Origin of the sequence: Asticcacaulis aquihabitans (assembly GCF_032490435.1) — a bacterium.
Lineage (GTDB): Bacteria > Pseudomonadota > Alphaproteobacteria > Caulobacterales > Caulobacteraceae > Asticcacaulis.
Genome location: NZ_JAVGWM010000001.1, coordinates 1,480,437 through 1,532,400 on the forward strand (window position 1 = coordinate 1,480,437; position 51,964 = coordinate 1,532,400).

At 59.7% G+C, this 51,964-nt stretch carries 52 protein-coding genes (1 of these 52 running past the window's edge); 17 read left to right on the forward strand and 35 right to left on the reverse strand.

What is annotated here, in order from left to right; all coding sequences use genetic code 11:
• The 4 genes from RCJ00_RS06835 to RCJ00_RS06850 form a co-directional block, all read right to left on the reverse strand.
• Positions 1-367 carry the 5' end (the start) of a MotE family protein gene (locus tag RCJ00_RS06835; protein ID WP_316221019.1) on the reverse strand. 539 nt of this gene lie to the left of the window's left edge, so only the first 367 of its 906 coding nucleotides appear in the window; the start codon lies at positions 365-367; the stop codon falls past the left edge of the window.
• A gap of 70 nt (positions 368-437) precedes the next feature.
• Positions 438-1,172 (reverse strand): DUF6468 domain-containing protein, encoded by a 735-nt coding sequence (locus RCJ00_RS06840; protein WP_316221020.1) that lies wholly within the window; start codon positions 1,170-1,172, stop codon positions 438-440.
• An 8-nt stretch (positions 1,173-1,180) separates the two neighbouring features.
• Positions 1,181-2,359, reverse strand: a complete 1,179-nt coding sequence (gene fliM / locus RCJ00_RS06845; protein WP_316221021.1) for a flagellar motor switch protein FliM — start codon at positions 2,357-2,359, stop codon at positions 1,181-1,183.
• 1 nt (position 2,360) lies between these two features.
• Positions 2,361-3,026, reverse strand: coding sequence for a flagellar basal body-associated FliL family protein (locus tag RCJ00_RS06850; protein WP_316221022.1), 666 nt, complete (start codon positions 3,024-3,026; stop codon positions 2,361-2,363).
• A 320-nt stretch (positions 3,027-3,346) separates the two neighbouring features.
• Between RCJ00_RS06850 and flgF the strand changes: the two genes are divergently transcribed.
• The 5 genes from flgF to RCJ00_RS06875 all read left to right on the forward strand — a co-directional run bounded on the left by flgF (position 3,347) and on the right by RCJ00_RS06875 (position 7,838).
• A complete protein-coding gene (gene flgF, locus RCJ00_RS06855; RefSeq protein ID WP_316221023.1) occupies positions 3,347-4,096 on the forward strand; it encodes a flagellar basal-body rod protein FlgF in 750 nt (249 codons plus the stop codon).
• A gap of 15 nt (positions 4,097-4,111) precedes the next feature.
• Positions 4,112-4,906 carry a flagellar basal-body rod protein FlgG gene (gene flgG / locus RCJ00_RS06860; protein WP_316221024.1) on the forward strand — a complete coding sequence of 265 codons (795 nt, stop codon included), beginning with the start codon at positions 4,112-4,114 and terminating at the stop codon, positions 4,904-4,906.
• A gap of 3 nt (positions 4,907-4,909) precedes the next feature.
• Entirely contained in the window at positions 4,910-5,545 is a 636-nt protein-coding gene (locus tag RCJ00_RS06865) for a flagella basal body P-ring formation protein FlgA (protein WP_316221025.1), read from the forward strand.
• A gap of 53 nt (positions 5,546-5,598) precedes the next feature.
• On the forward strand, positions 5,599-6,333 hold the full coding sequence (gene flgH, locus RCJ00_RS06870) for a flagellar basal body L-ring protein FlgH (protein ID WP_316221026.1): 735 nt from the start codon (positions 5,599-5,601) through the stop codon (positions 6,331-6,333).
• A 197-nt stretch (positions 6,334-6,530) separates the two neighbouring features.
• The gene (locus RCJ00_RS06875) at positions 6,531-7,838 is read left to right on the forward strand and encodes an O-antigen ligase family protein (RefSeq protein ID WP_316221027.1); all 1,308 of its coding nucleotides are present in this window, start codon (positions 6,531-6,533) and stop codon (positions 7,836-7,838) included.
• A 2-nt stretch (positions 7,839-7,840) separates the two neighbouring features.
• Here the strand turns inward: RCJ00_RS06875 and RCJ00_RS06880 are convergent, their stop codons facing one another.
• The 3 genes from RCJ00_RS06880 to RCJ00_RS06890 all read right to left on the reverse strand — a co-directional run bounded on the left by RCJ00_RS06880 (position 7,841) and on the right by RCJ00_RS06890 (position 10,226).
• The gene (locus RCJ00_RS06880) at positions 7,841-8,905 is read right to left on the reverse strand and encodes a quinone-dependent dihydroorotate dehydrogenase (protein ID WP_316221028.1); all 1,065 of its coding nucleotides are present in this window, start codon (positions 8,903-8,905) and stop codon (positions 7,841-7,843) included.
• Entirely contained in the window at positions 8,905-9,393 is a 489-nt protein-coding gene (locus RCJ00_RS06885; protein ID WP_316221029.1) for a SixA phosphatase family protein, read from the reverse strand. Before RCJ00_RS06885 ends, RCJ00_RS06880 begins: the two co-directional genes overlap by 1 nt.
• 71 nt (positions 9,394-9,464) lie before the next feature.
• The gene (locus RCJ00_RS06890; RefSeq protein ID WP_316221030.1) at positions 9,465-10,226 is read right to left on the reverse strand and encodes a methyltransferase domain-containing protein; all 762 of its coding nucleotides are present in this window, start codon (positions 10,224-10,226) and stop codon (positions 9,465-9,467) included.
• A 71-nt stretch (positions 10,227-10,297) separates the two neighbouring features.
• On the opposite strand from RCJ00_RS06890, the gene gloB reads away from it, so the two are divergent.
• Positions 10,298-11,053 (forward strand): hydroxyacylglutathione hydrolase, encoded by a 756-nt coding sequence (gloB, locus tag RCJ00_RS06895; RefSeq protein WP_316221031.1) that lies wholly within the window; start codon positions 10,298-10,300, stop codon positions 11,051-11,053.
• Between the two features lie 13 nt (positions 11,054-11,066).
• Here the strand turns inward: gloB and RCJ00_RS06900 are convergent, their stop codons facing one another.
• The 3 genes from RCJ00_RS06900 to RCJ00_RS06910 form a co-directional block, all read right to left on the reverse strand.
• Positions 11,067-11,858, reverse strand: a complete 792-nt coding sequence (locus RCJ00_RS06900) for a DUF4908 domain-containing protein (protein ID WP_316221032.1) — start codon at positions 11,856-11,858, stop codon at positions 11,067-11,069.
• 179 nt (positions 11,859-12,037) lie between these two features.
• Entirely contained in the window at positions 12,038-12,760 is a 723-nt protein-coding gene (gene phbB, locus RCJ00_RS06905; RefSeq protein WP_316221033.1) for an acetoacetyl-CoA reductase, read from the reverse strand.
• Between the two features lie 26 nt (positions 12,761-12,786).
• Positions 12,787-13,965, reverse strand: a complete 1,179-nt coding sequence (locus tag RCJ00_RS06910; protein ID WP_316221034.1) for an acetyl-CoA C-acetyltransferase — start codon at positions 13,963-13,965, stop codon at positions 12,787-12,789.
• Positions 13,966-14,362: 397 nt separating this feature from the next.
• Here RCJ00_RS06910 and phaR point away from each other — a divergent pair, with 397 nt between their 5' ends.
• Together phaR and RCJ00_RS06920 are read left to right on the forward strand one after the other, a co-directional pair.
• Positions 14,363-15,010 (forward strand): polyhydroxyalkanoate synthesis repressor PhaR, encoded by a 648-nt coding sequence (phaR, locus tag RCJ00_RS06915; protein WP_316221035.1) that lies wholly within the window; start codon positions 14,363-14,365, stop codon positions 15,008-15,010.
• 102 nt (positions 15,011-15,112) lie between these two features.
• Positions 15,113-15,394: a hypothetical protein gene (locus tag RCJ00_RS06920; protein ID WP_316221036.1), complete on the forward strand. Its 282-nt coding sequence runs from the start codon at positions 15,113-15,115 to the stop codon at positions 15,392-15,394.
• Between the two features lie 447 nt (positions 15,395-15,841).
• Here the strand turns inward: RCJ00_RS06920 and RCJ00_RS06925 are convergent, their stop codons facing one another.
• Positions 15,842-16,354: a hypothetical protein gene (locus RCJ00_RS06925; protein WP_411267521.1), complete on the reverse strand. Its 513-nt coding sequence runs from the start codon at positions 16,352-16,354 to the stop codon at positions 15,842-15,844.
• 126 nt (positions 16,355-16,480) lie between these two features.
• Complete coding sequence (locus RCJ00_RS06930; RefSeq protein ID WP_316221037.1) at positions 16,481-17,215, reverse strand: glycosyltransferase family 2 protein; 735 nt, start codon at positions 17,213-17,215, stop codon at positions 16,481-16,483.
• Positions 17,216-17,338: 123 nt separating this feature from the next.
• Here RCJ00_RS06930 and RCJ00_RS06935 point away from each other — a divergent pair, with 123 nt between their 5' ends.
• A complete protein-coding gene (locus RCJ00_RS06935) occupies positions 17,339-19,039 on the forward strand; it encodes an ArnT family glycosyltransferase (RefSeq protein ID WP_316221038.1) in 1,701 nt (566 codons plus the stop codon).
• 2 nt (positions 19,040-19,041) lie between these two features.
• Here the strand turns inward: RCJ00_RS06935 and RCJ00_RS06940 are convergent, their stop codons facing one another.
• The 6 genes from RCJ00_RS06940 to cysS all read right to left on the reverse strand — a co-directional run bounded on the left by RCJ00_RS06940 (position 19,042) and on the right by cysS (position 24,905).
• Positions 19,042-20,037, reverse strand: coding sequence for a glycosyltransferase (locus RCJ00_RS06940; RefSeq protein ID WP_316221039.1), 996 nt, complete (start codon positions 20,035-20,037; stop codon positions 19,042-19,044).
• Between the two features lie 4 nt (positions 20,038-20,041).
• Positions 20,042-21,970, reverse strand: a complete 1,929-nt coding sequence (gene thrS, locus RCJ00_RS06945) for a threonine--tRNA ligase (protein WP_316221040.1) — start codon at positions 21,968-21,970, stop codon at positions 20,042-20,044.
• A 133-nt stretch (positions 21,971-22,103) separates the two neighbouring features.
• Positions 22,104-22,346 carry a membrane protein insertion efficiency factor YidD gene (gene yidD / locus RCJ00_RS06950; RefSeq protein WP_081714509.1) on the reverse strand — a complete coding sequence of 81 codons (243 nt, stop codon included), beginning with the start codon at positions 22,344-22,346 and terminating at the stop codon, positions 22,104-22,106.
• Between the two features lie 129 nt (positions 22,347-22,475).
• On the reverse strand, positions 22,476-22,904 hold the full coding sequence (locus RCJ00_RS06955; RefSeq protein ID WP_316221041.1) for an iron-sulfur cluster assembly scaffold protein: 429 nt from the start codon (positions 22,902-22,904) through the stop codon (positions 22,476-22,478).
• 37 nt (positions 22,905-22,941) lie between these two features.
• Positions 22,942-23,496, reverse strand: coding sequence for an SRPBCC domain-containing protein (locus RCJ00_RS06960; RefSeq protein WP_316221042.1), 555 nt, complete (start codon positions 23,494-23,496; stop codon positions 22,942-22,944).
• Positions 23,496-24,905: a cysteine--tRNA ligase gene (gene cysS / locus RCJ00_RS06965; protein WP_316221043.1), complete on the reverse strand. Its 1,410-nt coding sequence runs from the start codon at positions 24,903-24,905 to the stop codon at positions 23,496-23,498. The genes RCJ00_RS06960 and cysS overlap by 1 nt, the downstream gene beginning before the upstream one ends.
• A gap of 276 nt (positions 24,906-25,181) precedes the next feature.
• Here cysS and folE point away from each other — a divergent pair, with 276 nt between their 5' ends.
• The 5 genes from folE to rpoH all read left to right on the forward strand — a co-directional run bounded on the left by folE (position 25,182) and on the right by rpoH (position 29,505).
• Positions 25,182-25,844 (forward strand): GTP cyclohydrolase I FolE, encoded by a 663-nt coding sequence (folE, locus tag RCJ00_RS06970; protein ID WP_316221044.1) that lies wholly within the window; start codon positions 25,182-25,184, stop codon positions 25,842-25,844.
• Positions 25,845-26,022: 178 nt separating this feature from the next.
• A complete protein-coding gene (locus RCJ00_RS06975) occupies positions 26,023-26,457 on the forward strand; it encodes an ExbD/TolR family protein (protein WP_316221045.1) in 435 nt (144 codons plus the stop codon).
• A 295-nt stretch (positions 26,458-26,752) separates the two neighbouring features.
• Positions 26,753-27,199 (forward strand): biopolymer transporter ExbD, encoded by a 447-nt coding sequence (locus RCJ00_RS06980; protein ID WP_316221046.1) that lies wholly within the window; start codon positions 26,753-26,755, stop codon positions 27,197-27,199.
• A 94-nt stretch (positions 27,200-27,293) separates the two neighbouring features.
• A complete protein-coding gene (locus RCJ00_RS06985) occupies positions 27,294-28,316 on the forward strand; it encodes an RluA family pseudouridine synthase (RefSeq protein ID WP_316221047.1) in 1,023 nt (340 codons plus the stop codon).
• A 328-nt stretch (positions 28,317-28,644) separates the two neighbouring features.
• Entirely contained in the window at positions 28,645-29,505 is an 861-nt protein-coding gene (gene rpoH, locus RCJ00_RS06990) for an RNA polymerase sigma factor RpoH (RefSeq protein ID WP_031238171.1), read from the forward strand.
• Positions 29,506-29,571: 66 nt separating this feature from the next.
• Here the strand turns inward: rpoH and RCJ00_RS06995 are convergent, their stop codons facing one another.
• From RCJ00_RS06995 to RCJ00_RS07005, 3 genes are all read right to left on the reverse strand, one after another.
• Positions 29,572-30,369 carry a response regulator gene (locus tag RCJ00_RS06995; RefSeq protein WP_316221048.1) on the reverse strand — a complete coding sequence of 266 codons (798 nt, stop codon included), beginning with the start codon at positions 30,367-30,369 and terminating at the stop codon, positions 29,572-29,574.
• Between the two features lie 135 nt (positions 30,370-30,504).
• Positions 30,505-31,794 carry an adenylosuccinate synthase gene (locus tag RCJ00_RS07000; protein WP_316221049.1) on the reverse strand — a complete coding sequence of 430 codons (1,290 nt, stop codon included), beginning with the start codon at positions 31,792-31,794 and terminating at the stop codon, positions 30,505-30,507.
• Positions 31,795-31,973: 179 nt separating this feature from the next.
• Entirely contained in the window at positions 31,974-33,173 is a 1,200-nt protein-coding gene (locus RCJ00_RS07005) for a phosphoserine transaminase (protein WP_316221050.1), read from the reverse strand.
• Between the two features lie 299 nt (positions 33,174-33,472).
• Here RCJ00_RS07005 and RCJ00_RS07010 point away from each other — a divergent pair, with 299 nt between their 5' ends.
• Complete coding sequence (locus RCJ00_RS07010) at positions 33,473-33,856, forward strand: hypothetical protein (protein WP_316221051.1); 384 nt, start codon at positions 33,473-33,475, stop codon at positions 33,854-33,856.
• A gap of 107 nt (positions 33,857-33,963) precedes the next feature.
• Here the strand turns inward: RCJ00_RS07010 and thiD are convergent, their stop codons facing one another.
• Positions 33,964-34,743: a bifunctional hydroxymethylpyrimidine kinase/phosphomethylpyrimidine kinase gene (gene thiD / locus RCJ00_RS07015; protein WP_316221052.1), complete on the reverse strand. Its 780-nt coding sequence runs from the start codon at positions 34,741-34,743 to the stop codon at positions 33,964-33,966.
• 65 nt (positions 34,744-34,808) lie between these two features.
• Here thiD and RCJ00_RS07020 point away from each other — a divergent pair, with 65 nt between their 5' ends.
• Positions 34,809-35,075, forward strand: coding sequence for a DUF1653 domain-containing protein (locus tag RCJ00_RS07020; protein WP_316221053.1), 267 nt, complete (start codon positions 34,809-34,811; stop codon positions 35,073-35,075).
• On the forward strand, positions 35,072-35,422 hold the full coding sequence (locus RCJ00_RS07025; RefSeq protein WP_316221054.1) for a hypothetical protein: 351 nt from the start codon (positions 35,072-35,074) through the stop codon (positions 35,420-35,422). Before RCJ00_RS07020 ends, RCJ00_RS07025 begins: the two co-directional genes overlap by 4 nt.
• Before the next feature lie 121 nt (positions 35,423-35,543).
• On the opposite strand, the gene RCJ00_RS07030 is transcribed toward RCJ00_RS07025, so the two are convergent.
• From RCJ00_RS07030 to RCJ00_RS07090, 13 genes are all read right to left on the reverse strand, one after another.
• Positions 35,544-35,861, reverse strand: a complete 318-nt coding sequence (locus tag RCJ00_RS07030; RefSeq protein WP_316221055.1) for a hypothetical protein — start codon at positions 35,859-35,861, stop codon at positions 35,544-35,546.
• A 128-nt stretch (positions 35,862-35,989) separates the two neighbouring features.
• Positions 35,990-36,781 carry a dihydropteroate synthase gene (gene folP, locus RCJ00_RS07035; RefSeq protein ID WP_316221092.1) on the reverse strand — a complete coding sequence of 264 codons (792 nt, stop codon included), beginning with the start codon at positions 36,779-36,781 and terminating at the stop codon, positions 35,990-35,992.
• Between the two features lie 134 nt (positions 36,782-36,915).
• On the reverse strand, positions 36,916-37,821 hold the full coding sequence (gene murB / locus RCJ00_RS07040) for a UDP-N-acetylmuramate dehydrogenase (RefSeq protein WP_316221056.1): 906 nt from the start codon (positions 37,819-37,821) through the stop codon (positions 36,916-36,918).
• Positions 37,818-39,254, reverse strand: a complete 1,437-nt coding sequence (gene murC, locus RCJ00_RS07045) for a UDP-N-acetylmuramate--L-alanine ligase (protein ID WP_316221057.1) — start codon at positions 39,252-39,254, stop codon at positions 37,818-37,820. Before murC ends, murB begins: the two co-directional genes overlap by 4 nt.
• 66 nt (positions 39,255-39,320) lie before the next feature.
• Complete coding sequence (locus tag RCJ00_RS07050) at positions 39,321-40,397, reverse strand: AI-2E family transporter (RefSeq protein WP_316221058.1); 1,077 nt, start codon at positions 40,395-40,397, stop codon at positions 39,321-39,323.
• A complete protein-coding gene (gene murG, locus RCJ00_RS07055; RefSeq protein WP_316221059.1) occupies positions 40,394-41,548 on the reverse strand; it encodes an undecaprenyldiphospho-muramoylpentapeptide beta-N-acetylglucosaminyltransferase in 1,155 nt (384 codons plus the stop codon). The genes RCJ00_RS07050 and murG overlap by 4 nt, the downstream gene beginning before the upstream one ends.
• A gap of 63 nt (positions 41,549-41,611) precedes the next feature.
• Positions 41,612-42,769, reverse strand: coding sequence for a peptidoglycan glycosyltransferase FtsW (locus tag RCJ00_RS07060; RefSeq protein ID WP_316221060.1), 1,158 nt, complete (start codon positions 42,767-42,769; stop codon positions 41,612-41,614).
• A 292-nt stretch (positions 42,770-43,061) separates the two neighbouring features.
• Positions 43,062-44,474, reverse strand: a complete 1,413-nt coding sequence (murD, locus tag RCJ00_RS07065) for a UDP-N-acetylmuramoyl-L-alanine--D-glutamate ligase (protein WP_316221061.1) — start codon at positions 44,472-44,474, stop codon at positions 43,062-43,064.
• An 8-nt stretch (positions 44,475-44,482) separates the two neighbouring features.
• Positions 44,483-45,595 (reverse strand): phospho-N-acetylmuramoyl-pentapeptide-transferase, encoded by a 1,113-nt coding sequence (gene mraY / locus RCJ00_RS07070; RefSeq protein ID WP_316221062.1) that lies wholly within the window; start codon positions 45,593-45,595, stop codon positions 44,483-44,485.
• A gap of 67 nt (positions 45,596-45,662) precedes the next feature.
• Positions 45,663-47,057, reverse strand: a complete 1,395-nt coding sequence (locus tag RCJ00_RS07075) for a UDP-N-acetylmuramoyl-tripeptide--D-alanyl-D-alanine ligase (RefSeq protein WP_316221063.1) — start codon at positions 47,055-47,057, stop codon at positions 45,663-45,665.
• A 216-nt stretch (positions 47,058-47,273) separates the two neighbouring features.
• Positions 47,274-48,686 (reverse strand): hypothetical protein, encoded by a 1,413-nt coding sequence (locus tag RCJ00_RS07080; RefSeq protein ID WP_316221064.1) that lies wholly within the window; start codon positions 48,684-48,686, stop codon positions 47,274-47,276.
• A gap of 119 nt (positions 48,687-48,805) precedes the next feature.
• The gene (locus RCJ00_RS07085) at positions 48,806-50,272 is read right to left on the reverse strand and encodes a UDP-N-acetylmuramoyl-L-alanyl-D-glutamate--2,6-diaminopimelate ligase (protein WP_316221065.1); all 1,467 of its coding nucleotides are present in this window, start codon (positions 50,270-50,272) and stop codon (positions 48,806-48,808) included.
• Positions 50,273-51,964, reverse strand: a 1,692-nt coding sequence (locus RCJ00_RS07090) for a peptidoglycan D,D-transpeptidase FtsI family protein (RefSeq protein WP_316221066.1), incomplete at its 5' end; no start/stop codon positions are given. It lies immediately after the preceding gene.

Below are 51,964 nucleotides of genomic sequence, written 5' to 3' on the forward strand. Positions count from 1 at the left end.
TTTGCAGGATGGTCAGTTCGCTCGGCGACATGCCGGCCTGTTGCGCCAATTGTTCGACGCTGGTGGCGCATATCGGCGCGGCCGGGGCCGTAGCGGCCGCATCCTTAGCCTGCGAGGCGGCATCGGCCGCCATCACGGTAGGATCGACGCCATAGCTTTGTGTGGGATCATCCGACTTGGTAACCTCACCCGCAGCGCCCGCCTTGGCCTTTTTCGCCGGCTTTTCGGGCGCGGCCTTCTTTTCCGCAGCGACGGCCTCGGCCTTGTGGAACAGGTCCGGCATGACGTCGAGACTGGTGATCACCTTCAAGGCCAAAACACCGGTCACGGCGACGGCAACGAGCGGCAAAAGTCGGGGCAAAGCCATTCAAAACTCTTTCACAAAGACCACGGCCATGTCCACTTCGGGATATGGCGACGGGTTATTATTTGACGCCTTAACGGTTCTTTGGCGCAGTACCGCCGAACAGATCGTCCTCAACGGACATAACCTGCCGAGTCGGCAGGTTGAGCGTGCGTATCATTTCATTGAGATTGGCGACGACCAGTTCGGACATCTGGACGGCATCGACCATTTCACTGTCATCTTGCGGAGGAATATCGGGCAACAGGCTTCGCCCCTTTCGCGCATAGGGAGTCTGATTGAGCGGAACATCCTTGGGCCGGCTTTCACGTGGCCGTACCATATCGTTGAGGAACGGATGCCGTCCCGGCGCCGTTTCCCGCACGGGTTCATAGTGGGCCGGACGGATGACCTCGGGGCGCATCGTTTCAACTCGCGGTTCTGGACGGAGCTCGGAACGCGGTTCCGGCCGTGAATCTGTTCGGGGGAGCGGCTGGGTGCGCAGGGTTTCGAAACTGGCCAGGCCCTTGTCGATATCCTTTTGCACCCGTTCGGCGCGTGTCACCTGAAGGTCGAGCTTTTGCAGGACATCGCGGGCGGCCAGGATACGACCGTGCAGCAGTTCCTGCGAATCGTCGGCATTGGCCCGCAGTTCCTTAAGCGCGGTGTGCGCCCGGATCGCGGCATCGTCCAGTTCACCAACGGCCTTGGCAAACCCTTCATGAGCGGCGCGCAGGGCCTTGAGGCGCTTGTTAAGCCCCACGCCATACCACAGGACGGTGACAAGAAGCACCATCAGGATACCGTTCATAACCAGGTTTACGTCCATGCCCCGCCCTATTTCTTCGGCAACTGCGTCAGGCGCCGTTTTGTTGACGCCGCCAGCGGGGTATCGACGCGGACCGCGATCGAATGTCCCTTGCGCCCCATGCGGCCGCTGGTCAGCGGGATATTGCCGCATTTCAACTGCACCGGAGAATCGCCGTTGGCGTTGAGCATGATGGTTTGTCCGACCTGTAAATTCAACACCTTGGACAAGGCTATCTGCTGTTCGTCCAGAACGGCGCGCACTTCCATCTGGGTCGTCCACAATTCGGTGGCCAAATGGCTTTCCCAGATATTGTCGCGGCCGAATTTTTCCCCCATGAACTGCTGGAGCAGCATCTTGCGGATCGGTTCCAGGGTGGCGTAGGGCAGCAGAAGCTCGACGCGTCCGCCGCGATCTTCCATATCGATGCGCAGCTTGACTAAGATGGCGGCATTGGCCGGCCGCGCGATGGCGGCGAAGCGCGGATTGGTTTCCAGGCGGTCCAGATTGAAATTGACCGGCGTCAGGGGTTCGAAGGCGGCGCGGGCATCGTTCAGAATCACCTCGACCATGCGCTGGACCAGCACGCGTTCGATGGTGGTATAGGGACGGCCTTCGATACGTAGCGCCGCCGTGCCGCGACGACCGCCCAGGAGCACGTCCACGATCGAATAGATCAGATTGGAATCGACCGTGAGCAGGCCGTAATTGTCCAGTTCCTCGGCGCGAAACACGGCCAGGATAGCAGGCAGCGGGATCGAGTTGAGATAATCGCCGAAGCGTATCGATGAAATATTGTCGAGCGAGACTTCGACATTGTCCGACGTGAAGTTACGCAAAGAGGTCGTCATCAAACGCACAAGACGGTCGAAGACGATTTCCAGCATCGGCAGGCGTTCGTATGACACCATCGCCGAATTGATGATCGCCCGGATGCCCGAGCGTTCATTGTAATCGTCTTCCGACAGGTCGAAGCCTAGCAGGCTGTCGATTTCATCCTGATTGAGGATGCGTTCGGCGCCGGCGGGCATATTGAAACGCTCGCCCATCCCCCCGCCGCCGCCAACCATGGCTTCCCACTCGGCCGCCAGATCCCCGCCGTCTCCGCCCCCTCCGCCACCACCACCGGTGGCCGCATCGGCTTCGGCGGCGAGTTCCGCCTCCCAAGCCGCCATCATGGCTTCCTGATCTACTTCATCCGCGGCCATGTCAGGTTACCAGCATCTCGGTGATCAGAACGGCATTGACCTTGTGCGGCGCCAATACCAGGTTGATGCGACGAAGGATTTCCAGGCGTAACTGGTAATTGCCTTCCGAACCGCTCAGGTCGTCGGGACGCAGTTCCCGAATGAAGCCCTGAAGCACGTCATTGATGCGGGGCATGTTTTCATTGAGGGCGTCCACCGTATCCTGATCGGGACATTCGAAGGTCATTTTAAGCTTGAGATAGGAGGCGCGGCCGTCAGGCGACTGAATATTGGCCACCGTCGTCGGCATGGCAAAATAGGTCGTGCCATTGGGCCCTTCGGTGATGACCGGTTGCGTTGCCGGGTCGACCTTTTCAGCGCCGCCGCCATGTTCGCCGCCTTCCTTCTTCTTGTCCTTCTTGGCGTCTTTTTTCTCGCCGTGGCCGCCCTTCTCATCCTTCTTGGCGTCGCCATGCGCGCCGTCCTTGCCGGCTTCGGCGGGCGGCTTCGGCTTGAGGAACAGGAAATAGGCCGCAGCACCGCCTCCGCCCAGCAGCAGCACGGCCGCGGCGATGATGACAATCAGCAAGGGAAATTTCTTTTTTGCCGGGGCATCGCCTTCGCCGCCCTCGGCACCGTCAACCGGAGGCGCTTCCGCGTCCTTAGGTTTCTTTTCTTTCTTGGCCAAAATGCCCACCCGCTAAATACAAACGTGAAGCCGGATACCTGGAGTTTAGGCCCAACTCTTAAACAAACCCTAACCGCCTGACGTGAGGCGTTAACGCCACTATGGCCAAACATGGTTAACGATTGCTTGTTAAAGGCGGTCAAGGCGGCATTTTTTGCCGGTATTGCGCATCTGAAATTCGGCCAAAAAGAGATAAGTCTTTTTAATTTCAATGCATTGTCGAAAGCGGCCCTCTCTGGCACGGCGCTTGCACATTCGAAAACATGGTTAACGCAATGACGCGGTAACTTCGGATCAACCCTCTTACAGGACATGCGGACATGGAAAACACCAATTACGTCGCCTTGTCGCGTCAGATCACCCTGCAAAGAGAGCTGGACATCAGCGCCAACAACCTCGCCAACATGAATACGACCGGGTACAAGTTCGAGGAACTGCTGGTTAATGCTGAACCGGGCGCGCCGGCCGTCAATATGCCGATTCGGACACCGGCCAATTTTGCCTATGACAACGGCGTCGGTCGTAATTTTACCCAAGGCACACTCAATCAGACGGGCGCCCCGTACGATGTCGCGCTCAACGGCGATGGCACCTTTTTCGTCGTTAACACGCCCAAGGGTGAGGCCTATACGCGCAACGGCGCCTTTACGCTGGGCGCCGACGGCACCTTGATGACCCAGCAGGGCTATGTCGTCCAAGGCGAGGGCGGGCCTATCGTCCTCGATCCCCAGAAAGGTGAGCCGACCATTTCAGCGGACGGCATCATTTCTCAGATGTCGCAAGGCCAGACCGAACGCGTCGGCAAACTGAACGTGGTCAGCATCGCCAATATGAGCGATCTGCAAAAAAATGGCGACGGCACCTTCAGCCTGACCAGCAATGCCGCCGCCCTGCCTGCCGTCGACGCGCGCGTACAACAGGGATTCCTTGAATCGTCCAACGTCAATCCGATGGTCGAAATCACCAATCTGGTGCGCATCAATCGCGCCTATTCCACGCTATCCGCCATCATCGAACAGAACAGCCAACTGAACCGAAGCGCCGTAGAGCGCCTTGGTCGTGTGGCGTAAGGTAAGGAATACAAAATGCGTGCATTAAGAACCGCTACAACGGGCATGGCCGCCCAGCAGATGAATGTTGAAGTCATCTCCAACAACATCGCCAACATGAACACCGTCGGATTCAAAAAGCAGCGCGCCGAATTCCAGGACCTGCTCTACCAGAACGTCGAACGCATGGGCTCCCAGTCCTCGGCGTCCGGCACGGTCGTCCCGACGGGTATTCAGATCGGTTCGGGTGTGCGCACCGCTGCGGTTTATCGCATCATGGAACAGGGCACGCCAACCCTGACCGGCAATCCTTACGACATGACGATCCAGGGCAAGGGCTATTTCCAGGTCCTGATGCCGTCCGGCGAAACCGCCTATACCCGCGCCGGAAATTTCGAGGTCGATGACCAGGGCCGCCTGGTTACCACCGAAGGTTACCTGGTCCAGCCCAACATCAATATTCCGCAGGGATCGACCAACGTCACCATCTCCAAGACCGGCCAGGTCCAGGTGACAACGCTGGGCTCATCGGCCGCGCCTGTGGTGGTGGGGCAGCTCCAACTGGCCACATTCTATAACGAAGCCGGCCTCGACGCCCAGGGCGACAATCTGTTCATGCAGTCAGGCGCATCGGGCGCTCCCAATGTGTCAACGCCCGGCGATGTCGGCTTCGGCACGATCCTCCAGAATTACACCGAAGCATCGAACGTCGATGCGGTATCGGAAATCACCGCGTTGATCGTGGCTCAGCGCGCCTACGAGATGAACTCCAAGGTCATAACCACCGCCGACGAAATGCTGCAAACCACCAGCCAACTGGCCCGAGGCTAAGTCATGAAACGCGTATTGTTCTTCGCCACACTGCTGTTCGCCCCCCTCGCGGGCCACGTCCAGACCGCGAACGCCCAAGCCGCACCGCAATATCTGGTGCTCAAGTCCAGCGTCACCGATGGCGATGGCCGCATAACTCTGGGGGACGTATTCGAAAACGCCGGTGCAGCGTCTGGTGTTGTGCTCGGTTACCGCCAGGATGCCACGGCCGTGCTCGATGCTGCCGTCGTGCAGCAGATCGCCGCGCGCAACGGCGTTGTTTGGGACAACCCGCGCGGCCTGCGTCGCATCATCGTTGCGGCCGGCCCTGAAACACCTTCCGCGTCTGCGCCGCAACGCACGGCCATTACGGGTGCGCAAAACTACGCAGGCTGGGGTGTCCAGGCGCCCGTCGCCGGTCCGTCCGGCCCGATTGTCGTCAAACGCTCTGAAATGGTCGCCGTCACCTGGACGCAAAACGGGCTCAGCCTGACCATGTCCGGCCAGGTGCAAAAAGATGCCGGCATTGGCGACGCGGTCCAGATCATGAACCCTACGTCCAAGAAGCTCATCGACGCGGTCATCACCGGTCCCGGCACGGCGGTCGCCGGCCAGGCCGCCCTGCAGATTCGCAGTCAAACCCTGGTGTCTTCGCGTTAAGTCCTTTTCCCACAGGACATTGAAGCCAAAGTCAGTACGTAAGGTCCCTCGTCATGAAACAGATTGTTCTCGCCACCGCTGCTCTTGCCGCCCTGACCGCCTTGTCCGGTTGCGGATCGATCCACGATACCGTCGCCGGGCCGCAGTTGAGTGCCATGTCCTATCCAGCCGCGCTGGTGCCACAGCAGCAACCCGTGATCTACCCCCAGCAAAACACGGCGCCCGCGTCATCGAACTCGCTGTGGCGCGTCGGCGCACGAACCTTTTTCAACGATCAGCGCGCCCGCGGCGTGGGCGACATTCTAACCGTACAGGTCGACATCGACGATTCGGCCCAAACCAGCAATACAACCGACAGGTCGCGTACCAACAGCTTCAATGCCGCAACTCCGACGATTCTGGGTATAGAATCGTCACTCGGCAAAATTCTCCCCAATGCCTACAATCCCGCCAAGGCGTTGGCCGATTCGTCAAATTCGACCTCGAATGGTGCTGGCACGGTAAAAAGGGCGGAAAAAATTTCCGTCACCATCGCTGCGACGGTCACTGGCGTGCTGCCGAACGGCAATCTGGTCATCCAAGGGACCCAGGAAGTGCGCACCAACCGCGAGGTCCGGGTTCTGACCGTCGCCGGCATCGCCCGGCCGGAAGACATTTCGTCAACCAATACCATCCGTCATACGCAACTGGCCGAAGCGCGCATCTCTTACGGTGGTCGTGGCGACATCACCAACATGCAGGGTCCGCCCGCCGCGCAGGCCCTTATGGAAAAATATTCCCCGTTCTAGAGCATTCGTCGACTCAGTTGAGCCGCCTCATGGCTCTCATTTTTTGTAACGCCTCATGCCGAAAAGTGGGGTCCACTTTTCGGCATGAGGCTCTAATTGGCAGAGCGTGACTTTCGACCCGGGCCTTGACTCAATTTTGAGACTTTTGACCTAGATTGGCAGCCGGTTCCGGACCGGAACCGCTGCCCTCAGGTCCCATGTCCGCACGCTCATCTGCCCGTTCTGCCGATTTCGCGCGTCGCGAAACCGCCGACGTGCGCGCGAAGACCGGGCCAGAAGGCCTGGCCCTGTGGCTCATCTATGCCGAGTTGGGCCTGACGGTCTTCTGCATTCTGATGTTTTCCAACGCCCTGATCGGCCCGGTCTTCGCACCGCAGAACGACCTGACTGGCGTATCAGAAAGCGATTCCGCCATTCTGCGTGTCATGTGGCTGCCGGTCTATGCCGTTACTGTGGCCCTAATTGCGATACGGGTCACCCGCTTGATGCGCATCCTGCCCGGCCTGTTCATGACGGGGCTTCTGGTCGGGCTGTGCTTCGCCTCGAACTACTGGTCGATTGCGCCGGACATAACCATTCGCCGCACCATCGCGCTTGCCTTCACCACACTGTTCGGCCTCTACCTGGCAAGCCGCTGGCGCGGCGAAGACCTGGTGCAAATCGTTGCCGGCAGCTTTGCCCTTCTGGCCTTCGGGTCCTATTTCGTTTGTATCGCCGTTCCCAGCCTGGGCATCCATACCGACATCAATGCCGGGGCCTGGAAAGGCCTGTGGTACGAAAAGAACCAGATGGCGGCCATGATGGTGCTGGGCTTCATCGCCGCCTGCGCTTCGGCCTACGTCTCGCCGGAACGCCGCAAGGCATGGATCGGCGTCGCCGTCATGATCTTCCTGCTGGTCGTATTGTCACGGTCTAAAACCTCGCTGCTCGCCTGCATGGTCAGTGCCGCCGCCATTCCCTTGCTGCTGGCCCTGCAACGCGGCGGCGTATTGAGCATCATCTTTACCTGGCTGGCGGCAACCGCCGCCATGGTCGGCGCGGCGCTCTTCTACATCATGCCCGATCAGATACTGAAGCTGCTGGGCAAGGACCCAACGCTGACCGGACGCACCGAAATATGGGCTTCGCTGATGCGTCTGTCCGATAAGCATCCGTGGCTGGGCTATGGCTACAAGGCCTTCTGGACGCCGGATTCCGTGCCGGCGGCAGTTGTGCGGGCGGAGACCCATTGGGAGGTGCCTTCAGCGCACAATGGCTGGCTTGACCTGCTGATTCAACTGGGCTGGACTGGTGTCACCCTGTTCGGCGCGGTGCTGGCCGCCGGCTTCTTTTGCGCCCTGTTCCGCTTTGCCAAGGTCAGGGACGGCTTCTTCTCCGTTCTGATCCTGATGCTGTTCAGCTTCCTGATCCTGTCGGAAAGCTTTATCCTATCTCAGAATTCGCTGATATGGGCGCTGTTCGTCTGCGCTCTGGCGCGACTGACCGCCAATGCGGTTGAAGAATAGCCTTAGACCTGCCCCACCGCTTCCGAGACAGAGCGGAAACCATCAGCCTTCAGACGCATGACCAGATCGCGGCGCACCGCATCGGCCAGTCCAGGCCCGTGATAGACCATAGCCGAATAGAGTTGCACCAGGCTCGCCCCCGCCCGGATCTTGGCGTAGGCCTGCGCCCCCGACGCGATGCCGCCCGCGCCGATCAAGGTCAGGCGACCGGCCGCAGCCGTGGCTGCCACTTTCAGCGCCCGCGTCGACAATTCGAACAACGGCGCACCTGACAGACCACCCGCTTCACCTGCGTATGGTGATTTGAGCCCGTCGCGCGACAAGGTCGTATTGGACACGATCAAACCGTCGAGAGCATGGTCGATCGTAGACGACACCGTATCCTCGATCTCGCCATTGCTGAGATCCGGCGCAATTTTGAGAAAGATGGGGCAGTTGACATCCGTTGCCTTCATCAGCGCAGAGCGGGTTTCGGCGATCTGCGCCAGCAGGTCGTCAAGATGCGACTTGCCCTGAAGCGCGCGCAGGCCCGGCGTATTGGGCGACGAGATATTGATGGTGAAATAGCTGCCCAGTCCCCACAACCGCTTAAGGCCGGTGATGTAGTCGGCCATGCGGTCGGTCGCATCTTTGTTGGCGCCGATGTTCAGCCCCACGACCGCGCCGTTGCGATGGGCGTTGATGTGTTCCAGATGCCCGGCAAAAATGTCCAGCCCGGCATTGTTGAAGCCCATGCGATTTATGACCGCTGCGTCTTCAGTCAGGCGGAACAGACGCGGCTTCGGATTGCCGTCCTGCGGCAGGGGCGTCACCGTGCCGCATTCGGCAAAGCCAAAGCCGGCGCGCACCATGGCCAGCGGCACTTCGGCGTTCTTGTCGAAACCCGCCGCCAGCCCGACACAGTTCGCAAACCGCAGAACGCCGCCATCAAATGGCACATCCACCGCCAGCTCCGGCGTCTGCAAAGACGACACTGGCCCCAATCCCAACTTAAGGAGCTTAATCGTCAGAGTGTGCGCCTCTTCGGCAGCCAGAAGATGCAGGGCGCGGGTCGCGAGTTTATACATCACTTAGCCAGGTAAATGCCGTCATAGACGGGGCGGCCGGCGACATCGACCTCGAACACGGTCGCCGTAGCGGTCGGGTAGTTGCCACGCACCTTGTCGGTGATTTCCGGTCCAGCGGCACCTTCGAACAGATACTCCGCCACAAGATACTGGACGCCGGGATTGTGCGCGACGACCAAAAGGCATTGGCCGTCGTCTTCGTGACGCTCGATCGCCTGGCGCAGGGCCTCCGATCCGGCATTGTAGAAGTCGTCCGAGATCAGGGCCGGTATATCCCCGAGCACGCTCTTGACCTCATCGAATGTGCCCTGAGTTCGCGCAGCGGCGGAGACCAGGGCAAAGTCGGGTTTTAGACCATATGCCTGTAGAGCGCGGGCCACATGTTGCGCTTCGTCGCGTCCGCGCGGCGCCAGGACACGGTCGAAATCCTCGCCGGAGTCCGCGTCTTTTTCCGCCTTGGCATGGCGCATGATGATAAGCTGTTTCATGCCTCTTGCTATGCTCAGAATCTGCCCCACGGTCAAGCATAAGCCGGCTGGAATGCGCGGTGTGTGCCCGCTCAGCCCAGGTCGCGCGATACCGGCTCCAGTTCGCGCGAGGTCGGCACCGGCTGCGGCGGCACGAGCACGCCGCGCAGTTCGTCCATGATCGACTTTTGCGGACGCGGTGTATGGGCGACGAACGGCCGGCGCCCCGCCTCCATCAGAATCAGCCCGCCCGTCAGGGGCCATATGCGCGGCAATATCTTCTCCAGCGCACCGGCCCAACGTAACAGAGACTTCAACGGCGGCGCATAGAGGGCGTAGGACCACGCCAGGGGTTCGAGGTCGGCATCCCGCAGCGCCGCTTCGAGTTGCAGGCGGCTATAGGGCTGACCATAACCGAAGGGGGTGCGTTCGGCATGCGCCCAGAAGCCGCCCCGCGCCGCCACACCAATGATCAGCTTTCCATTCGGCGCCAGAAGTCGGGCGGCTTCAAGCAGCAGCCCTTGCGGCGTTGGCGATTCCTCCAGGGCGTGGATGATCAGTATGCGGTCGAAAAGCCCCGTCGGGAAAGGCAGCGCCTGTTCGTCAATCAATACCGTGCGCACGCGCATATCGGCGGGCCAGATTTCCGCCCCCTGTCCCGCCGGCATGGCGGCCAGAACGCGGCGGCCTTCTGCAAACTGGTCGAGATAGGGACTGCAATAACCGATGCCCAAGACATCGAGCCCGCGCACGTCCGGCCAGGCTTCGCCCAGCTTGCGTCCGATAAGACGGCGCGCCACCTGTCCTTCCGGCGACAGATAGAAACTGTTGAGGTCTTCGACCGGACGGCGCAAACGGCGTTTCCTTAAGCTTCGCGGGTTCTTATATAGGATACCGTATCAACCCTGTCACGGCGACCCCTAACATGTCCCTAAGGCCTAACCTAAAGATAGACGTCTTTCCTGCGCTCCAGGACAATTACGGTTTCCTGATTCAGGACCAGGCAACAGGCAAGACCGCCATTATCGACGCGCCGGAACCGCGCGCCATCACCGCACGGCTGGACGCTTGGGGCGTCGGACTGGACTACATACTCAATACCCATTGGCATCCCGATCACGCCGGCGGCAATGTCCTCATCCAGAAGCGATACGGCGCGGTCATCTACGGTCCGCCGGAGGTGCGCCGCATCGCGCCGCTCGACCATGTGCTTGAACCTGGCGATGTTTTCCATCTGGGTGATACGCGCCTCGACGTCATCGACCTTGGCGGACACACGCTCGGTCATATCGGATATATCGACGCGGCGGGCGGCAATGCCTTCGTCGCCGATACGATCTTCCCCCTCGGGTGCGGCCGCCTGTTCGAAGGCACACCGGCACAGATGTGGGGCGCACTGAAACGTATCGCGGACCTGCCGGACGAAACGCGGCTCTATAGCGCCCACGAATATTCGCTGTCCAATTTGAAATTCGCCGAGCATCTGGGCATTAACCCGGCGCTGTCTACGCGTGCGGATATCATCCGCGCCAAGCGCGCGGCCGGAGAACCGACCGTGCCTTCGACGGTCGCTGAAGAAAAAGCGACCAACCCTTTTCTTGTCTATCCATTGCAGGAAACGGATTTCGATGCCCAGGCGGCGAAATTCGGCGAGTTACGGCGGGCCAAAGACTGCTTTTAAAGCCTGTTGCGACCTAGCGGCGGGCGGTGTTGCCGACCGGAAAGGTCGTGACGATCAGGTTAAATATGCGCTTGGACGACGGACGGCCGCCCCAGTAGCCGCGCGAAATATCCAGTTTCAGGACCAGAACCCCATTCTGGATGGTGGCACTGGGCGGACGGCCTTCAATGAACTGTACGGACTGAATCGGGGCCAGAATCTGCTTGCCGCGGTTTTGGCTGGAAACGCGGATCAGCGCGTCGGCCGTGACGTCGGCGGCATCGGCATATAGATAATCCGTACCCGGCGTAACGTCAGGCGCGTCAAATCCGAAATTACGCCCGACGGCCAGACTGACCCGGCGGCTGGCGTGGACCAGAGACTGGAACAACAGACTGGGCGACATGCGACCCGGCTGGAACGCCTCGGCGCGACCACTAACCGCCACAGGATCACCCGTTGGGCGGTCGTCGCTGAATAGGATCATCCCGCCCCAGCGGGTCGCCTTCAAGACCGGCTCACCGACATCGTTCTTGTAAATGATATCGCCCTTTGGGCCTTGGGTCGGGGTCAGGAGCCAGACTTCGTCGTCGCCATCGAACCGGACGAGTGTATGACCGCTGGTTTCGTCCATGACGAAGCTTTCACCATCCTCGGAGCGGAAATGTGCCACGGTGGGTCGTGTGGGGGTCTGTCCGGGATCGGACTTCTTGCCGAACATGGCTTCCTTGAGAGATCGCGGGGCCTCGGCAAGGGCATGGCCAGCCTCTGCGGCGCACAGCAGCAGCAAAAACGCGCTCAGGATACGGACCCAGGAATGTGCCAAATTCTTTGTCATTACCCGGATTACTAGGGTTCGACTTGGGCCAATTTAAGACGCGGAAGGAAATAAATTAAGGCAGGCCAATACGAAAAAGGGGCGCGGATATGACTATCCGCGCCCCTCAAATTTTACACTTTAACCGGCATGGACCGCTCTTGGCCGGGCCGCTAAAGCCGGGCCCACTATAGCATATGTTGGCCACCATTGACGGCGATAGTCGCGCCCGTGATGAAGGATGCCATGTCCGAGGCGAGGAAGGCGCAGATTTCAGCCACTTCCTCAGGGGTACCGAGGCGGCCGACGGGAATACCGCCGACAATCTTGTCGAGCACAGGTTGCGGAATGGCGGCGACCATCTCGGTCGATGTATAGCCCGGCGCCACGCAATTGACGGTAATGCCCTTGCTGGCGGACTCCATGGCCAGCGCCTTGGTGAAGCCGATCATACCGGCCTTGGCGGCCGAATAGTTGGTCTGGCCAGCCTGGCCCTTCTGGCCGTTGATCGAGGAGATGTTGATAATGCGACCGTAATTGCGTTCACGCATGCCTTCGATCACCTGGCGCGTCATGTTGAAGACGCTGTCCATATTGGTGTGAATGACTTCCTGCCATTGCTCTTTCGACATCTTGTGGAAGAAGCCGTCACGCGTGATGCCGGCATTGTTGACCAGAACTTCGATCGGGCCGAGCGCCGCTTCGACTTCCTGGACGGCGCGGGCGCAATCCTCGAACTTGTCGACGCTGCCCTTGACGATCATCACGCCCAGTTCTTCGGCGACCTTTTTGGCGTTCTCTTCATTGCCGGCGTAACCAGCGGCGACCGTAAGGCCAGCATCTTTCAGACGCTTGACAATAGCCTTGCCGATACCGCGCGTACCACCGGTAACCAATGCGACTCTACCCATATGTAAATCCCTCTCTGTAAGTATGTTTATACGGCTTCGACGGCCAGGGCGACGCCCATGCCGCCACCGATGCATAGGGTGGCGAGGCCCTTACGGGCGCCCGAGCGCTGCATTTCGTGCAACAGCGTGACCAGCACGCGAGCGCCGGACGCACCAATCGGGTGACCGATGGCGATCGCGCCACCATTGACATTGACCTTGGCCGTGTCCCAACCCAGTTCACGGTTGACGCTGATCGCCTGGGCGGCGAAGGCCTCATTAGCTTCTATGAGGTCGAGATCGTTTACCGACCACCCCGCCTTGGCCAGCGCCTTCAGCGTCGCCTGAATCGGGCCGGTGCCCATGATCGCCGGATCGACGCCGGAAATGCCGCTCGACACAATGCGCGCCAACGGCTTCAAGCCGCGCTTGTCCGCTTCGGCGCGCGACATAAGAACGACAGCGGCCGCGCCATCATTGAGGCCGGAGGCGTTGGCAGCGGTGACCGTGCCATCCTTGGTAAAGGCCGGACGCAGACCGGAAATGCTGTCGATAGTTACACCGTGGCGGATGAATTCATCGCTGTCGACGACGGTGTCGCCCTTGCGGCCCTTGATCGTGTAGGGCGCGATTTCGGCGCTGAACTTGCAGGCCTTCTGTGCCGCCTCGGCCTTGTTTTGCGATGCGACGGCGAATTCGTCCTGTTCCTGACGCGAGATGCCGAACTTGGTGGCGACATTTTCGGCTGTCTGGCCCATGTGGTAATTATTGAAGGCGTCCCACAGGCCGTCTTTGATCATGGTGTCGACCAGCGAGAGGTCACCCATTTTTTGACCGGCGCGGATGTAGGCCGCGTGCGTCGCCATGGACATGCTTTCCTGGCCACCGGCAACGACGATTGCGCTTTCACCCAAGGCCACCTGCTGGGCGCCCAGCGCCACGGCGCGCAGGCCGGAGCCGCAGATCTGGTTGATCGACCAGGCTGGGGACTCATAGGGAATGCCGGCCTTTACCGAGGCCTGGCGCGCCGGTCCCTGACCTTGCGCAGCCTGGAGCACCTGGCCCAGAATAACTTCGTTGATGTCAGCCGATTGCAGGCCGGCGCGTTCGACGGCCGCCTTAATGGCATGAGCGCCCAGGTCGTGCGCCGGGACGGCACCGAATGACCCGAGGAAAGAGCCAACCGGCGTGCGCGCGGCGGAGACGATAACGACTTCATTGGACATACGGGGTTTCCTTTAGCACCTGTGGAAAAGACTGCTCAATCCGGCACTTAAGGCACGTGAAAAGCGAAATCAAGTTACGCCGTTCTCCAGTGGCTTGAACAGTCATTTCATTTTATGACCGCATTGGTGCCTGATCGTGAACACGCCGTCACCCGTAAAAATCATCCGTTTGCGGACACGCCATTCAACTTTTTGTGCGCACAACGATCTGCAATATGATTCTCTTGCGAATTGCGCGACACACAATAATCGAAACCTTGCGCCATAAGGATTTTCTTCGTTTTCACACGCCCTCTTTACGCATAAGCAAAAAAAGGCTTATGTTGTGAGTGCGAAATGGAATGCGGCGGAGTCCGCAAGCGCAACAATATCTCAGGTAGAGTCCCAGGAGGCTTTCATGGTTGAAACCAAGACACGGGCAAAACGCGGCGAAGGCGATCGCGTGGTCATCAAGAAGTACGCGAACCGCCGGCTGTATAACACCGCGACCAGCTCATATGTCACCCTCGACAATCTCAGCGACATGGTCCGCCAGGGTGTCGATTTCGTTGTGTTCGACGCCAAGACCGGCGACGACATAACGCGCGGTGTGCTGGCTCAGATCATCTTCGAAGAAGAAAGTCGCGGTCAAAACCTTCTGCCCATCCAGTTCCTGCGCCAGTTGATCGGTTTCTACGGCGACAGCATGCAGAATCTGTTGCCGACCTATCTCGAAATGTCGCTCGACGGCTTCGCCAAGCAGCAGGAGCGCTTCCGTTCGCAATTTTCGCAAGCCTTCGGCGGCACACCGGGATTGGGCTTCTTCGACGAACAGGTGTCGCAGAACCTGGCCATGTTCGACCGCGCCATGCGGATGTTCTCGCCGTTCTCGTTTGCCAATACGGCGGCAAGTCCGGGCCAGACCGGCGGGATCGCTCCCGAAGCACCAGAACCGACAACGGGTGGCACGCCCGCTGCCAAGCCCGAAACCGATCAGGTCCGTGAATTGCGTCAGCAAATGGAAGCCATGAAAGCCCAGATCGACCAACTGGCGTCCAAGGGCTAAAGTGGATGCGGCGACCTGTCGATATCAACGATGTCGATAAATTTTAAGGCGCAGGTCGCCGTTCCACATATTGTTTTAGCAAAAATGCTGTAGACTGGGACCATGAGCGAAAACGCTGATCCCAAATTGCCTGTGCCTGCCGGTCCGGTTGTCGAACATCAGCCGGGTTACGCGCCGCGTGGCCGTAAGCAGCGCGCTAAGACCAGCACCGATGGCGAAGATGCCGTCTATGCCGCCCAATTGCTGAGTGGCGGCGAAAAGCGCGGCCTTCGGGGCGGTCCGGAAACGCTTGAGCGGGCAAAATCGACCTATCTGAAGTCGGAATATTCCGGCCCGAACGACCGCCGCCCGCAACCGGGGCGCGTCACAAAGACCGAAATCTAGAGCGCTTCCGGGTCCAAACCGCTCACCTTATCGACAACACACACAACAAAACAACGCCTTAGAGCCTAAATCGGCAAACGCGCCCGGTTATGGCCATGGTATCTGTCACGCGGCACGCGACTTGCATTGGCATGGATTCCTCGTACCCGGAGCCTGTCTTGCTGTCCTTAGCCAATGCTCGCAAACCGCGCTCCCATTGGACGCGTTTCGCCACCCGCGCCTTCGATATATTTGCCGTCGCCCTGATTTTTTCAGTATTCGGCTGACTTGGGGTCAAACCAAGAAAAAGCCCGCCGATGACCCGGCGGGCTTAAATGCGTCTCGACAGCCTATTGAGGCTCCCACCTAGAGCATTTCCCGATCACGTTGAATCGGACAAATGCTCTAGACTTTTGTTTTTACGCACTTTTTGGTCCGAAAAGTGCGTCACACTTTTCGGAAAGTGCTCTAGTGTCCGAAATCGATGTCTTTCCGCGCAGAGACGGCGGTGACAATAAAGCCGGCCAGCACGTCCATCAGGGTCATGAAGGTCAGCAGGAAGAAGGTAGAGGTCGCGAACGGACGGAACAACAGGAATTCCACGAGGCAAACAATGAAGACGACCATTGACAGAGAATGGTTGACGATCGCCACCTTGTCAGACTTGGTCGATTTAAGCAGCTCGAAGAACAGGCAGATCAAGGAGCCCAGCAGAATCACGTCGCCGACGCTGACTTCCCAATGTGTGCCATTGGAAGGCATGGGCAGGCTGAACAAAATCTGGCTGACCGCGCTATAGGCGGCATTATCGGCGCCGCCGAACAGAGTAAACACCGCCAGGATGTTGTAGACCAGGAACGGTATGGCCAATAGTGGAAACGCCGTAAGCATGCTGAACCCCCTCTTCTCCTCGGCCACGGGCTGCTTGTCGTACATCCCGATGGCCGCTTCCTTTGCAATCAGATCGCGGTCGATAGCCATATGAGCACCTCTCCTGTCGCAAATGGCGACGGCTGGAGCACTTTCCAAATTGTAAAGCAACTTCCCGGTCGAAAGTTGCGCAAACGAAAAGTCCAGAGCCGCGTCCGTTATGAAAGCGAGCGAACTCTAGAGGCCGCTTTCGCTCACCTTACCTGGCTGGCGTAAACGGCGGTTTAACCACATTACACCCGGAAGGTCGGAAAGCGCCACGGCTAAACGGCCGATATTGGTATATTTCGAATGACCTGTGGTACGCAGGCGATCATCGACGGGTTCAAATAAAATTTCAAAGCCTTCTCGCGTCACCAGCGACGGCAGGTAGCGGTGCATCTGATCGAAATAGGGCAGTCGCAAAAAGACATCGCGGCGCAGGGCCTTGAGGCCGCAGCCCGTGTCATCCGCCTTGTCGTTGAGCATGGCCTTGCGAATACCGTTTGCCCAACGTGACGCCCATTTCTTCGAGGCCGAATCCTGGCGATTACGGCGCTGTCCGGCCACCATACCGACATCGGCCGGGGCGCCCCTTAGAATTTCCACCATCCGGGCGGCATCCGCAGCCGGATTCTGACCGTCGCCGTCCAGCGTCACAACGACATCGCCACGCGCCGCAAAAAAACCGGTACGCATGGCACCACTCTTGCCGACATTATTCTGATGGCGCAGAACACGAAGGCCCGGAATGTCGGCCTGCGCCGCGACCAGTCGTCCGTGCGTATCGTCCGTCGATGCATCATCGATGAAGAGGATTTCGAAGTCGCTGCCGAACCGCTTTGAAAACTCGGTCGCGATTTCCCGCGCGACTTGTACGGCCGCCCCTTCTTCGTTATAGACGGGCACCACGGCAGAAACGGTTACAGGCATTTGGCGCTCGTATGACAGGCGAAACAAGGGATTGAAACCCATTGGGTTTTAAGCCTCTTACCTGCTTTACCCTCAGCCGTAAATAGTGATCGCCCGCGCGTCTTGCGGGCCATAAGGGGTTCCATGGCCGGTATGACGTTCCAGACGGTAGTCCACTTTATCCAGGGCACCTTTGTCCGGATGGCCTCGAAAGGCCGGCGCGGCCCCCTGATCGCTGCACTCCTGGCCTTCATGGTGGGGCTGCCCTGCGCTATGATGATCCCGCCGCTGGACCGTGATGAATCCCGCTTCGTCCAGGCTTCGGCCCAGATGATGGAAACCCGCGACTACATCAACATCAACGTCCAGGACGTGCCGCGTTACAAGAAGCCCGTCGGCATTCACTGGCTCCAGGTTGCGGCGGTCAAGCTGACCTCCAATGTCGCCAAGCGCGATATCCTGGCCTTCCGGTGGCCGTCCCTGCTTGGTGCGGCCCTGGCCGCCTTTGCCTGCGCCTGGGGCGCTGCCAAGGCCTTTGGTACGCGCGTCGGCGCCAAGGCTGGCCTGCTCATGGCGGTCGGCTTCATGTTGTCGACTGAAGCCTTCATCGCCAAGACCGACGCCATGCAATGTGGGCTGATCACCCTCATGATGGCCGCCTTGGCGCAGATATATCTGCGAACACGCGATCTCGGCCGGGATGCACCCGTCCCGCGGCTATTCTTGCTGAAGACGGTCTTCTGGCTGGCCCTGGCCGGTACCATCATGATCAAGTTCATCATCGGCCCCATGATCCTGGCCACGACGCTTCTAGCGCTGTGGGGCTGGGACCGCCGCATTGGCTGGGCAAAGCACCTCAGTTGGGGCTGGGGTCTTATCCTGGTCGCCCTAATCTGTGGTCCATGGATCGTGGCTATTACCGTGGCCACCGATGGGAAGTTCTGGGTCGGCGCAATCGGTCATGATTTCGCCTCCAAGCTCAGCGGCGGTTCAGAAGGGCATTTCATGTGGCCAGGCTATCACTTGGCCTTGCTGCCCATAACCCTCTTTCCCGCAGCTTGGCTGCTTGGGGGTGCGGTACAGACCGCCATCGTCCGTCGCCACGAAGCTGCCATTCGTTTTGCCATCTGCTGGCTGGTGCCCGCCTTCCTGATCTTCGAGCTGTCACCCACCAAATTGCCGCACTATCCCCTGCCCACCTTCGGCGCGCTGGTCTGGCTCTGCGCCGTATCCTTGAATGTGCCGTTGAAGCTGTGGGCGAAGATCGTGAATGTTGTGGCCGGCGTAATCGGCGGCCTTGTCCTGAGCGTTTTGGCGATGGCTGGTTATGCCTTGTATGGCAATAGTCTCAGCTTGTTGTTCGTATTCGGCGTCGTGGCCTCGGCATTGGTCCTGGGGGGACTGGGCGGCTTTCTCATGTGGCGCGGTCTGAAACGCACGGGCTTCGCCTTCCTTCTGGCGTCCGGCATACTGGCCCACCTGACCTTCGTCAGCGAACTGTCGACGCTCAGCCCCCTGTGGATTTCGCGCGCACTGGAGAAGGCGCTGGTGACGGCGCATCTCGATCCGCGTCAGGGGATCGCTCCCGGCCCGGTGGCAATCCTGGGCTATTCGGAGCCAAGCTTCGTCTTCGCTATGGGCACGAAAACCCAGTTGCTGAACGACGATGCCAAGGGCGCGGTGGAGGCTCTTCAGGATGGGCGCCCGCTATTCGTCGAGCGCGACTTCGAACCGGCGTTCCAGACGCAAGCCAAGGCGGCTGGCATCACCCCGCACGCCGTCAGCCAGGTCAAGGGCCATAACTATAACGGCCATGACCAGGTCCTGACGCTGTATAACAACTGAGGCTATTGGCCGGCGATTTCGTCTTCGTCGTTGCGAAGGCGTTCGCGCGTGGCGGCTCGCGCCAGCGACACGCCCAATATGACCGGGGTCAACGCCCACACATACAGTTTGCGCCACACGGTATCGGCACGCTTGTTGAAATAGTGGACCAGGCCACGGCCCTTTTTCCATTCGACGAACAAAGGCTCGACCCGCGACGTATGGCCTTCGTGCACCACTTCGGCATGAGGATGGAACAGAACCGTTCCGCCCATGCGACGGGCCCGCCAGCATAGATCAACGTCTTCGACATGGAGGAAAAATTTGGTGTCAAAGCCCCTGAGCAAGGCGAAGTCATGCTTGGAGGCCAGGAAGCAGGCGCCGGAAATCGTCGCGACCGGGACGGGGGCTTCGGGCACAGGTTCGCTTTCCAGATGGATTTCGTATTTGCGCAGGCTGGGCAACCAGCGGTGCAGATGCATCAGGGAAATCAGGGTGGTGACCGGCGTCACTTCCCCACGTCTGGCGCCACGTTGTTCCGTCAAATCTGGATTGAGCAGACGGGCGCCGACAATGCACGGATTGGGTTGGGCCTGCGCTGCCTTAACCAACTTGCGGATGCAATCGGGTTGCAGCAAGGCGTCCGGATTCAAAAATAACAACCACGGCTGGGTAGCCAGGGTAGCCCCGAGATTGGCCGCCCGGCCAAAACCGATATTGCCATGGCCCTGCACCAGCAGGACATGATCATGCTCATCCTTCAGATCGCGCAACTTCTTTTCGACCGTCGGTGTCGAGCCGTTGTCGATGATGATGAACTGATTGACCTGAGGATCGTTGAGCACGCGATTGATGCTGTCGAACAGGATCTTTCCGGTGTGAAAAACGATCATGACAACCGTGACGCCATCCACCATACGGTCATATGGTGCAAGCGGCTGGAGGAAATACTGGGCCTCGCTGGTGGCTAGCTTGCGTTCCTTCAGAATCTCGATGATGGAGGGCGGCAGGTGTGTCATCAAACTATGCCTTTAGATCAGGAGGCGTGGCTTCGCCAGCCAGGCGTGTCACAGCATCAGCAATGCTGAGAATGGTCTGGCCTTCGGAACCGAGGAAACGCAGGGCGACCTCGCCGGTTTCGGCCTCCTTGCGGCCGACGACGGCGATAACCGGCACCTTGGCCAGCGAATGCTCGCGGACCTTGTAGTTGATCTTTTCATTGCGTAGATCGGCTTCGACACGCAGGCCCGCCTTACGTAGAGCCTCCACAACCGTTTCGGCGTAAGGATTGGCGTCCGAGGTAATCGGCGCCACCACGACCTGAACCGGAGCCAGCCACATCGGGAACTTGCCGGCATAGTTTTCGATCATGATGCCGATAAAGCGCTCGAACGAGCCTAGGATGGCGCGGTGAAGCATGACCGGACGCTGGCGCGAACCGTCTTCGGCGACATATTCGGCGTCTAGACGCTCTGGCAGAACATAGTCGAGTTGAAGCGTGCCGCAGGTCCATTCACGGCCGATGGCGTCCTTGACGATGAAATCGAGCTTAGGCGCGTAGAAGGCACCGTCACCTTCGGCGATGACCGGCTCGACGCCGGCGGCACGAGCGGCTTGCGCCAACATGCCTTCAGCCTTATCCCAGAACTCGTCGCTGCCGGCACGGACATCTGGGCGCGTCGCCAGGTTGATATAGGCGGTTTCCATGCCAAGATCGGCGTGGATCATCTTGGTGAGGCGGACGAATTTTTCCGTTTCCTCAACAATCTGATCTTCGCGGCAGAAAATGTGTGCATCGTCCTGAGTAAAGCCGCGCACGCGCATCAGGCCATGCAGCGAACCGGACGGCTCGTAGCGGTGGCAAGCACCGAATTCGGCCATGCGCATCGGCAGTTCCTTGTAGGACCGCAGCCCGACCTTGAAGATCTGAACATGGCCCGGACAATTCATCGGCTTGAGCGACAGGGTTTCGCCTTCGACCGTTTCACAAACGAACATGTTCGGACGGTATTTTTCCCAGTGACCCGACTTTTCCCAGAAGGAGCGATCTAGCACCTGAGGCGTCTTAACCTCGACATAGCCGGCGGTATCGAGACGGCGGCGCATATAGGCCTCAAGAACCCGCCACAATACCCAGCCTTTCGGGTGCCAGAACACCATGCCACGGCCTTCTTCCTGCATGTGGAAGAGGTCCATTTGGCGGCCGATGCGGCGGTGGTCGCGCTTCTCGGCTTCCTCGATGCGCTGAATGTAGGCTTCCAGGTCGGCTTCGCTGGCCCAGGCCGTGCCGTAAATGCGTTGCAGCTGAGCATTATTGTGATCGCCACGCCAATAGGCGCCGGCCAGCTTGGTCAGCTTGAAGGCCTTGCCAATGAATTTCGATGTCGGCAGGTGCGGCCCGCGGCAGAGGTCCTTCCACTTATCGCCATGGCGATAGACGGTAATGGTTTCGCCCGCTGGCAGGTCGCGGATGATCTCGGCCTTATATTTTTCGCCGATCTCTTCAAAATGACGGATGGCGTCTTCGCGGTCCCACACTTCACGCGTAATCTTCTCGTCGCGATCGACGATTTCCTTCATCTTCGCTTCGATTTTGGCGAAATCGTCCGTCGAAAACGGTTCTTCACGCGCAAAATCGTAATAGAAACCATCTTCGATCGATGGACCGATGGTCACTTGCGTACCGGGAAACAACTCCTGAACCGCTTCGGCCAGAATATGGGCGGTGTCGTGACGAATCACGTCAAGCGCTTCGGGCGCTTCGCGCGTCAAGATTTCCAAAGCCCCCCCCTGCTCAAGCGGCCGGTCCAGGTCGAGTAGCTCGCCATCGAGCTTGATAAGGACAGCCTTCTTCGCCAATGACTTCGACAGGCTTTCGGCTATGGTTCTGCCGGTTGTCCCCCTGTCAAAGCTGCGAACGGCGCCATCAGGGAACGTCAAGTCTATCGTCATCTTAGTCACTTCTCTCTGGCGACCTGTAGCCCTTACGGCGGGCTTCATCGCGCAATAATTTTTGTAAGGATTCGATGTGACCTTTTAAAAGGCCGGACCGAACCTTGTCTCCTGATGCATTTTCTGCAGCAGGCTACTGTTTATGTTCCGCTTTCGGCGGAACCGGGTCAAAACCGTGTCCTCCCCCCGGACGACAACGGCAGATCCGCTTTACACCCAACCACGCACCCATGACAGGTCCGTGACGGATAAGGGATTCAGCCATATATTCAGAGCAGGTCGGCCGAAACCGGCAACCCTGCCCGATATAGGGCGACAAGGTGACCTTATAGGCCCGCAATGCCGCGCGCACCGAACGTTCGTAAAGAGCGGTCATGCACAATCGAATGGAGAAAAAGCATTGACGCGTCAACCCCCTGCACACGAAGCCCCCCTCGCATTGCAACCATGACACACTACAAGCCCTTACCGCATAGTGGCAAGGTGAAAAGCGAAGAAATACCAGTCAGAATTGATTTAGTGACGAAATTGCCTCACCCGTCGCCTCAAGGGCGAGTAAGGTGGAGGCATGACGCGCCGGAAAATCCTTGACCGAGGCCAGAATTGCCAGGTCGGCGAAGCGATCAGGAAATACGACCGCCTCCCCCTTCAATAATCTGCGCAAGGCGTCACGCGCCGCGATGACCTCTCCCGTCGTTGCGCCCACGACATGCTGGCTCAGTATGGCCGCCGCCGCCTGGCCTAAGGCACACGCCTGAACCTGTTGGGCGAAGTCAGTCACGACATTGTCACTGACATTCAGTTCGACATGGATGGTCGAGCCGCACAGTTTGGCCGTCTTGTCCACCGTTGCCTGCGGTCGATCAAGGTGACCGACATGTTGAAGCTGGGTCGTGCGGCGCAAAATTTCGCGAGAATACAGGTCGTCGATCATGTCAGTTAAATGGTTCAGGTCTCGACTATCCGCAAGCCTATTTGTTCTTCTTGCCCCAAAACTGGGTCTGTAACCATTTCTGGCGCTGTTTGTTCTGAGCCTTGGGCGCCTCGTCCGGCTTGACGATGACGGAGGCGACGCGATCGGGATGCTCAGCGAATCCAGCTTCCGCCTTAGCCTTCAAGGCCTCACAAAAGGCTTCGAAACCGGTGCGAATGAACCGGCGATAGGCCCGCCCCTCTCGCTCCGACAGATAGCCGTCGAACAACGCGCCAAGGGAAAAGCTGGTCCCTGCTTCGGACAGCGCGTCGAATTCGAAATAGCGTATCAGCTTTCCGGCATAGAAGGGCTTGGGGACCGTAACGTGAATATGCGACAGCGGCGTCCAATCGGCGATAATCCCGTCGGTTTCCCAGGTGCCCAACCCTTCATAATATTCTTCGAGATGGATAGGCGCACCGAACCGCAAGACCGCTTCCGCCTTTTTGTGGATGGGGCTCCACTCCGGCCAGGCGGCGATATCGGCGACGATGTCATAAACGTCATCAATAGGCGCGGCGATGCCGACGCGATGTTCCATCTTGAGCGACATTAGGCACCCACCTTCAGCTTCCAACTGGCGCCGCCCGGTCCGTCCATCACTTCGACATTAAGCGCGTTAAGGGCATCGCGGATACGATCGGATTCGGCCCAGTTCTTGGCCGCCCGCGCCGCCGCACGTTCAGCCAACAAGCCTTCGACCGTCGCCGTCAGGTCTTCGCTGGCGCCGGCCTTAAACCAGGCGTCGGCGTCGCCCTGCAGGATGCCGAGCGCCAAACCGGCCGCCAATAGATCAGATTTGGCCATGATGCGGGCAGCCTCGGTTTCTGCGGTTTCCAGCACACGGGCCAGAGCGGACAACTCCGCCAGGGCGCGCGGCGTATTCAGGTCGTCGCACAAGGCTTCCATAACGCCGGCTGGTGTGACGACTTCGCGCACGGCCACATCGGCGAATTTGCGCAGAGTGCCGTACAGACCATCGAGACGGGCGCGCGTCTGGTCCAGCAGATCGCCGTTCCAATCCAGCGGCGCACGATAATGTGCCGACAACAGCGCCAGGCGAAGCACCTCACCCGGCGTCTCCTTGATCATTTCGTGGACCAGTTTCACATTGCCCAGGCTTTTCGACATCTTTTCGGTGCCGAAGTTGAGAAACCCGTTATGCATCCAGTAGCGGGCGTATTCGGGCTGAGCGTGCCCATGCGCGCCATGACCGTGTTGCGCGCAGACGCCCTGAGCGATTTCGTTTTCATGATGTGGGAAGATCAGGTCGTGTCCGCCGCCATGAATGTCGATCGGCAGCCCAAGATTGGCCTCGATCATTGCCGAACATTCAATGTGCCAGCCCGGACGGCCCGCACCCCAGGGCGCCGGCCATTCCGGTTCGTTTTCCTTCGATGGTTTCCACAGCACGAAGTCCTGCGGGTTTTTCTTGTATGGTGCCACTTCGACGCGCGCACCAGCGATCATGTCGTCAAGGGAGCGATTCGACAAAGCACCATAGGCGCGATAGCTTTCGACATCGAAGAGAACGTGGCCTTCGGCGGCATAGGCGTGGCCGTTGTCCATGATCGCCTGAATCTGCCGGACAATGGCCTCCATATTATGCGTTACGCGCGGCTGAAGCGTCGGCTCGAGCGCACCCAGCGCCCGCATGTCCGCATTATATATGTCGGCAAAACGATTGGTGATGACGCTAATGTCAACGCCCTGATCCGACGCCGCCTTGTTGATCTTGTCATCGACATCGGTGATGTTGCGCGCATAGACGACGTGCGCTTCACCATAAAGATTACGCAGCAGCCGGAACAGCACATCGAACACGACAACCGGCCTGGCATTGCCGATATGGGCGTAAGAATAAACCGTGGGCCCGCAGACATACAGAGTGACGCGCTCAGGTTTTTTTGGGACGAATTCGACTTTTTCACGCTTCAGCGTGTCGTGAATATGCAGTTTCATAGACGGTTTTTGGCGGTTTTCAGTTGTAATCAAAGCTCTTCCTCCCATATAGACGCCGGGACGCCCCAACACCACGTAATTTCTTGCCGCGATGATCCAATTCGCGCGGAAATGAGGTATAAGGGCGCGTTAGGTTTCTTGACCGCCTGGATAAGGCGCTGACAGAAATCGACCCGCCGGGGCGCATACGGTGTCCGGGTGATTTGTATTTGAGGGATGTCACGCGTCATTCCGGAACCGTCGTTCCGGCGCCACTCGGCCCTCAAGGGGAAATTTATGGATAGTCTCGACAGCAAGGCCACTTTGACGTCTTCTGAACATAACCTGCTCAATACCTCCAAGCCGAAGAGCGTGGTCACCTACACCAATCGCCCGTCGCGGGAAGAGGCTATGAAGGCCGTCAAGACGCTGCTGGCCTGGGCCGGTGACGATCCCGAACGTGAAGGCCTGATCGATACGCCCAAGCGTGTTGTCGATGCCTACGAAGAATGGTTCCAGGGCTACGCCGCCGATCCGAAAAAGGAATTGTCGCGCACCTTCGAGGACGTCCAGGGCTATGACGACATGGTCATGTTGCGGGAAATCGATGTCGAGTCGCATTGCGAACACCATATGGCGCCTTTCCTTGGCAAGGCCTGGGTGGCCTATATGCCGACCGAAAAGGTTGTTGGCATTTCCAAGATCGCCCGCGTGGTCGAAATCTTCGCCAAGCGCCTGCAAACCCAGGAAACCATGACCAAGCAAGTGGCCGACGCCCTGGAAGAAAGCCTGGCGCCGCTGGGCGTTGCGGTCCTGATCGATGCGGAACATCAATGCATGTCGACGCGCGGCGTCCACCACAAAAACGTTACCACGGTCACCACACGTTTCACCGGCGTGTTCAAGACGGACCTGTCCCTGCAGGAACGCTTCCTGCGCCTGGCCCAGCCCCGCAAATAGTCGACGCCGTTTCGGCGGACAAACAGACCTTACGATATAGGCGGTTCCGTTCATGCGGGACCGCTTTTTCATTGTCATCACCAACTCGCCCCGAAACATTTTTATATACCTTGCTTTACAAAGTATAATGTAAGGCATAAATTGATGTCATGCAATATCCATAGGCAGGAGGATTATCATGGGCGCCAAACTCACACCATCAGGAGGCCGCTACACCATCGCGCAAAACGCCGACATCAACGTCACGCCATTCGTCGATGTCATGCTGGTTCTGCTGATCATTTTCATGGTGTCCATCCCGGTGGCCACCACCTCGATTAAGCTGGACATGCCACCGGCGGACGGGCACGTCAAAAAAGCCGATCCCGTCTTTATTTCCGTCATGGGCCCCGACGACATCTACGTCGCCGACCGCAAGACCAGCCTAGGCACGCTCGCGGTGACGGTCGCCGCCGCGCTGCGCGCCATCGATCCGAATACGCCCCTGACCGAGCAGCGTATCCTGGTGCGTGGGGACAAGGATGTCGAATATGCCGACTTCGTGCGCGTGCTCAACGAATTGCAGCAAAACGGCTATACCCATATCGGCCTGATCAACGAAGACGTCGAATAACGGCGATACGATTCGCCCCGTTGATCTGCCTGGCCACATACCTGCGGTCTCATGGCTGGTGGCCACCGCCCGAAAAGTTCGCCCGCAGAGAGACTAAGCGCTGCCAGACATGAAATATTCTTAATCTCTTAGCTATATCGCCGCCTTTCGCACTTTACTTTTGACTATGAGTTGTCCTAAATCGCAGACGACCGGTCGAAAGGCGGCGCATAGTTATGCCCGTTGTGTAAACCGATGGCAAAATGTTTGCCTCCTGGATCACAAGGATTCAGGGCGGCCTTTAGGGAGTTAAATTATGGGTGCAAAGCTCGGTGGCGGCGGCGGTGGCCGTTATACCATTGCACAGAACGCCGACATCAACGTCACGCCTTTCGTTGACGTCATGCTCGTTCTGCTGATCATCTTCATGGTGTCCATCCCGGCCGCCACTGTCTCGATCAAGCTGGACTTGCCGCCCGCCAAGGCGCCCCCCACGAACGTCAAGCGCCCTGATCCGGTGTTCATCTCGATCATGGGTCCCGACGATATCTATATCGGGCCACAAAAGACCAGCATGCCGACCTTGATTGCTGACGTTGCCGCCGCTCTGCGTGTCAACGATCCCAACACACCGCTGGCTGAACAACGTATCCTCGTCCGTGGTGACAAGGACATTGAGTACGCCGACTTCGTCAAGGTGATCAACGAGCTGCAACAAAACGGCTACCTCAAGATCGGCCTGATCAACGAAGATTTGGAATAGGTTTTTCCTATACCGTTTTAAAAACCCCGGCGGGTGTCCGCCGGGGTTTTTTATTGCCGCTTGCTTTCCGTAAGCGTGGCGGGCAGATAGGCGCATGACCCGTATACCCGAAGACTTATCAGACGATATCGACGACGACTCGCTCGACGAGGGCGAAATACTAAGCCTGACCGCCACCCTCGGTCCAGAAGACACCGGCGATCGCCTCGATCGCGTTCTGGCACCCCATTTTCCCGACCTATCACGCGCCCGACTGCAAGCCCTTATCGCCGAGGGCCGCCTGAGCCTGAACGGTGCGCGGATTACAGATGGCAAACACAAGGCCCATGCCGGCGAATATATACTCAGCATCCCGGCTCCCATAAGCGCCACGCCGGAGCCGCAGAATATTCCGCTCGACATCCTTTATGAAGATGCGCACCTGATCGTTGTCAACAAGGCGGTCGGCATGGCCGCTCACCCAGCGCCAGGCACCCGCGACGGCACACTCGTCAACGCTTTGCTATATCATTGCGGCGACTCGCTATCCGGCATAGGCGGCGTTGTGCGACCTGGTATCGTCCATCGCCTGGACAAGGACACGTCCGGCATTTTGGTCGCCGCCAAGTCCGACGTCGCCCATCGAGCCTTGTCGGAACTGTTCGCCACCCACGATATCGACCGCGAGTACAAAGCCATTGTGCGCGGCGCGCCCCGCTACATGTCGGGCACCGTCACCACCCAGATCGGCCGCTCGCACCACGACCGCAAGAAGATGGCCGTCCTGAGGGCGGGCGGGCGTCAGGCGATTACGCACTACCGCCTCGAGGAAGTGTTCGGCGATGACAAGCCGTTGGCCGCCTTGCTGGCCTGTCGGCTCGAAACCGGTCGCACGCATCAGATTCGCGTCCATATGGCGCATCTGGGCTGTCCGTGCCTGGGCGATCCGGTTTATGGCTCTGGTGCGCCCGCCAAGGCCGTGCAGGACGTCCTGAAGGCGCTGGACTTCAACCGCCAGGCCCTGCATGCCGGCCTACTCGGCTTCGTCCACCCCATCACCGGCGAAAAGCTGAAATTCCGGGCAAACATTCCCGACGATATGCAGGCTCTGGTCGAGGCGTTGGCGGATATGTACTAGGCAGGATAAGGGGAACTAGGGGGAGTACGGCACCGTGCTGCGCTGCACTCACCTGTTTGTGAATGAAGCCATCCCCTTTCGTATGGTACTTTTATGCAACAAATTCGCAATTGGAGGGCCGGGAGGTCTTTTTTTCGCAAAAAGGCTTCCTAAATACTCTCACAGGTGTCGGGCATGGGGCTCGCCGTCCTGTGCCCCCCTCGCAGGATAAGGCCTTGGTCTCATGTCTGACACACCCTCTCATCCTGACCGTTCGTCAGATTCCCGACCAGAAAGTGATGCACCTATGAGCAGCTCGCTTGCCCTTACCTCGAACGTGGCCAATGTCATGCCGGCCCTGTCGCCCGATGGCGGCCTGAATCGTTATCTCTCGGAAATCCGCAAGTTTCCGATGCTGGCTAAGGATGAGGAATTCATGCTGGCCAAGCGCTGGGCGGAGCACCAGGATCCGAAGGCCGCGCACCGGCTGGTAACGTCGCACCTGCGTCTCGTCGCCAAGATCGCCATGGGCTATCGCGGCTACGGTCTGCCGGTCGGCGAAGTGATCAGCGAAGGCAATGTCGGCCTGATGCAGGCGGTCAAGAAGTTCGATCCCGATCGCGGTTTCCGCCTGGCCACCTACGCCATGTGGTGGATCAAGGCGTCCATTCAGGAATACGTCCTGCGTTCGTGGTCGCTCGTCAAAATGGGCACCACCGCCGCGCAAAAGAAGCTGTTCTTCAACCTGCGCAAGGTGAAATCGGAAATTTCCGCCCTGGAAGAAGGCGACCTTAAGCACGATCAGGTCGAACAGATCGCCACCAAGCTGGGCGTATCGGAAGCTGATGTCATCAGCATGAACCGTCGCATGTCGTCGCCGGATTCGTCGCTCAACGCGCCTTTACGTGCGTCCGAGGGCGAGTCGGAATGGCAGGACTGGCTGGTCGATGACACGCAGCAATCGCAGGAAACCGTTCTGGCCGATTCTGAAGAATATGACCAGCGCATGACCCTGATGCGCGCCGCCATGGGTGAATTGAACGATCGTGAAAAGGAAATCCTGACCGAGCGCCGCCTCAAGGACAACCCGACCACGCTAGAAGACCTGGCTGAGCGCTTCGGTGTATCACGCGAACGGGTCCGTCAGATCGAGGTCCGTGCCTTCGAAAAGCTGCAAAAGGCGATGATTTCCGCCTCGCAAGCGGCCTGAGACACACACCGCTAAGACAGCAACAATCGAAAAGGCCCGGTTGATCGACCGGGCTTTTTTGTGCCGCTAAGCGGCGTGGCCGGCCTTGGGCGCTTCATCGATCTTGAACAACCTGGCCAGCACCGCGACCGGCGCCTTGAGCATTTCGCCACTCAGGTTCGATGATTTGTAAGCCTGGAAAATTTCGGCCACTGCGCTCTTGAATTCCGGATGGGTAATGGATTTGCACGCCGGGACCAGAACTTCCAGTTGGGCGGTGATGGCGCGCTTGGCCTGCTTGCGATCAGTATCGAATTGCAGACTGGCCGCGCGCAGAATGCGAACGCTCTGCTCGATACGCTTCATGCCGTCAGACATGGTCTCCGGTGCGCGTGTGCTGGGTCCGGCCCCCGAATTGAAGCGGCGGCGGTCCGGTCCGACATACATTATAGCCTCGATCCACGGCGGTGCCTTTGTGAAGACGTGGCCCAGACGCTGGATAAGATCATTGGCGGCAAAGGGCTTTTTCATGATCTCGTCGCTGCCGCAATCGCGCGCCTCCTTGATCGTCTCAGGCTCCTCATTCGACGCCATCATGATCACCGGAATCTTGCGGCATTTCAGGTTCGACCGGCGCAGTGCGGTGACGAAGCGCGCGCCTTGAATGGTCGGTCCCTTAAGGTCGCAGAAAATCACTTGCGGGTCGAAGTCTTCACACATCATTTCGCCCCGGCGGTCATCCGTTTCCAGATAAACCTGCTCGGCGCCGATGACGCGCAACATGTCGACCAGAATGCGCGCATAGGCGGGGTTGCTTTCCATGACAAGCACCCGTTTCAAATGCGGTTTGAGCTTCGCTTCCAGCTTGGGATCAATGGATAACACGGCATAGTCTCGCAGGATCTGCCGCGAGCATAAGCCGTATTCGTAAAAATTAATTTATCTGGCGGCGCAAAAAATTGGGCGCCGCAGACTTAATCCTGGCCAGACTCAACCCTGCCAGACTCAATCCTGCCAGACTTAATCCTGAAAGGGATCACGCATTAGGATCGTGTCGTCGCGTTCCGGCGAGGTTGACAGCAGGGCCACAGGCGCGCCGATCAATTCTTCGATGCGGCGGACATATTTCACGGCATTGCCCGGCAGGTCCTTCCACGACCGCGCGCCCTGGGTGCTCTCGCTCCAGCCTTCGATTTCTTCATAGATCGGCTCAATGCCCTGCTGGTCCTTGAAACCGGCCGGCAGATAGTCGAGCACCTTGTCCCCGACCTTATAGCCGACGCAGACCTTTATCGTTTCGATACCATCCAGGATATCGAGCTTAGTCAGGGCGATGCCGTCGATACCATTGATGGCGATCGACTGGCGAGCCAGGACCGCATCCAGCCATCCGACACGGCGCGCCCGGCCGGTCACTGTACCGAATTCATGACCACGCGTGGCGATGCCTTGCCCAACCTCATCGAACAGTTCCGTGGGGAACGGGCCAGACCCGACGCGCGTGGTATAGGCCTTCAGGATACCCAGGACATAACCGACCGACTTCGGCCCCATGCCGGACCCGGCGGCGGCCTGACCGGCCACGGTGTTGGAGGAGGTGACGAAGGGATAGGTGCCGTGGTCGATATCGAGGAGCGCCCCTTGCGCGCCTTCGAACAGGATACGCTTGCCTTCGTGCTTGGCCTTGTCGAGCACATACCAGACCGGCTTGATGAACGGCAGCAGGCGCGGCGCGATATCCTTAAGCTTCTGTACCAGAGCCGCAACGTCGACATCTGGCAGACCAAGCCCCTTGCGCAGGGCATTGTGGTGGGTCAGCAGGCGGTCGATCTTGTTTTCCAGCGCATCGAGGTCGGCCAGGTCGGCGACGCGAATGGCGCGACGGCCGACCTTGTCTTCATAGGCGGGACCGATGCCGCGGCCCGTCGTGCCAATCTTGTTGGCGCCGGCGGCATTTTCGCGGGCGATATCGAGCTCGGAATGGATGGGCAGAATCAGGCAGGCATTGTCCGCAATGACCAGCAAGTCGGGCGTAATGCTCAGGCCCAGCGCTTCGACGCGGGCGATTTCATCGAACAGAGCCCACGGATCGATGACCACGCCGTTGCCGACGACGGACAGCTTGCCCTGGACAACGCCGGACGGCAGCAGGGACAGCTTGTAAACCTTGCCATCGACCACCAGGGTATGCCCCGCATTGTGGCCACCCTGAAAACGTACGACAACATCAGCGCGATTGGAAAGCCAGTCGACGAGCTTGCCTTTGCCTTCGTCGCCCCACTGGGCGCCAATTACAGTTACGTTTGCCAAGGTGATTGCTCCGGTCCAAGATTATTGCAGCGCAGAGGGGCGCTTTAACCGGTGGCACCCTATAGAGCAGGAATCGGTGCTTGTAACCCTTTATTTTTGGCTCAATCGCATCAAGGCCGCCGAAGGCATTTTGCTCGCCGACACAAAGGTTCGGCACCAGCAGACGAGACGTTACGGCGTCAAGCCGCAGCAATTACGCCTTGTAACGCCTCGACATAGGCCCATTCCAGCCACGGCAGCAATGAATCGATATCGTCCGCGTCTACCGTACATCCGCACCAGATGCGCAGGCCTGGCGGGGCATTGCGATAGCCCACCACGTCAAACGCCACGCCCTCGATTTCAAGCAGCGAGCCGATCTTGCTGGCCAGCTTGGCCTGAAGCGCTTCAGGTAGCCCCGCAACCTCCGGCGCGACGAATTTGAGGCAGACAGAAGTGGTTGACCGCGTTTCCGGTATCTCCGCTACGAAATCGATCCACGGCGTCCGCTCGACCCATTCGGCCAGGGTGGCGAAGTTGCGGTTGCAGCGTTGGATCAGGCCCTCAAGCCCGCCTTCCAGCAAGGCCCAGCGCAGGGCGTCGAGATAATCTTCGATGACCAGAAAGGAATAGGTATTGATGGCGTCACCGCCGATAATCTTCATATCGGCCTGGCCCTTGGCCTTCAGGCGGATAACCTTAGGGATAGGTCGGCCCGAATCATAGCTGTTGAGTCGCTCTATCGCCTTGGGTGACAGAACGAGAACACCAAAGCCCGCTTCGCCGCCCAGCGCCTTCTGGAAGGAGAAGGTGACCACGTCCAGCTTTTGCCACGGCAATTCCATGCAGAAGGCCGCCGAAGTGGCATCGCACAGGACGAGCCCGGCGTCCTTGCCATCTCGGCCATTCAGGAAGTCGGCATTCGGCACGCGCACGCCCGATGTGGTGCCGTTCCACGGAAACACCAGGTCGGCGGCAGGATCTATGCGCGACAGGTCGGGCAACTGGCCGTAAGGCGCGTTCAGGACTTCGCAATCGAGCTTCAGATGATTGACGGCATCATCCGCCCACAACTGACCGAAACTTTCGAACGCCAGCAATTGCACCTTACGCTGCCCCAGCAAATTCCACATGGCGGCTTCGAACGCGCCGGTGTCGGACGCCGGCATGACCAGCACATGATATTCGGCGGGGATGGCCAGCACGGACCGGGTCAGGTCGATCGCCTGGTTGAGGCGCGCGACCGTCACCTTTGAGCGGTTCGACCGCCCGACCGGCGCACCGGAAAGCGCCTGGACACTCCATCCGGGGCGCTTGGACGTCGGACCGGAGGAAAACCAGGGGCGCTCAGGGGCGCGCGGTGGTTTGCGGGTCGGTTCATTAGTGGGAAAATTCGACATGCAGGCCCCCATACGGACGATATCAATCCCCGCTCTTTGCGCGCCAAACGCTATCAGGGCAAGCCTTTTTTGCCCGATCCGTCCTTAATTATCCGAGCGGAGAACCGGATCGCATTTTTTCCGATAAAAATGTAGGATCACACCGCCAAAATTGAATTAACATTTTGTTTTAAAAAGAAAAAAGTCAAACGCGATGAACGGAATATGAACCACACCGTTCAGCTTAGGCTCACAGGCCACGTGTTTATATAGGTCATCGCCTGAGGAACAGGCGAACGCACGAACAAAGGAGAAAGACGATGAAAAAGACCCTGATTGCCATTGCTGCCGCTGCTGCCACCCTGACGGCTGTTTCGGCCCCCGCCATTGCCAGCGCCGAACCGCGCGCCGCCATTGTTGTGGTCGACAATCGCAATGATTTCCGCGCATCGGCACAGTTGAATGCCCGCATCGACCGCCTGGATGATCGCATTTCCCAAGGCCGACGCAACGGCGCCATCAGCGTCCGCGAAGGCCGACGCCTCGATGCCGAGCTGCGCTCGATCGTATCACAAAAGCGCGGTTTCGAACGGACGGGACGCGGCCTGAACCGCGCCGAGATCGCCCAGATCGACAACCGCCTGGATCGTCTGCAAGGCATGATCCGCTACGAACGCAATGACCGCGACAATCATCGCCGGTAACGCCTAAAGGCAACGGCCGCCTGTCTGGCCGCTCGTCTCTTGTCCCTCGGGGCGCAGGATTTCGGTTCTGCGCCCCTTGGCATTTTGGCATGGTGTTTCTGGCAGTCTTAAAGCAGCCAGTTGTGGCGCAACGGGCCGTGGCCTTGGCCCAGGTGCGGCGCGGTGGCGATAGCCCCACCGACATAATCCTTGGCCAGGCCGATTGTGTCTTCAAGCGGCCGTGCGTCCCGCGTCAAGGCAGCGCAGGCCGACGCCAACGTACATCCAGTACCATGCGTATGTTGGGTATCGATGCGCGCGGCCGCAAAACGGTGCTCCCCCTTCGGGGTGATCAGCAAGTCCACCACTTCAGGCCCGTCAAGGTGTCCGCCCTTGACCAGCACATTGCGTGCGCCCATGGCCAGGAGCGCGGCACCGGCCTTGCGCATGTCATCTTCATTGGCGATCTCAATGCCGGTCAACGCCGTCGCTTCGAGCGTATTGGGCGTCAACAGGTCGGCCAAAGGGATCATAAGCGCCTTCATGGCATCGACAGCCAGGTGGTTCATCAAGGCGTGACCGCCCTTTGCCACCATGACCGGATCGACGACGGTAAAGACGCGCGCGCCTTCAACGACAAGCGAAACCGCTTCCATGACCGCGATATCGGCCAGCATACCGGTTTTGATGGCGTCCGCGCCGATGTCGTCGAGGCAGGCCTGCGCCTGCGCGGTAATGAAGGCCGGCGGCACCGCCATGACATCGGAGACCCCCAGGGTATTTTGCACGGTCAAGGCCGTGATAGCCGTCATGGCATAGCCGCCCAGGCAGGTGACGGTTTTGATGTCCGCCTGTATCCCTGCCCCGCCGCTGGGGTCCGAACCGGCAATGATCAGTACGCGATGCATCGTGACTTGTCCTCGGGCGCCAAATCGGCGCATATGCCCCCCACGACTCCACATAGGAGGCAGCCATGCCCCTGACAACCTCGTTTTATAGGACCGGCATCAAACGCGGTACCTATCGGCATTATAAAAACAAGCTGTACAAGGTGTTCGGCACGGTCACCCATTCAGAAAGCGAAGAAGAACTGGTGCTGTACGCGCCTTTGGGTCAGGAGGCCGGCATCGCGCGCCTCTGGGTGCGCCCCCTTGCCATGTTCACCGAAACAGTCGAGGTTGATGGCAAGACCGTACCGCGTTTCGAACTCATCGCCGACGTCTTGGACCCAACCCAGTGACAGACTCAGACCGTTGGGAAGAACTCGCCCCCGAGGCCTTCGCCGACATTCACCATCCGATCCTGAGAGCGATGCGCGGCACGCTGATTCTGGTGCGCCTGAACCAGATCGGGGCGGACGACGCATTGGTCAGCTATGAAATACTGGCGGGGCAACTTATTCGCGCTAATCGGTCCGAAGGCTTCGTGCTGTCCCTCGTCGGCAAGAAGTCGGGCGAATTGCTGTTCCTACCCCTCGTCCCCGCCGCTTTCACCTTACAGGCGCCGGGCAGCTATCTCCTGTCGTGCGGCACGATCGTCGACGATCCGGCATTTCTCGGCGCCTTCGACATCTATCGGCCGTCATGATCGAAAAAATGCTGCACGACCCATTTCTGCTGATCTGCGGCGGTTTATTCATCGCCGTCGCCCTCTTCATGTGGGTGCATAAAGCCAGGCGCAGGGATTAAATGCCTCTTGGAACGGCGCGCTACCGCTCGTCCTTGCGTATGCCGTCCCAGGGTTCGCGCTTCATCACGAATTGAAAAGGCCAGACGTTTTCACGCGTGCGATCGCACCGCGGGCAATGCGGTTCATAGGTTTCAAAAACACCATAGAAGAAATTGCCCTTATCTGCGCCCTTGGTATCGATGTGTTTGCCACAGCGGGGACAGAGAAAGAAAAACTGAGACACAGCAATAGCCAGAAACAGGCAGGAAAAGAACATAGGCGCGACTTCGCTGACGGCCCCAACGAAACACACAAGCAGGAGCACGAAATAGATCGTCATGCGCCGCCGGTAGGTCATCGCCACGTTTTTCCTTTCAAGGCGTGGTGTATACGTAATACCGCTTTTCCGACAATACCGAACTTGCTCTAACGTAAAATGTCAGACCGGTGTGCGCTTTGAGATACATAAATCGCGTGTCACGACGGTCAGCCTAGCGCTTGAACGACCCGCATGGCCTGCTTCATAGCGCGCACGTCGTGTACACGGACCATGGCGGCGCCTTTTTTCAGCGCATGCAGATGCACGGCTACCGTACCGCCCAGACGGTCTTCCGGCGGGGCAGGCTCGGTACCTTCACGTTCTTCCAGGGCCGCTATGAAGCGCTTGCGCGACGCCGCCATAAGGACAGGAAAGCCATGCGACGCCAGTCGATCGGTCGCGCGGATCAGCGCCAGGTTATGATCGAGCGTCTTGCCAAAGCCGATGCCGGGATCGATCCAGATGCGCTCTGGCGCAATTCCGGCACTTACCGCCGCCTGTGCCCGTTCCAGAAGGTAGGATTCAACCTCAGCCACCACGTCTTCGTACCACGGGCAGGATTGCATGGTGCGCGGTTCGCCCTGCATGTGCATCAGCACGACATCGGCGCTGGACTGCGCGGCGACGCCCAGGCTGTCTGGCGAATAGCCAAGGGCGCTGACGTCGTTCCAGACGCTCGCGCCCGCCTTGAATGCCTCTTCGGCGACCTCGGGCTTCAGGCTGTCGATCGAGATCGGCACATCGACTTCGTTCCACAAGGCGTTGATCAGCGGGACAACTCGGCTAATCTCTTCTTCGATCGTGACCGGGTGTGCCCCCGGGCGCGTCGATTCCCCGCCGATATCCAGGACGTCCGCCCCATCGGCGACCAGTTGCTTTGCATGGGCCATCGCCGCCTGAAAGCCGACGAAACGTCCGCCATCGGAAAAACTGTCGGGGGTGACATTGACCACGCCCATGATCAGTGGGCCTTGCGATAGGTAAAGATCCTTAAGGCGCACGGAACGGTCCCTTATGCGGCGCACATTTCAAGACGAAAGTGCGTAAACGATACCTTGAAGCCTTTACATGATTCCCTGTGTTGGGAATGCGCCTAGGCGGGTTTACCCAGCCGCTTGATTTCCCAATGCAGATCAATCCCAAGCTTGGTCATGACGTCGGCACGGACCGCCTCCCCCAGACCTTCCAACTCAGCGGCGGTGGCATCGCCGGTATTGATCATGAAATTGGAATGCAGTTCCGAAAATTTGGCAGCACCGAATAACCGGCCGCGCCAGCCCGCCTCATCGACGCACTGCCAGGCCGATTTGCCTTCCGGGTTCTTGAACGTGGAGCCGCCCGTTTTTTCACGAATTGGCTGGGTGTGTTCACGCCGCGCCGTAATGGCCTCCATGCGCTCCGTCACCGCCGCCGCATCGTCAGGCGTGCCCTGGAACAGGGCGCCGGTATAGATCAGGCCTTGCGGTTCAGAATGGCGATAGCGGAAACCCATATCGGCGTTGGACAGCGTGACCTGTTCACCCAACCGCGTGACGGCATAGGCTTCGATCAGAATGTCCTTGGTTTCGCTACCGTAACAGCCCGCATTCATGGTCAAGGCGCCGCCGATGGTGCCCGGAACACCACGATAGAATTCAAGTCCGGCGATGCCGTTTTGCGCCGCCACCTTGGCGACATTGGCGTCGAGCGCAGCCGCACCGGCCAGAATGCGCGCACCGTCACGTGCCGTCACATCGGCAAAGTTCCGCCCAAGACGGATAACCACCCCATCGACGCCGCCGTCACGGACCAGCAGGTTCGATCCGACACCGATGGCTAGTACCGGAATGGAAGGATCCAGTCCCTTCAGGAAGGTACACAGGTCGGCGACGTCCTCAGGCAGGAAAACCACGTCGGCCGGTCCGCCAACCCGAAACCAGGTAAATGGCGACAGGGCGGCGCCATACATCATCTTGCCGCGAACGGGCGGAAGGTCGGCGATCCAGGCCTTGTCGCTCATGCGCCGTGTCCGCCTTGCAGGGCTTCCAATTGCGCCGGCAGAGCATAGGCCCATTGCGTGATGTCGCCGGCGCCGAGCAGGACGACCAGGTCGCCCGGTTTGGCTTCGGCGGCGACAATTCCCGCCAGATCGGCTGGCGCGTCGAGCGCCAGGGCATGGCGGTGGCCGAAATTGTGCAAGCCCTCGACCAGGTGCGCCTTGTCCACGCCTTCGATCGGCGCCTCGCCTGCGCTGTAGACATCGGCGACGATGACCATATCGGCGTCGTGGAAGCAGGACGAGAATTCGTTCATCAGATCACGCAGGCGGGTGTAGCGATGCGGCTGGACAACGGCGATGACCCGGCCCGTGGTGACCTGACGCGCCGCCTTGAGCACCGCTGCGATTTCGACGGGATGGTGGCCGTAGTCGTCGATGACCCGTATGCCGTTGACCACGCCCGTCGTCGTAAAGCGCCGCTTGACGCCGCCAAAACCGGCCAGGCCCTTGCGGATTTCCGCCTCACCTATGCCCAGCTCACGGGCCAATGCGATGGCAGCGGTGGCGTTCGACACATTGTGGTTGCCGGTCATCGGCAGCTTCAGTTTTTCCCAGGTGAAGGGCTCGACGCCCGACGGTGAGAAGACGACATCGAAACAGGCGCCTTCTGGGCCGAATTCGATATTGGCGCATCGAACCTCGGCCTGGGGGCTGACACCGTAAGGGATTAGGCGACGGTTGGATATCTTGGCCGCCAGGGCCTGAACTTCTGGGTGGTCGATACAGACGGCGGCGAACCCGTAAAAGGGGATATTCTCGACGAAATCGACGAAGCCCTTCTTGACCGCATCGAAATCACCCCAGTGGTCAAGATGTTCGGCGTCGATATTGGTGACAATCGCCAGGGTCGATTTGAGGCGCAGGAAAGAGCCGTCCGATTCGTCGGCTTCGACCACGATCCAATCGCCATCCCCCACCTTGGCATTTGTGCCGTAATTGTTGATGATGCCGCCATTGACCACCGTCGGGTCCTTGCCGCCAGCATCGAGCAGCGCCGCCACCATCGACGTGGTGGTCGTCTTGCCGTGCGTCCCGCCCACCGCGATGGAAAACTGCAGGCGCATCAGTTCGGCCAGCATCTCGGCGCGGCGAACCAGCGGAATGCGGCGACGGCGCGCCTCGACCATTTCGGGATTGTCCGCCTTGACCGCTGTCGAATAGACCAGGGCGCAGACGCCTTCGGTGACATGTTCCGGCGCATGGCCGATAAATATCTGGGCGCCCAGCTTTTCCAGACGCTCAGTGTTGGCCGATGCCTTGGCGTCGGAGCCCTGAACCTTGTAGCCGATCTTGATCATGATTTCGGCTATGCCGCTCATGCCGATGCCCCCGATGCCGACAAAGTGGACGGGGCCGAGATCGAAAGGAGTCGGGCGTTTGGCGTTCAGGGTCATGGGTTGGATTCACGCGGCAGGCAGGAAAGGGAAAGCGAGAGGATTTAGACGATCAGCCGCAGGCTGTCACGAGGCTTTTGGCGTCCTGTGTTTGCGCGCCGGCCGTTGCGGTTTTTCGTCCGCGAGTTCAGTGACGTCCTCACCGGCATACAGCCGCCGGATCAGCGTATAGATGATCACGGTCAGGGGCATGGCAAACAGCACGCCCATTGGCCCGAGGAGACCGGCAAACCCGATGACGGCGAACAGGGTGACGATAACCGGGATAGAGGCGATACGACGCTGAACTGCCGGGGTAATGAGGTTGCTTTCCAGTTGCGAGACGCCGACATAGATGACCAGTGCCCAGATAAGGACCTGCCAGCCGGAAACGGCCGCCAGCAACAGGCCAGGCCCCGCCGATACCACCGGACCAACGATCGGCACGAACTGCGCCAGGCCAGACACCATGCCCAGGGCAAGCGCAGAGGGTACGCCCAGTATGGACAGGCCCACAGCGGTCAGGGTGCCAACCAGCACCATGGAAATGAACTGGCCGACAAACCACAGCCGCAAAGCATGACCGGCAACGTTCATGGCATCGCGCACGCGTTCCTTATGCTCGGCAGAAAAGAGGAACACGACGCCGTCGCGGTATTTTTTGGGATTGATGGCCAGGATAATGCCCGCGATCGTGGCCACAAGGAGGTTGGCCAGGCTGGAAAACACGCTTCCCGCAATCAGCGGGATTTTGGACGTCAGCCCCCCCGCCTGCTGGCCCAATGCCGATAGCTGTTTTTGCACCTCATCATTGAGGCCCAGCACCTGCAAACGCACCTGCAACGCCTCCCATGCGGCGGGCAACTGCTTGGTCAGATTTTGCGCCTGCTGGGTCAGCTCGTAACCGAAAAGGGTAAAGGTGACGGCGATGAAGCCCAGCACTACGACAAGCACGGTCAGCACGGCCAGAGTATCGTTTAGCGGTGTATATTTGATCAAAGGCTCGGCGAGGGCGCGCAAGACGGTGGCGATCACGATGGCGCCGAAAATCAGCAGCCACAATCCAAGCAGCTTGAAAACGAGCAGGCTAGCCGCAATGGCCAGAATGACAAAAAGGACACGCTGGATGAAGGCAATGTCCAGGGCCTTGCCGGTTTGGGTCATGAGGGCTCCCTTACGCTTTTGACGGTCCGTTCGACCAAATCGGCCAACAGGCGGGCGGCATCCGGTCGCGCCACCGATTTCGCCGCGCTGGCCCGCATTGGCAGCAACGACGCACCTTCCAGCAGGGTGCGAACTTCGTCGCGCAACCGTTCGGCGGTAAAGTCTTGCTCCCGGATGACGATGGCGGCCTTGGCCTCCTTCAACACCTCGGCATTGTAGGTCTGGTGGTCGTCAGCGGCGATGCGGAGCGGAATGAGGATCGACGGCTTTCCGGCCACCGCCAGTTCGCAGACCGTCGAAGCCCCCGCCCGACCGATCACGATATGGGCGCGGCCCAGACGTTCGGCCATATTATTGAAAAAGGGAGCGACGTCCGCTTGAATTTCCGCCGCGGCATAGGTCTTCTTCGCCGCTTCCGCCTGTTCCTCACGCGCCTGCTGTTCGACCGACAGGTTGATACGCAGCGACATCGGCAACAGGGCTAGCGCCTGCGGGACGGTTTCAGACAGGATTTTCGCCCCTTGCGAACCGCCGGTGACCAGAATCCGGATCAGGCCATCGGTTGGTGGATAGGGTTGATCGTAAAGCTCACGGATATCAGGCCGCACCGGATTGCCAACCACCTGAACCTTGCCTTCCAGTTCATCCGGCGCCAGGCGCAAAACCGGAAAGGCGCAGGCAACGGCATCGACCTTTTTAACCAATTGACGGTTGGAGCGGCCCAGCACCGAATTTTGTTCGTGGATCAGGGTGATATCCTTGCGCCCCAGCGCCGCCATCAGGGCGGGATAGGAGGGATAGCCGCCGAAGCCGATGACGGCCCAGGGCTTCAGACGCTTGAAGGCCTTGCGCGCCTGCAGGATACCGGTGCCGATCTTAAAGGCAGCGCGCGCCATCCCGATAGGATCGCCCGCTTTGAACGTGGCGGCCTCGAGCGACAGGCGCTCAATGGCCGGAAATGCGTCTGCATAGGCGGCTCCGCGCTTGTCCGAGGCAAGCACTATGTCCCAGCCGCGGTCGATCAATTCACGCGCCAGCGCTTCGGCAGGAAACATATGGCCGCCAGTACCGCCGGCAGCCACGACGGCCAAAGGTTTTTGCGAAAAAGAAGAGGCCTTGCGGCGCGGTTTTGGTGGTTTAGGCGTAGCCAAGGCGCGTCCCCGAAAATCGTCTCGCCGAACCATAACGGTTCACAAATAAAAAGCTAAGGCCTTTTACCACTTCGTCGGGTCGTCCTGTGGAATCTCTTCCTGACGCTTGCGTGTCAGGGCCAGAATGAAGCCCAGCGTCAGGCCCATGGCCAGCATGGACGACCCGCCGTAGGAAATGAACGGCAAGGTCATGCCCTTAGGCGGGATGAGGCCGAGGTTGACCGACACGTTGATGAGCACCTGCATGCCCAACATGATGTACAGTCCCGACGTTGCGATCTGGCGAAACGGATCCTGCATCGCCATGGCCTTTAGCAGGCCGCGCAGAATGATGAAGCCGAAGATTCCAATGAGGATAAGGATCAGCCACAGGCCGTATTCTTCCGCCACGACCGAATAGATGAAATCGGTATGAAGATCGGGAATATGGCGCTTCATGACGCCTTCATTGAGACCGACGCCCCACAGGCCGCCATTGGCGATGGCCGCCTTGGCCTTGGCGACCTGGAAGCCGGAATCGGCGTCCGGCGCGATGAAGCCCATGATCCGGGTGCGAAAGTGCGGCTGGATGAAGAACAGGCCGACCAACCCCGTCACCGCCCCCCCCAGCATGCCGAGAATCCAGCGGAACGGCACGCCCGAAATGAAGAAACAGGCCCCAAAGGCAATGGTGATCAGAATGGATTGGCCCACGTCAGGCTGGATGAGCAACAGGCCGATGGCCAGGGCGTAAAGACAGAAGGCGACGGTGACCCCCGGCACCCCCTTGCCCTTTTGTCCCTCGGAAAACATCCAGGCGATCAGAATGATCAGGGCCGGCTTGAGAAATTCCGATGGTTGCAGGGCGATTGGCCCCAGTTCCAGCCAGCGCCGTCCCCCTTTCGCGGCGTGGCCGATCAGCGGCAGCATGGCCATAATCGAAATCGCCGCGCCATAGGCCAGGAGGCTGACTCGCTTGACGCCCTTGAGCGACAGCATGGAAATGGCGATCATCACGCCGGCGGTCAGGATGGCAAAAAAGAAGTGACGTTTGGTGTAGTAAAACGTGTCGTAATTGCTGACGTGCGGCGCCGCGACGGGCGAGGACGAGAATGAAAAGAAGAAGCCGAGCACCAGAAGGATCAGCGCCAGGGTCAAGGTGACGCGGTCCAGCGTCCACCACCAGATGGCGGTAGGCGAGCGGTCCGTTCGCGTGAACGGATGGGCATAGGCTTGAGTCATGAACGCATCCTGTCCGGACAGATTGACTTTTGGGCTAAGCATCTCGCGTTCGATTTGTAAGTCAAATTGAACGCGAGATGTGGAAAACGTAAAATGTAGAGGGGTCTGCATACCTTAGCGTGAGCCAATCAGTATGCAGACCGCTCTAAAGACCAACAGGATTCAACAAAACGTGGTTAAAATCGCCTTAACCGACCCGCTCTTTCCTAACAGATTCTTATTGTTTGGGCAGGTTTGCCCAATGGGGATGCAACGGCAGGGCCGATGACACCAATATCGGGCCGCGAAAGCTTTAAACCTTCTCGCCGGTGACACCGATCTTGATTTCGCTGACCGCATCGCGGAAGGCATCGCCACGCGCTTCGAAATCCGTGAATTGATCGAAGGACGCGCACGCCGGAGAAAAAAGGACAATTTCTTCGCGGCCAGTTTTTTCTGCTTGGGCATAGGCCTGGGCCACGGCGGTGAACAAAAGGCGCGACTGCGTGCAGGGGGCGGCCTTGCCGATCGTGGCTTCGAACAGTTCCGCCGCCTCACCGATCAGATAGGCGTGCTTTACCCGGTCGAACAGGTCGCGTAGGTCCTCAATCCCGCCGGCCTTGGCCTTGCCACCCGCGATCCAGTAAAAGTGGTCGAACGAAGACATGGCCTGGCGTGCCGCATCCGCATTGGTCGCCTTGGAATCGTTGATGAAACGCACCCGGCCGATCCGGCCGATTTCCTGCATGCGATGGGCCAATCCGGGGAAGGTGCGCATGCCATTGACGATTTCGTCCATTTCCAAGCCAAGCGCCTTGCAGGCCGAATAGGCGGCGGCGGCATTCTGCCAGTTGTGGCGGCCGGTCAGGGTGCGTACGGCCTTGAGATCGATCACCTGGCGGGCGCGGACACTGGTGCCATCATAGAGCACGCCATTGAGGGCATAGACGCCATGGCCGAGTGTGCGGCGGGCCGAAATCGAGATCAGCTTTACCGGGGAATTGACCCGCATATCGCTGATCAGGGCCGCGGTATAATCGTCATCAGCACCGATAATGGCGGTCTGCTTGGAGCTTTGCGCCATGAAGATGCGCTTCTTGGCCTTGATATAGCCTTCCATGCCGCCATGCCGGTCGAGATGGTCCGGCGTGATATTCATCAGCACGCTGACATCCGGCGCGAAGCTAAGGGTCAGGTCCAACTGATAGGACGAGGTTTCGATGACATAGATGGCGCCGGCGTGCATTTCGGGCAGGTCCAGGATGCCGATGCCAATATTGCCGCCAACATGCACGTCGCGGCCGGCCGATTTCAGGATATGGCCGATCAGGGCAGTGGTAGTCGATTTGCCGTTTGTGCCGGTAATCGCCACGGTGCGCGGACGCTTGTGCGCCGGCAGGATGGCCAGGGTGCGCGCAAACAACTCGATATCGCCCAGCACCGGCACGCCCGCCGCCTTGGCCATATCCACGGTCCAGTGTGGCGCAGGATGGGTCAAAGGCACACCGGGCGACAGCACGAGTGCGGCGAATTCGGACCAGTCGGCGGTCTTCAGGTTCTCAACCGTAAACCCTTCCTTCGTGGCCGGCAAAAGATTGGAGGGTTTGTCGTCCCACAGGATCGGTTCCGCGCCACCCGCCTTGAGGGCGCGCGCCGCACTCAGCCCGGACCGCCCCAGACCGAAGATCGCCACCTGTTTCCCCTCAAAGCCTTTAACCGGTATCATACTCGAACCTAACGTATTTTAAGCGTGGCCAACCCGATCATGGCCAGCATAGCAGCAACGATCCAGAAACGGATAACGACCGTGGATTCCGGCCAACCCAGCTTCTCGAAATGGTGATGGATGGGCGCCATCAGGAACACGCGTTTCTTGGTCAGCTTGAAATAACCGACCTGAATCATGACCGACAAGGCCTCCATGACGAACAGACCACCGATGATGGCCAGCACGATTTCATGCTTGAGCGCCACGGCGACCGCGCCGAGACCGCCACCGAGGGCCAGCGAACCGGTATCGCCCATGAAAATCTTGGCTGGCGGCGCATTATACCACAAAAAGCCCATGCCGCCGCCGATAATGGCCGCCAGAATAACGGCCACTTCACCGGAACCCGGCACGAAGTGGATGATCAGATAGTTCGCGAACTTGATATTGCCGACCAGGTAGGCAATTAGGGAAAAGGCCCCCGCAGCAATCATCACCGGCACAATAGCCAGACCATCCAGGCCATCGGTCAGGTTGACCGCATTCGACGCACCGACAATGACAACGGCGCCGAAGACGACATAAAAATAGCCCAGATTGAAGATGAAGGTCTTGAAGACCGGCACGACCAGAGAGGTCGCCAGTTGCGGCGCATCCGCCGGCACCGGCGAGTAGTAGATCAGCACCAGGACGGCAACGACGGCGACCGCGATCTGAGCAATCAGCTTCTGTATGGAGGTCAGGCCGGCCGAGGTCTGCTTGGTCACCTTGGCGTAATCGTCTATGAACCCCAGTAGGCCGTAAGCCATGGTCACGCCGAAGACCACCCAGGCCGACGCCGAATGCGGATCGGCCCACAGGATGGTGCCGACCGCGATCCCGGCCAGGATCATCAGTCCGCCCATGGTCGGCGTACCCTTTTTCGTCAGAAGGTGCGTCGAGGGGCCGTCCTCGCGGATTGGCTGGCCGCGGCCCTGCTTGGCGCGCATCCAGCGGATAAAGCGTGACCCCATGGCGACGGCGACGACCATAGACGTGATCATGGCCAGGAAGATACGCACCGTCTGGTACTTCATCAGGTTGATCAGGGGCCAATGCTCATTCATGCCCTGAAAATGTTCGTACAGCAGATAAAACATACAGTTCCTTTGCCCTTATCCTATGCGGGGCCTTATCCTCGGGACGTCAGAGCCGCCCGTCTTGATTTCAGTCTGCCGACAACAGTGCTTTCGCGATTAGTCCGGCCCGTGAGCCGTTCGAGCCCTTTACCATGACCACATCCCCCCCTTGCAAGCCCTCAATCAGAGCCGGCGTCAATTCCTGCGCGGTTTCAGCGTAGCCGCCGCGCAATGCGGATGGCAGGGCCTCCCACAGGTTTTTCATCAAAGGGCCTGCCAGATAAACGCTGTCAATGTCCTGCGCCTCGATGACCGTCGCCAGATCGGCATGCAGGCGAGCCGCCTGTGGCCCCAGTTCAAGCATGTCGGTGAGGACGACAATTTTGCGTGATTCCGCCCCTTTCGGCCGGTTGCCGAGCGACTGCAAGGTGGCCGTCATCGATACCGGGTTGGCATTATAGCTTTCGTCGATGACGGTAATCTCGCCGCCCTTGAACGCCTTTTGCGTGACCTTGCCCCGCCCGTCTAGCGCCGCCGCCCCTTCCAGGGCCGCAAGCGAGGTGTCGAGATCGACATCGAGCGCTTCGAGCATGAGCAGGACCGCCATGGCATTCATCGCCTGATGCCGACCGGTATGGGACAGCGAAAAGGCGATGTCCCTACCGTGAAAGCGCGCGGTGATATCGGCGCGATCACCATTGATAATGTGAGACAACAGTTGTGCATCCGTACCGCCGGTTTCACCGAAGGCGGCCACCAGCGCGCCATTGCCGCGCGCTTCGCGTTGCAGAAAGTCGAACCAGACATTGTCAGCGTTCAGGATGGCAAGGCCGCCCGGCACGAGTCCGTCAAAGATTTCGGCCTTGGCGCGCGCCACACCTTCGTCGCCGTCGGGGAAATTCTCGGTATGTGCGCCGCCGACCGTTGTAATAATGGCGGCGTGCGGCGCAACGAATTCCGACAAGGGCGTGATTTCGTCGGCGTGGTTCATGCCGATTTCGAAGACAGCACGTTCTGTATCCGCCGGCATACGCGCCAGGGTCAGCGGGACGCCAATATGGTTGTTGAAACTCTTGATCGCCGAATGGGCCCGCCCGGCGCGTGTCAGCCCCTGCATCACCATCTGAGTGACGCTGGTCTTGCCCACCGAGCCGGTAACCGCCCCGCGACGCGCATTCACCGCCCGATTACGCGCAAACACCGCCAGTTTTTCGAGCGCGACCTGGACATCGGGCACCAGCAGACAGGGACCGCCGTCGATCGGACGGCGGGTGATGGCGATGGCGGCCCCGGATTGAAAGGCCTGCGCCACGAAATCATGGCCATCGCGCACGCCTTTGAGCGCCAGGAAGACGTCGCCTGGCAACAGAGCGCGGCTGTCGAAATTGATACCGGTCGCCGCCGAAACGCTGCCGGCGCCGGTCAAGGTCCCGCCCGTGGCCTTGGCCAGTTCGTCAAAGGTCCAGAGAGGGGTATCAGCCATGGCTCACGCGCGTCTAGTAGAGAAAACGCCATTGAACCTGACTCAGCGATTTAGGCAAGCGCGAGTGTGTTAACGCGCCCACCGGCGGCCGCCGTCGGCGTGCCCCGGGCGAGGCGAAAACGATTGGCTGTCGAGCATCGCCGCGCAGCGTACTTTAAGTACGTGAGCAGCGAAGCAGAGACAGACGGCCGTTTGCAGCCCGCTCCGGTGCGCCGATTAGTAGACGGGGCATTCCATCCAACGATACGGCGTCGCCCAGCGAATACCCATGGAGCGCGTGACGACAAACCCCTTCGACTGCGACGGGCCGCCGGTCATTTGCGAGCAGCGACTCATATAGATGTCCGACGGCAGGTAGCTGTCGAGACGCCGCGCCGACAGGCTCTTATCCGAGTTAAGCGTCACCTCGGCCACGTCATAGCGATTATAACTGCCGTCATACAGGCGATCATCGACGACGACGCGGCTGTTCAGAACTACCACCGTGGCGCGGCGCAACCCCTGGCTACGCAGATAGTCTCGAGCCGGATCGAAGCATTCGGCGGCTTCCGGCGGACTGTCCTTTCCGTCCGATGTGTGGCGTGGACGGCCATCGCGCCAGTTGCGGCGGTCGGAGCAGTCGACCAAAAACAGATCCTCGCCATAGGCTTCCCAGATTTCGGTCGGTACAGGGGCCGGCGGCGCACCACAGGTGCTGACGGCCTTTTCGACGATGTACAGGCCGTCGGACCGGTCTTCCACGTACCAGCCCACCTCTTCAGCAAACCGGCAGCCGTCGGCGCTATTCAGGTAAGCCTTGTCGAACCAGCGGGCATCCGCCTTGAACTTTCGATCACCCTTGCGTTTCAGCACCCATTGATCAATGGCCTTGCCATACAGCACGTCTCCGGCCTTGACCGGCTGTTGCGCGGCGATCAGATCGAGTTCTTTTTCGTCCGGGTGGGTTTGCAGATAGCGGATCGCCGGTTCGGCGCACCAGGCTGTCCTCAGGCTGAACTGCGGATCGCAATCGCCGCCGGTCGTGGCCAGATAACGTGCGGGGCCCGCCGCCCGTACCGTTTCCGTACGATGCCAGCCGTCCGCACCTCCGGACCTCAGGGGCGGTCCGTCGGGCGCAAAGGGACCATTGGGGGTGCGCGGCCCGCCACCACAGCTCACCACCTGCGTTTCCGTCGCCACGCTGTCATGTAACGCGTATTCGACAGCCTCACCCGCCAGCGCATAGCAGTCGCGCGGCACACGGACATCCGAGGTTGTGAATTCAATCCGGCGCGCCTGAAACCCTTCGGCGGTAGGAAACAGGTCGTACACCGCATAGTCGCGGCCATAGATGCCGGATACCCAGGTGCCACGCGGCGGTGCGTTCAAACCCAGCACGCGCGTCTCTCCCTGAGCGGCCGGTTTCAACTTGATCTTGTCGAAGCAAGGGCCGCCCGCGATGGGTTGGTATTTCACCGGGCAGCCGGCGCGCTGCGCGGCAACCTGAAGGTCGGCGCCTTCTACCGCCCGAACGGTGCCATAGCGCGCGGGCTCGACCAGAACCGGCTGCGGCCGCTGCGCCCAAGCCGCCGCAGGCAGAAAAACCGCAAGTGCCACTGAAAATGGCACCCAAAAACGAATATTTGTCATCGCCCCACCCCGATCTTATGGCCCTTCATACCGTCAATCTGGGGAAGCGATCAAGCCGCCCAAACCTGTACCGGTGATCGGAGAGTGCGCGGAGCGTGATGAACCGGCGCTGAACGAACCTATTTCGACAGGGCCTCACGCACGACGCTGGCGTCGTCGAACGGCAGGACGGTCGCGCCGACGATCTGCCCTTGTTCATGGCCTTTGCCGGCAACAACCAGCACATCGCCCGCTTTCAGGGTCGCCACCGCCTCGAAAATGGCGGTCCGGCGATCGGCGATTTCAACGGCGCCGTTATCCATTCCGCCTAGAACATCGGCACGGATAGCGGCCGGGTCTTCCGTGCGCGGATTATCATCGGTCACTATGGCCCGGTCAGCCAGGCGCTGGGCTATGGCGCCCATCTGCGGACGCTTGCCGCGGTCGCGATCACCGCCGCACCCGAAGACGCAAACCAGCTTGCCATGAGTGTGGGGGCGCAAAGCCTTAAGGACGGTTTCGAGGCCGTCAGGCGTATGGGCATAATCGACATAGACTTCAGCACCGTTCGATTTGGCACCAGCGCGTTCCAGGCGGCCGCGCGCCCCCTTGAGGTGCGACAGGGCCTCGATCACGCGACCCGCGTCCTCGCCGGCGGCAATGGCCAGGCCAGCGGCAACAAGTGCGTTCGACGCCTGAAAAAGTCCCGCCAAAGGCAACTTGGTTTCGTATTTTTTGCCCTGGTGCTCCAGATAGAGAATCTGGCCATCCACGGTCAGATCACGCCCGGTCATGCATAGGGCACCGCCGCGTTCGCCGACGCTCATCACAGACACGCCCGACAGGATCGACATGGCGGCAAAGGCGTTATAGGCGTCGGAATCGGCGTTCAGAACCGCCGTCTTGCCGCGCGGCAAAAGCTGCTCGAACAGGCGCAACTTTGCCGTCCGGTAGGCCTCCATCGTCGCGTGATAATCGAGGTGATCCTGGGTTAGATTGGTGAATCCGGCGGCCGCGAGCGATACCCCGTCCAACCGGCGCTGATCGATGCCGTGCGAGGAGGCTTCCAGCGCCAAGTGAGTTACCCCACTGCCGGCCAGTTCCGCCAGATGCCGCGCCAGGTCAGCGGCGTCCGGTGTGGTAAGCCCGGGTCCGGTGAGGGCGATTTCCGTACCATCGACATCCTGCGTCACAACCCCCAACGTGCCCATGCTGGCCGATTTATGGCCCAGGCGGCTGAAAATCTGGCGACAGAAGGTGGCGACGCTCGTCTTGCCGTTGGTGCCGGTAATGGCGACGCAGGTTTTGGGTTGCGCACCGTAGAACGCCTTGGCTGCCAAAGCATAGGCGCGACGCACATCGGCGACGTTGACGACAACGGAGCCAGCTTCGGCCAGCGTGCCTTCGGGCGCCAGAATGGCGGCCGCCCCCTGCTTGAGCGCCTGGGAAATGAACTGGCGGCCATCAACGGCATTGCCGGGCAAGGCACAGAAAAGGACGCCCTCGCCCACCTTGCGGCTGTCGGCGGTGACACCCGTGACCATAGGATCGGTGTCGAGATCCCGTCGCAGTATATCGGACAAACGCAGGGAGACTTGGGCCGTCATTTAGTGTTCGTCTCCGGTTACGTCTTCGGCCTGAACGGGCGCCTTATCCCATTCCGGTCCGGTAAACTTGTCCTCGCGGCGGCCCACGCCGAGGAATGGCGCGATACGTTCGATGACGTGGCCGGCAACAGGCGCCGCCACGTAAGCGCCGGTTTTCACGCCGCTGCTTTCCTTGGCACCCTGGGGCGAGTCGAAGGTAACCAGAATAGAATAGCGATCGCCATCCACAGGTCCGTCGGTCGGGAAGACGGCATAGAAGGAGGACACACGGTCGGCGGTATAACGCCCGTTCACCGGCTTCTGAGCCGTACCGGTCTTGCCGCCGACCCGAAGACCCGGTGCATTGGCGCGCGTGCCGGTGCCCTTCAGCACGTTTTCGCGCATCAGTTCCAGCATGGTGCGCGAGGTGGCCGCGGAGAAAACCTGCGAACCTGCAAGCGGCGAATGGCCGTCATACTTACGGATGGTCAGGGGGCGCAGGTAACCGCCGTTGAGTGTGGCATTGGCGGCTTCGACAAAGCTGAGCGGGGTAATGGCCATGCCCTGACCGAAGGCCGAGGACACCAGGGAGCTGTCCGACCACCGACCCGGAAGCAGGGGTGACGCCGGCTCGGTCAATTCGATATCGGCGGAGCGGAACAGGCCCAGCGCTTCGTAATAGCGCGTCATGGCGGTGGCGCCGACATCAAGGGCGACACGCGACGTACCGATATTGGACGATTTGATGAAAACGTCGGCCAGGCTCATCAACTCGGTCGATTCGTGATCATCGTGGATGATACGCGACCCAAGCTTGAACGGCTGGCGGCCATCATAAACCGAGCTCAACGATGCCGTGCCGGTATCCAGGCCAACGGAGATGGAGATGACCTTGAAGATCGAACCCAGTTCGTAACGATCCACCGCGGCGTGGTTGCGCTTGGCGGCATCGCTGGATGCGCCGGGGCGGTTCAGATCGAAATCCGGCCAGCTCGCCATGCCCAACACTTCGCCAGTCCGGACATTGGTGACGATCCCGATGGCACCTTGAGCGCGTTGCGCCTCCGCCATCGCCCGCAATTCGTTTTCGAGCGCGCCTTGGATACGCAGGTCCATGGCCAGTTGCACAGGCGTGTCATTGACCGCGCTGGCGGCAATCTGGTCCTGCAAGGCCTTTTCGGCACCGGACAGGCCCTCGCCGCCACGCTGGGTCATGCCGATATAGGCAGATCCCGTGTTGGCCAGTGGATAGTCACGCACGCGCTCGGCTTCGAAACTGATCCCGGGCAGGCCGTAATTCAGGATTTCATCACGCTTGCCCGGCTTGAGGTTGTTGGTCAGCAGCAGGCGTTTGTTCGCTTTGAACGGCTTTTCGATCTGATCGCGCGGCAGGTCGGGGAAAATCTGCAGCAATGCCCGCCGCACCAGGGCGCGATCTTCGCCGGTCATGTCCTTCGGGTCGACAAAAATACTGTAATTATTGACATCGGTGGCCAGAAGCTGGCCGTTGCGATCCACCAGTTGCGATCGCGCATTTGGTTCCCCGCTCAGGGCCGTCACCTGGGCGCCGCCAGCCAATGAGGCGCGCATGGCGAAGCCGGCCAATAGCACGTAGGCCGCGGTCATGCCGACCAGAATACAGAAAATGCGCATCCGTGTACTGGATGCCTTCACCCCCGACGCATTGGCCCGTTCAAAAGCGTGTTCAACTTT

Coding starts and splice junctions, on each gene's coding strand:
- RCJ00_RS06940 (WP_316221039.1), bottom strand. CDS start 20,037: ATGACACACCTGCCGCCCTCCATCATCGAGATTCTGAAGGAACGCAAG.
- RCJ00_RS06880 (WP_316221028.1), bottom strand. CDS start 8,905: ATGTATAAACTCGCGACCCGCGCCCTGCATCTTCTGGCTGCCGAAGAG.
- RCJ00_RS07020 (WP_316221053.1), top strand. CDS start 34,809: ATGCCCCTGACAACCTCGTTTTATAGGACCGGCATCAAACGCGGTACC.
- RCJ00_RS06875 (WP_316221027.1), top strand. CDS start 6,531: ATGTCCGCACGCTCATCTGCCCGTTCTGCCGATTTCGCGCGTCGCGAA.
- RCJ00_RS06955 (WP_316221041.1), bottom strand. CDS start 22,904: ATGATCGACGACCTGTATTCTCGCGAAATTTTGCGCCGCACGACCCAG.
- RCJ00_RS07085 (WP_316221065.1), bottom strand. CDS start 50,272: ATGACGGCCCAAGTCTCCCTGCGTTTGTCCGATATACTGCGACGGGAT.
- folP (WP_316221092.1), bottom strand. CDS start 36,781: ATGGGCGTGGTCAATGTCACCCCCGACAGTTTTTCCGATGGCGGACGT.
- thrS (WP_316221040.1), bottom strand. CDS start 21,970: ATGACGATAGACTTGACGTTCCCTGATGGCGCCGTTCGCAGCTTTGAC.
- RCJ00_RS07050 (WP_316221058.1), bottom strand. CDS start 40,397: ATGACCCAAACCGGCAAGGCCCTGGACATTGCCTTCATCCAGCGTGTC.
- RCJ00_RS06975 (WP_316221045.1), top strand. CDS start 26,023: ATGGGCGCCAAACTCACACCATCAGGAGGCCGCTACACCATCGCGCAA.
- RCJ00_RS07075 (WP_316221063.1), bottom strand. CDS start 47,057: ATGGCTGATACCCCTCTCTGGACCTTTGACGAACTGGCCAAGGCCACG.
- RCJ00_RS07080 (WP_316221064.1), bottom strand. CDS start 48,686: ATGACAAATATTCGTTTTTGGGTGCCATTTTCAGTGGCACTTGCGGTT.
- rpoH (WP_031238171.1), top strand. CDS start 28,645: ATGCCGGCCCTGTCGCCCGATGGCGGCCTGAATCGTTATCTCTCGGAA.
- gloB (WP_316221031.1), top strand. CDS start 10,298: ATGTCCCTAAGGCCTAACCTAAAGATAGACGTCTTTCCTGCGCTCCAG.
- RCJ00_RS06865 (WP_316221025.1), top strand. CDS start 4,910: ATGAAACGCGTATTGTTCTTCGCCACACTGCTGTTCGCCCCCCTCGCG.
- RCJ00_RS06930 (WP_316221037.1), bottom strand. CDS start 17,215: ATGCCTGTAACCGTTTCTGCCGTGGTGCCCGTCTATAACGAAGAAGGG.
- yidD (WP_081714509.1), bottom strand. CDS start 22,346: ATGACCGCTCTTTACGAACGTTCGGTGCGCGCGGCATTGCGGGCCTAT.
- RCJ00_RS06985 (WP_316221047.1), top strand. CDS start 27,294: ATGACCCGTATACCCGAAGACTTATCAGACGATATCGACGACGACTCG.
- RCJ00_RS07060 (WP_316221060.1), bottom strand. CDS start 42,769: ATGACTCAAGCCTATGCCCATCCGTTCACGCGAACGGACCGCTCGCCT.
- phbB (WP_316221033.1), bottom strand. CDS start 12,760: ATGGGTAGAGTCGCATTGGTTACCGGTGGTACGCGCGGTATCGGCAAG.
- murC (WP_316221057.1), bottom strand. CDS start 39,254: ATGACCCTGAACGCCAAACGCCCGACTCCTTTCGATCTCGGCCCCGTC.
- RCJ00_RS06935 (WP_316221038.1), top strand. CDS start 17,339: ATGGCCGGTATGACGTTCCAGACGGTAGTCCACTTTATCCAGGGCACC.
- murD (WP_316221061.1), bottom strand. CDS start 44,474: ATGATACCGGTTAAAGGCTTTGAGGGGAAACAGGTGGCGATCTTCGGT.
- RCJ00_RS06920 (WP_316221036.1), top strand. CDS start 15,113: ATGAGCGAAAACGCTGATCCCAAATTGCCTGTGCCTGCCGGTCCGGTT.
- RCJ00_RS06840 (WP_316221020.1), bottom strand. CDS start 1,172: ATGGACGTAAACCTGGTTATGAACGGTATCCTGATGGTGCTTCTTGTC.
- RCJ00_RS06980 (WP_316221046.1), top strand. CDS start 26,753: ATGGGTGCAAAGCTCGGTGGCGGCGGCGGTGGCCGTTATACCATTGCA.
- phaR (WP_316221035.1), top strand. CDS start 14,363: ATGGTTGAAACCAAGACACGGGCAAAACGCGGCGAAGGCGATCGCGTG.
- RCJ00_RS06925 (WP_411267521.1), bottom strand. CDS start 16,354: ATGGCTATCGACCGCGATCTGATTGCAAAGGAAGCGGCCATCGGGATG.
- flgF (WP_316221023.1), top strand. CDS start 3,347: ATGGAAAACACCAATTACGTCGCCTTGTCGCGTCAGATCACCCTGCAA.
- RCJ00_RS06910 (WP_316221034.1), bottom strand. CDS start 13,965: ATGTCCAATGAAGTCGTTATCGTCTCCGCCGCGCGCACGCCGGTTGGC.
- flgH (WP_316221026.1), top strand. CDS start 5,599: ATGAAACAGATTGTTCTCGCCACCGCTGCTCTTGCCGCCCTGACCGCC.
- RCJ00_RS06960 (WP_316221042.1), bottom strand. CDS start 23,496: ATGTCGCTCAAGATGGAACATCGCGTCGGCATCGCCGCGCCTATTGAT.
- RCJ00_RS07010 (WP_316221051.1), top strand. CDS start 33,473: ATGAAAAAGACCCTGATTGCCATTGCTGCCGCTGCTGCCACCCTGACG.
- folE (WP_316221044.1), top strand. CDS start 25,182: ATGGATAGTCTCGACAGCAAGGCCACTTTGACGTCTTCTGAACATAAC.
- RCJ00_RS07030 (WP_316221055.1), bottom strand. CDS start 35,861: ATGACCTACCGGCGGCGCATGACGATCTATTTCGTGCTCCTGCTTGTG.
- murB (WP_316221056.1), bottom strand. CDS start 37,821: ATGAGCGACAAGGCCTGGATCGCCGACCTTCCGCCCGTTCGCGGCAAG.
- RCJ00_RS06885 (WP_316221029.1), bottom strand. CDS start 9,393: ATGAAACAGCTTATCATCATGCGCCATGCCAAGGCGGAAAAAGACGCG.
- thiD (WP_316221052.1), bottom strand. CDS start 34,743: ATGCATCGCGTACTGATCATTGCCGGTTCGGACCCCAGCGGCGGGGCA.
- fliM (WP_316221021.1), bottom strand. CDS start 2,359: ATGGCCGCGGATGAAGTAGATCAGGAAGCCATGATGGCGGCTTGGGAG.
- RCJ00_RS07005 (WP_316221050.1), bottom strand. CDS start 33,173: ATGTCGAATTTTCCCACTAATGAACCGACCCGCAAACCACCGCGCGCC.
- mraY (WP_316221062.1), bottom strand. CDS start 45,595: ATGTTTTATCTGCTGTACGAACATTTTCAGGGCATGAATGAGCATTGG.
- cysS (WP_316221043.1), bottom strand. CDS start 24,905: ATGAAACTGCATATTCACGACACGCTGAAGCGTGAAAAAGTCGAATTC.
- flgG (WP_316221024.1), top strand. CDS start 4,112: ATGCGTGCATTAAGAACCGCTACAACGGGCATGGCCGCCCAGCAGATG.